Below are 57,671 nucleotides of genomic sequence, written 5' to 3'. Positions count from 1 at the left end.
CTATGGGTAAGACAAATCACTCCAAGTGCAAATAGAGCCGACATCAGCTTATTTTTCTACGAGACAGATTATACTTCAGAAGAGCAAACTTTCCCAGTAAACATCCTAGCACTCAGAGACTCTATCACCAAACAACACATTTTTGGCGATCCAGAAGATCCAAATTCTTATGTGGTATCTGAAAAACAAATCCCGCCAGCCTTCAGAAACATGGTGATTAATGATAATTTTACCACAGAAATAAGAGGTGCCTGGAAAACCAACAACATCAGCATGGGTGGATCCTATTTGGGATACCTGATGGTTGATCAGAAAAAAGGAAAACTTTACTACATTGAAGGATTCGTATTTTATCCAAATGAAATACATAGAGATGCCCTTCGTGAAATAGAGACCATTTTACTCAACACTAATGTGAGTTGGACAGATGACCAGGGGGCCTAAAACCCAAATTATACTAGTTTTTTATGGCTATCAAGATCCGCAAGGAAGACGCACTTAATTATCATACGCAAGGTTCTCCTGGCAAAATAGAAGTAATTCCCACCAAGCCGCTCTCCAGCCAAATGGATTTGGCTCTTGCCTATTCCCCAGGAGTGGCAGAGCCATGCAAGGAGATTGCAGCAGACGTAGAAAATGTTTATAAATACACCGCCAAAGGTAATCTGGTAGGTGTAATTTCTAACGGGACCGCTGTACTCGGCCTAGGAGATATAGGACCAGATGCCTCCAAACCGGTAATGGAGGGGAAAGGCGTACTTTTCAAAAAATTTGCTGGGATAGATGTCTTCGATATTGAGATCAATGAAAAAGATCCTAAAAAACTAATCCAAACTATAAAATCCCTTGAGCCTACTTTTGGCGGGATAAATTTGGAAGATATCAAAGCACCTGAGTGTTTTGAAATAGAAAATGCGCTTAAAAAAGAAATGAATATACCGGTCATGCATGACGATCAGCATGGCACGGCTATTATTTCTGGAGCAGCATTACTCAACGCCTTAGAGATAGTCGGTAAAGATATTTCCAATATCAAGTTGGTCGTAAATGGCGCTGGAGCAGCAGCAATCTCTTGTACCCGATTCTACATTTCCTTAGGCATCAAAAAAGAAAACATTGTCCTATGTGACATAGATGGGATTTTACGCGCAGACAGAATCGACCTTGATGAGATCAGAAGAGATTTTGTGACGCAACGAGATCTTCATACACTTTCAGATGCACTGAAAGATGCAGATGTATTCTTGGGCCTATCTGCAGGGAATATAGTCAGCCAGGATCAACTGAGATTGATGGCTCCGGATCCAATAGTTTTTGCCTTGGCAAATCCTGATCCTGAAATCACATACGACTTGGCAGTGGCTGCTCGTGAGGATATCATCATGGCAACAGGCAGATCAGATCATCCTAACCAGGTGAACAATGTACTTGGTTTCCCCTATATTTTCAGAGGCGCATTGGACGTGAGAGCAACCGTCATCAATGAAGAAATGAAACTAGCTGCAACCCATGCAATTGCAAAACTAGCAAAAGAGCCTGTTCCGGATATTGTCAACAAAGCATACGGTGAAGACAAACTCGGTTTTGGTCGTTTATATCTGATTCCAAAACCATTAGACCCTAGGTTGATTACGACCATCGCTCCTGCCGTGGCTAAAGCCGCTATGGATACTGGAGTGGCCAAATATCCGATCAAAGATTGGGATTCTTACGAACTGGAGCTTCAGGAGAGAATTGGCATAGACCAAAGATTAATGTCTGTGGTAATAGCCAGAGCTAAAAAGAATCCGAAACGCGTAGTGTTTGCGGAAGCGGATAACAGAAAAATACTCAAGGCGGCACAGATCATACGAGATGAGAAAATCGGCGAGCCTATACTGTTGGGTAACCGAGAGAAAATCTTGGCCTTGATTGAAGATAATTCCTTGGACTTGAGCAATGTTACCATTATTGATCCAATGGAAGAAAAGGCACTATTGCAGAAATTCGCAGACATGCTATTCCAAAAGCGCCACAGAAAAGGTATGACAGTGGTAGATGCTGCCAGATTAGTTACCCAGAGAAATTACTTTGGTGCATTGATGGTAGAATCAGGAGCTGCAGATGCCTTTATTTCTGGTCTTACCCGTGATTATCCAAAAACTATTTTGCCTTCACTTCAGACTATTGGTGTAAAACCAGGTGTAAAACGAGTGGCTGGTATGTATATCATGAATACACCAAAAGGCCCGTATTTCTTTGCTGATGCTACTGTAAACTTAAATCCAACTGCCGAAGAATTGGTAGAGATCATTGGATTAACGGCAGATGCGGTAAGGTTCTTCAATATGGAGCCAAGAATCGCGATTCTTTCATATTCTAACTTTGGTTCTGCGAAGGGAGATATTGCTGACAAAATGGCCAAAGCCACTGCGCTTGCTCAGAAAAAATATCCCGACTTAGTCATCGAAGGAGAAATGCAAGCGAATGTCGCCATCAATGAGGATATTCAAAGAGAAATGTATCCATTCTCCAAACTCCTCAATAAGAAAGCAAATACCTTAATTTTCCCAGACTTGAGCTCTGGTAATATAGCTTACAAGCTTTTGGCAGAACTTGGCAACTCAGAGGCAATTGGCCCAATACTACTTGGGATGAACAAACCAGTTCACATCTTACAGCTGGGTAGTTCCATCAGAGAAATCGTCAACATGGTGGCTGTCGCAGTAGTAGATGCACAATCTAGCTCGAGCTTATGATAGATTACCTAAGTGGAAAACTGGTATTCAAAGATCCTACCTATGTCATTATCGATGTAGGAGGAATAGGCTATCATGTAAAAATATCACTTCAAACCTACACAGAGATCAAAGATGAGGAGCAAATCAAGCTCCTCACTTATCTACATATCAAAGAAGATGCACATACACTTTTTGGGTTCAAACAAGGAGATGAAAAACGACTTTTTTTACTACTACTTTCAATCAATGGAGTTGGGCCAAGTACCGGCTTGATGATTCTTTCTTCTCTTAGTTCAGCTGAGATTGAGCAGGCTATTTTATCAGGTGATGTTGCTACTATTCAGCATGTCAAAGGGATAGGTGCTAAAACTGCCCAACGTATTATTTTAGAACTGAAAGACAAGGTTGGAAAAGGAGGATCAGATGCTTCGAATTCTTCTCTTGGATTCCTAAAATCCAGCAATAAAATCCGCGAAGAAGCGTTACAAGCACTCATTACGCTAGGTTTCCCAAAAACCGCTGCAGAGAAAAATATAGCAGCTGTCCTTAAAAAAACCCCTGGAGAAATTTCGTTAGAAGATTTAATTAAAGCATCTTTAAAGACATCATAATATTACCTTGTATTGAACTTTTGGAGTGTACTGACTTTTTGCGGGAGGAGGTTTCTCGGTAGTTGGGCTAAATTAATTATCCTTTTTGGTCTACTACTGGCCTATTCCACTTCTGAGGCTCAACAAACCAATCCTGACAGTATTCAGTCTCGGATTGATTCTTTGAATCGAAGGAGACTTAGCCCCTCATATTTGCTTTGGCAAAATCTGAGGACGAACCCCCTATACCCTAAACGCAACCCATTTCTACAATCACAGATTCCATTTTATCAGGCCAACCCTATTACTCAAGATGTACAGGTAAAGGTTGATTCTACGCTTCGCTATAACGTAGTTGATCAGATTGATACTGTTCGAGTGGGCAATGAGCAAGAATATGATTTTGATCAATTTTCGAGAATCCAAGAATATAAAGTAAGACAGGAGTACTGGAGAAGTAGAGCACGAGGTGGTGACGGAGAAAGTGCCGTAGAGGGCAGAGGATTGATTCCCCCACTGACGGTCAGTCCTTCTTTGGATAGACTATTTGGCGGAAATGAAATAAACATCACCCCATCCGGCTATGTCAATCTGGACTTTGGGGCTATTTTCCGACGAGTTGACAACCCTACCCTTCCGATCCGACAGCAGCAAAATGGAGGTTTCAATTTCGACCAGCAGATCCAGATGGCTGTGAATGGAACGCTTGGCGAAAAGGTAAAAATCGGAGCAAATTTTGACTCGAATAATTCATTTGACTTTCAAAATCAAATGAAGTTAGAATTCGATGGATTCGAAGAAGACATCATTCAATCCATAGAAATAGGAAACGTCAGTATGCCTGTTCAAAACCGATTGATACAGGGAGCTCAGAACCTTTTTGGGGTAAAGACACAACTCCAATTCGGTAAATTAGGCGTAACAGCCGTGGCCTCTACACAGCGAGGACGTCGAGATAATTTGACAATTGATGCCAATGGTCAAGGCAGATCATTTGATATTCAAGCTTCGAAATATGATGATAACAGACATTTCTTTATCGGACATTTCTTTCGAGATAATTATGAAAAATGGCTAAGGGGTTTGCCGCAAGTTCTTTCGGGGGTAAACGTGACCAGAATCGAAGTCTATATCATGAATCGAGCAGCTAACACGGAAACACTCCGTAATTTTGCTGCATTTATGGATTTGGCTGAAGGACAGGTGATTTACAATCCTACCAATCCCAATATTGGCCCAGGTAATCCGACTGCTCCATCAGAAAATTCTGCCAACTTATTGTATGGTAACATTTCTTCCAATCCAGCTTTTCGCCCTTTTGACACAGGGTCAAGTGCTATGGAATCATCTCTTGGCATTAAAAAGGGAGTTGATTTTGAGCAAATCAATGGAGCTCGAAAACTCGAGCCAACAGAATATTTTTTCAATTCTCAACTAGGGTATTTGTCGCTGTTCAGACGACTACAAAACGATGAGGTTCTAGCAGTAGCTTACGAATACACGTATAACGGGAAAGTCTATAAAGTAGGTGAACTAACTGAAGACTATCAAAATAAGCAGGAAGATGAAATGATTTTCATGAAACTTCTTCGTCCTGCCAGGATCAATCCTCGTGTCCCAACCTGGGATCTTATGATGAAAAATGTCTATAGCCTAAATGCAAACCAAATCACAAGAGATGGTTTTCAGCTTCAGGTAATCTATAGAGATGATCGAACGGGACTTGATAATCCATCGCTATTGGAAGGTGCTGAAGTAAAGGATAAACCCTTGATTCAGCTCACTGGACTAGATAATCTGAACCCCCAAAATGATCCTGCCCCGGATGGAAACTTTGACTTTGTAGAAGGGCTCACGATACTGGCAGACAGAGGCCTTTTAGTTTTCCCAGTGTTAGAACCCTTTGGGTCTAATCTTGAAAAATATTTCCAACCCGGTGAAATTGTTCTCAAAGAGAAATATGTTTACGACACGCTATACAGAACGACACAAGCAGACGCTGAACTAGTCACAAAGCTTAACAAATATTTCATCAAAGGCAGATTGACGGCTGGCTCAGCAAGTGAGATCCAATTGCCAGGATTAAACATCTCTCCTGGCTCTGTGATAGTGCAAGCCGGTAATATCCCACTGACAGAAGGAATTGATTTTACGATAGATTATAATGTAGGAAGACTTGTCATTATTAATGATGCAATCCTCCAGTCAGGTAAGCAAATTAATGTGAGTTTCGAGAAGGCTGATTTGGTATCCTTTCAAACAAGAAGTTTGCTGGGGACTAGGCTGGACTATTTATTCTCTGACAAATTTAACATTGGAGGAACCTTCCTATACTTAAACGAGAGACCTAACGTCACAAGAATTGCCACAGGAAGTGAAACACTGAGAAACAGCCTCTGGGGCTTAGACGGGAATTTCAGTGATGAATCACGCTGGTTAACGAAAATGGCAGACGCTCTACCATTTACCAGTACCAAAGAGACCTCGCTTGTTCAGATCAGCGGTGAATTTGCACATCTTATTCCAGGCACCTCTAATCAGGTAGATGGAGAACCTGCCTCGTATATTGATGATTTTGAAGCGGCAATCACTCCCTATAATCTAGGTGGTGCTGCCAACCAAAACTGGAAATTGGCATCTACTCCTCAAACTTTCGACGATAGATTTGACCTAAGTAACCAAACTGAAGATAATTTGGGAGCGGCATATCGCAGAGCAAAAGTTGCTTGGTATAATATCGATAATATTTTCTATCGAGAAAGTGGACCTGGTGTACCGCCCAACATCACCCGCGAGGATCGGCAAAATCATTATGTAAGGAGAGTTGTACCGCAGGAAATTTTCCCTCAACAAGATCGAGATGTAATCGTCACGCCTGAGCCACTATTCGAACTTGCTTTCTTTCCAAGTGAGCGTGGCATGTATAATTACAATACCGATTTGACTACGGATGGACTTCTTCCTTCTCCTAAAAGAAATTACGGTGGTGTAACGAGAGCCATTACAACTGATGTTGATTTTGATAGAACGAATATAGAATATATTGAATTTTGGCTGCTCGACCCATTTATCAAGGGTGAAAATGGACGGGTCCTAGACGGTATATTTAATGAAAACAATACAACTGGTGGTAGGCTGACCATCAATCTTGGAGACATCTCTGAAGATTTGCTGAAAGATAGTCGCCATTCGTTCGAAAATGGGCTACCAGCAGACGGAGATCCTGCAGAGACAGGGGAAGACGAGTGGGGAAGAATTACCCGTGAACAATTCTTACTTCCTGCCTTCGACAATTCCGAAACCTCCAGACAAAACCAAGATGTAGGACTTGACGGTTTGAAGAATGAAGATGAACCTGAATTTTTTAAATCCAGATACCTAGACAGGCTCAATGTAAGTGCGGCAGCCAGAAGCCAAATTCTTGAGGATGTTTCGAGTGATTTGTTTGAGTACTATCTAGATGAAAAATATGATAATGAGGATGCCAAGATCCTGGAGCGTTATAAGAAATTTAATGGAATGGAAGGGAATACGCCTGTTACAGCCAATGAAAATCTTCCATACACCCCGTCTGGATCAAACAGCCCTGATAACGAAGATCTCAACACGGATAACACCATCAATGAGCTGGAAAATTACTACTCCTACGAAATTGATTTAGAACCAGGAAACCTTGTTGTAGGCCAAAATTATATTGTGGATAAGACCACTCATAACGAAGCTGGCGAAAACGTAGATTGGTATTTATTTCGCATACCTATTCGCCAGCCAGATCGCGTAGAAGGTGATATCTCAGGATTCAAATCTATCCGATGGATCAGAACCTATGTGAGTAATTTCGAACAACCAGTAGTTCTAAGAATGGCTAATTTCCGAATGGTGGGTAGCCAATGGAGAGTTTTCCAAGAGTCTCTTTTCGAGAGAGGCCTATTCGAAATTCCTGAGCCGGACAATTCCAACGTAACTGTGGATGTAGTGAGTATCGAGGAAAACAGTCAGGGAAGTGCCACTGAAAGCCCTTATGTGCTCCCGCCGGGGATCTTTCGAGACCGTGACAATACCTCAACTGTGGAGAGAAGACTTAATGAGCAATCACTAAGGGTCTGTGTAGAGGATCTTGGAGCAAGGGACGCAAGAGCTGTTTTCAAAAATGTAACATTGGATTTGGTTCAATTCGAGCGGATAAAAATGTTTTTACATGCTGATAGTGAAGATGCCGTAGATGGTGAAATTTCAGCATTCTTAAGGTTGGGCACAGACAATACGGATAACTATTATGAGATAGAAGTGCCACTAATCATTACTCCTAAAGGCACTCGGGATCCTGAGCTGATATGGCCTTCAGAAAATGAAATCGACATCGCGATTGAGGATATTGTGGGAGTTAAAATAGAGCGTGACAATCAACATGTACCGCTAAACATACCCTATTCCCAGCAAGTTGGTCGATACACCGTAACTGTAGTAGGGCGCCCTGAATTAAATCAATCCCAAACTTCAATGATTGGTGTCAGAAACCCAGGAACAACTGGTGGCGGAAGTAGAAGTATTTGTATATGGGCAGATGAGCTTAGGGTGACTGGTTTTATCAAATCTAATGGTTGGGCAGCTAATGCCTTGATGAATGTAAAAATCGCAGATGTCGCTGTAATATCGGGGTCAATAAGACATAATTCTATAGGATTCGGCGGCTTGGAAACCAGGCTTTCGGAGAGAGCTAGACAAGCTACTACACAGTATGATATCTCCACTAATGTAGATATCCATAAATTATTGCCTGAAGCATTGGGAGTAAGTATTCCTATGTATTTCTCGATAGAAAATAGCACGACCAAGCCTGAATTTGACCCTTTAAATCCAGATGTTCCTTTTGAGTTGGCCCTGCAAAAATTCGAAACTCAAGATGAAAAAGATGCTTACCGAAAAATAGCTTTGGATCAAGTGAATCGTAAAAACATCAGTTTCAACAATGTGCGGAAAATCAAGACCAACCCTGATGCTAAAAGCAAATTTTACGACTTGAGTAATTTGTCATTTTCTTATGCTTTTGGGATAATGAATCAAACAAATGCACAAATTCAGGATTACAACTACAAGACATACCGAGGCAATGTCACCTATAGCTACCAGCCAAAACCACTTTCTGTTGAACCCTTCAAAAATGTAGGCTTCCTAGATTCCCCTCACTTAAAATTAATCAAGGATTTCAACTTCAACCTATCTCCTACTCTAGTCCTAGCTAGGCTAGATATTGATAGAAAGCATTTGCGCTCTCAATACAGAAATGACCAGCTAAGTACTGCTGGCGTAGATCCACTGTTTCAAAAAAGCTTCTTTATGAATCGCTTTTACACCCTCAACTGGGATTTAACTAAAAACCTACGTGTGGACTACAGTTCAAGTATTATGGCTGTAGTAGATGAGCCCCAAGGCGATATAAATACAGAGCAAAAATCAGATTCCATTAGATATAATGCATGGAGATTTGGTCGTAAAACCAATTATAACCATAACATATCTATCAATTATACCTTACCACTAGACAAATCTCCACTCACTGATTGGATACAGGCAGATTATAAATATGTCACTACATATACTTGGCTCACAGGAGCAATCGGGCAGAAGGACACGCTGGGTAACGCCATACAAAACACCAGAGATCAATCACTCAATGGTAAATTGGATCTCATCAGGCTTTACAATAAAAACAAAAAGCTAGCAGCCCTAAATGCACCCAAACGACCGAGTATACCCGGTAGGCCAGGAACACAAGCAGAAGATACCATAGGCACACCATTTACTAATAAATTACTGAAGGCTCTTATGATGGTAAAAGAAGTCACCTTCAATTATGGGAAAATTGAAGGTACTTTTCTACCCGGCTATATGCCTAACACAGGTCTTTTAGGAATGGATAGAGCTTTTGAAAATCCCGGATTTGCCTTTCTATTTGGTAGCCAAAATGCTGGTATCCGAAATGAATTTGCTCAAGCCGGAATCATGGCCCCAAGTAGTGAGCTGACGCAAACCTTTAAGCAAAGTAGTGTTGTAAATATGAGGTTTGGTAGTTTGATAGAACCTTTCCAAGACTTTAAAATCACCCTTAATGCGACTAAACGAGAAGTAGGTGATTACCAAGAAATCTTCAGAAATTCGATGGATAACCCTGGTGATTATGAATCCATTAGTCCTAACAGACTTGGAGCATATAGCATCACCACAATTATGATTGGTACTACCTTTAGTAAGGATGATTTTGAGAATGATTCTCCTCTTTTCACTGAATTTGAGAACAACAGAGCCGTAATCAAAACACGATTGGATGCAACGGATACCGGTGGAGAATATAGTATCGATGGTCAAGACGTATTAATACCTTCATTCCTCGCAGCTTATCGAGGTAAGGATGCTAGTACTTTTAATATGAATCCATTCCCTAAGACACCTTTACCAAACTGGAGATTGGATTATCGTGGATTATCAAGGCTCAAAGGATTAAGCGATGTATTTAGTAGTATCAACATTTCACATATGTACACCTCGACATATGATGCGAGTAATTTCTCCAACTCCTTACAATATCAACAAGGCTTAGAACTTTACAATACGCTCCAAAATATCCCAAGGCCAACTCAAGTAAATGATGAAGGACAATTTATACCTATATATGTCCTTAATCAGGTAGTGCTCACAGAGCGATTTGGCCCATTGATAGGAGTAGATATGTTGACAAAAGACAGATTGAATATCGCCATCATCTACAATAAAGAAAGGAATCTTGGATTGAACTTCTCAAATTCTCAAGTGACAGAACAGCGCAGTAACGATTTTGGATTGACTCTAGGGTATACCAAAGCTGGAATGAAAATCCCTTTCAAATTCCAAGGCAAACAAACTGTATTAAAAAATGATGTTCAGTTCAAATTGGATTCAAAGGTTGTTAGCACCAAACAAATCCAGAGAAAAATTGAAGAAGGCAGTACTATCACCAGTGGTAATTTGAATATTTCGATAAGACCTACGATATCGTACCTTATCAATCAAAATCTTAATTTGACGCTTTATTTCGACAGAACTATCAACGACCCTAGAGTCACTACTGCTTACAAACGAACTTCTACTTCCTTTGGAGGGCAACTTCGATTTAATTTAGGCCAATAGATTTCATCCTTAGCTGATTCCTATTAATTTTGACACCTATATAACTATTTATAAACATGGATTTTCCTCAAGAACTAAAGTACACCAAAGACCACGAGTGGGTTAAAATTGATGGTGATGTTGCAACTATTGGAATCACTGAATTTGCCGCAGGCGAGCTAGGAGATATCGTTTATGTAGAAGTAGAAACTACAGGCGAAACCCTAGATACAAATGAGGTATTTGGATCTGTAGAAGCCGTGAAGACTGTTTCAGATTTATTTATGCCTGTGACAGGAGAAATATTGGAAGTGAATCCAGACTTGGAAGATTCTCCAGAATTAGTAAATGAGTCTCCTTATGAGAAAGGTTGGATGATCAAAGTAAAGATCACTGCAGACCTTCCTTCAGACCTGCTTTCTGCAGCAGATTACGCTGAGTTAGTAGGAGAATAAGCAAGACAATTTTGAGATTAGGAATCGCAATAGCTTGGCTATTATTAATTGCCTTTGCCATGTTGACACCAGGAGATAATTTTCCTGAGGCTACATTCAACTTTGAAGACAAACTAATTCACTTTCTGTGTTTTGGCACCTTAAGTTTCCTCTGGTGTGGAGTGGGTGTAAAAAGAGTCCAAGTAAATGGCCTTCAAGGCAGGGTTCTAACCAACTATCTGATATTTGGCATAGCCGCAGGAATAGTTTTAGAGAGCGCTCAACTATTTATTCCTTTCCGATCTTTTGACTATATGGACATGATTGTCAATGAAATAGGAGGAATAGCTGGCTTATTAGCATATTTTAAGATTCCGACTAGCAAGATTGGCTTGGATTAGTGCTCATTAATTATTACAATTGTTACTCTGAAATAGAAGAAAAATTAACCTTTATAAACCAAACTTATCATGGAAGCAAAAAAGACTCCCAGCGCTGATCTAACCAGAAAGTCAGGAATGTTCCTGAATCTTGGTTTGGCTGTTGCTGTAGGCGCTACCCTTGCTGCCTTCGAATGGAAATCATTTGACGATGGTTCTTTGAAAGACCTTGGTCAAGTGACTGACAATTTCGAAGAATTGCTAGATATTCCTATCACTGAGCAGCCGCCACCACCACCACCACCACCAGTAGAGCAGCCTATTATTGAGGAAATTCCTGATGAAATAGAGATCGAAGAAAAAATCGAAGTAAACTTTGATGTCGATGTGAAGGAAACTACTGTAATCAAAGAAGTGGTTATCGCTGAAGCCCCTGTAGAGGAAAAAGTAGATAAAATCTTTGACGTGGTTGAGACTCAACCAAATCCTCCAGGTGGAATGTCAGGTTGGAACCAATATCTTTCTAAAAACTTGAAATACCCTACTCAAGCTAGACGTATGGGTGTAGAAGGTACAGTTATCGTAGTATTCGTTGTAAACACAGATGGTACCATTCAAGACGTTGACGTATTGAGAGGAATCGGCGGAGGTTGTGACGAGGAAGCTGTGAAAGTAGTAAGTAACGCTCCTGCTTGGGAACCAGGCAAACAGCGTGGACGTCCAGTACGTACTCGTATGAGACTACCGATTAGATTTAAACTGAGCTAATCAGAAAATCATAATAAGAAGGACCCGAGAAACCGGGTCTTTTTTTTGTGCTGTTTTTAACAACTTTTAGCTTAGTTAAATACTGTTATAGGATTAGTATCAGCGACTTATAGAATGTAAATTATTAGAGTAGTTTTTTTTCTAACCTCTAACATTACACTCATGGAACACAAAAAAAATCCTAAGTCTGATCTTAAGAAATGGTCAGGCACACTATTTAACTTGGGGCTGGCAGTCAGTCTCGGGGCAGTTTTAGTTGCTTTCGAATGGAGAGCTAATAATCAAGAAAACATCAAAACATTTGATGGGATGGAAGATGACTGGGATATAATAGATATCCCGATCAGCTATCAAGCACCTCCTCCTCCCCCGCCGCCTGCACCACTTGAAGTAGTGATCAAACCCGATGACATTATCATAGACAAAATGGATAATATAATCGTCGACATCAATACACCAGAGAATGTGGTAATCCCGGATGTGGAGATCAGCGCTCCGCCAGTGATAGAAACCCCAGACAAGATCAATGACTTTGTAGATGTACAAGCGATGTTTAAAGGCGGGATGGATGCATGGTACAGCTATCTCAACAAAAACCTTAAGTATCCCTCACAAGCCAAAAGAATGGGAGTAGAAGGCATGGTCATCGTGAGGTTCGTTGTCAATACAGATGGATCCATCCAAGACATAGAACTGGTAAGAACTATTGGAGGTGGCTGTGATGAAGTTGCTCGTGAAGTAATTCAAAACTCACCAAAATGGGATCCAGGCCGAATCGGTGGAAGAGCAGTAAGATCTCGAATGACTATGCCTATTAGGTTTCGGTTAAACTAAGTCTCCTTAACTGTTGTATGGAAAAAATAAAAGGGGCAAAAGCCCCTTTCTTTATAATACATTCAATGCTTGTTCCTTAATTTTTTCAAGTTCATCTTTCATCAGAATCACGTGCTTTTGCATGCCTGCATCATTAGCCTTAGATCCAATCGTATTGATCTCTCTACCTATTTCTTGACTGATAAAACCAAGCTTCTTGCCCTGGTTTGCTTCTTCATGGAGACATTTGGCAAAATACTTCAAATGTGTATCCAGCCTTACTATCTCTTCGGTAATATCTAGTTTCTCAAAGTAATAAATCAGCTCTTGCTCAAAGCGATTGGCATCAAAGGAATTTTCGTCCAGCCATTCATTGAAATGGTTTCGAATCTTTTGCTTAATTCTATCTTTTCGATTTCCTTCTTCTTCCTGAATCTTCTCTAAGCCAGATGCTATGGTCTTGATATTTCCCTGAAGCTTCTCTTCCAGGGAATTTCCCTCATCTTGCCTAAAGGAATCACAGGTATTTAATGCTTTGGTCAGAACTTTTTTGATTTCCTCCCAATCTGCCTGATCATCTCTTTGCTCACCTGTCACCTGCGTAATTACCGTTGGAGATTGTAGCGCCAATTTGAAAAGATCTTGAGAATCGTCCTTCACAGTATCCGCAAGCCCCTTATATTTTTGATAAAAAAGTGCAAACAGCTCTTCATTGATACTAACAGGCATCTCAGCCGAACCTTTGGATTGAAAATCAATCGAAACACTCACTTTACCACGATCTAAAATCGACTGAACCAGGTTTCTGATTTCGAGTTCTTTATCATTAAACTGCCTAGGGCTTCGGATGGAAAGGTCCAAGAATTTTGAATTGAGCGTTCGTACCTCCACTTGGATCACCATTCGCTCATCTTCAAATCCGGCATTTCCGAAGCCGGTCATTGATTTGATCATAATAAAATCTGTAGTTAGAAATTGATGCCCAAAGTTACATAGAACTTTAAGTCTTCTGCTTCATAATTTCGAATTGGACGTGCTACATCAAATTTGACATAATAGTTAAGCAAAACTGTGCGTAATCCTGCACCATAACTTTGCAGCCAAGGGTTGTTGAAATTATTTAAAACAATAGTAAAAGGAGAACCATCTGTATTAATCACCTCTGTATTTTGGTCATTAATACGCTCCCATGGAGCCGCATCATTCCAAGCCGATCCAATGTCATAGAATCCAACCAATTGAAAATTTCGAATGAAATTTGATGTAATATTTCCTCTAGTCAAGTAAGAAAAAATAGGGATCCTCAACTCAGTAGTAAATGTGACCATATTTCTCCCTCGAATTTCATCGTAATCATATCCTCGCAAATCCACAAAGTCCGCAAAAAGAATATTTGAATTCTCTACGCCTGTTGGATTTCGAATAGGTGAAGACTCAGGCCTGTTGGATGGTGGACGGTAAAACTCATTGAAAAGCCAGTTATCCATCCCTCCCAACATATAAGTCTGTGGGTTGCTCCCCATAAATGATCCTGCATACAATCTTGCCGCAATTACTATGTTCTTGTGTATTTTTCTGTACTCACGTAAGTCCAGATAAAAATTACCAAAAGACCGATCCTTGTGATTGAAAGATTGATATTGAACATATCCAATTTTCCCTTTGAATCCAGATTGCGAGTACAGTCCTAAAGGCTGAGTACGATCAAATACGAATTCCGCTTTACCACCAATATAATTGACATCCAACCTATTTTGATCAGGGTCTTGCCCGTAGATTAAAGAATCTGGGTTGAGGTTGAAATATTGTGTTTTTGCTACAAAAGGAGATAGTGAGAATCTTGCATTAGGATTCAGAGGATACGAAAATCCAGCTTCAAATTTTGTTAGCACATATTTCTGAAAAGTAATATCACCTTCAGAAACACGAATTGTTTTACGATCAAATCTACCTTTGAAATCAACCCTGCTTTTCAAATAATCATATTCAAAGAAAATATCACCTCCCGATCTGAAGTCTAGGGTAGTCATCACTCCACCTTGGAAGGAATGATTATCTAGAAGGTCGGTCATTTTGCCCGTAAGCCCTAAGCCAAAACCTCTCAAAGGATCCACTACAAATCGAGTATTAATATTGTTGATAAAAAACTGAGGTTCCATTTCTCTTGGCCCAACCACTCGTTTTTGTAAACTCTTCTTTCTAAAGGACTCTAACAAATTTGTTTTGGATTCTGAAGAGGATTCAGTTGGAGAACCCAGATTATTTGGAAGGGTGTCGAAAGTATAATTGTCCGTATTAACCCCATTTTTAGATTCAAAACTCAATCGCTTGAGATCAATGGAAGAAGTGGTGTTTTTTGCTATAGTATCAAGTTTTATTTGAGATTGAGTAATGGTATTTGCTCGCTCTGTCACTTGCGGTTGATTGTCTTTAGCTTCCTGTGCCTCCAGCAAGCGTCTCGCAGCTAATCTTTCATTGAGGCTTTTTGCCTGCTCCAACTGGACTCTTGGAGTACTCGGAGTAAATTGATCAGAATTAGAGAAGCCTTCTACCACCAAGTAACTCTCTCTACCATCGCGCACCGAGTAGGCCATTCTATTCATTCGGCTATTGACATCAAATGCCTCAATACTTTTGTTGAATGCCGAAATTTGATTTGAGACCTGGTTTCCGATGCTCATCCGCATCAGGTTATTTATCCCAGAGAGGTCAGAGAGGTATACTATTGCGTTACTGTTGATTTTTCTAGGCCTTATATTTTTACTATTTGAATTGGTCAGTTGCTTGGTGATGATCGTATCCGTCACCTGTACCATGTAGAGATTATAGTTATTAGGCAAGGAGGCCAATTCCAGATTTTTCCCCATCAAAGAATCCGGCAAATCTGTTGCATTCGAAGAGTAAATAATCGTGGAATCATTCAAGAAAACTGGCGTCAATTCATCATAAGAATCATTTGTCAATCTTCTACCAGCTCCCCTAGCATTAAGCGTATAGATATCAGACTTCCCATTTGAGATCGCCGAAAGCACCATGTTTTTCCCAGTGCTATTGAAATCAAGGCTAAGGATTTGAGTGATGTTTCTTAGAAAAATTTTATCCTGATTAGATCCGTCAATTGATCTAAGTCTCAGTGTAGTAAAACCTCTTTTGAAGGAAGCGATGGCAATATTTGCTGAGTCTTTCCAAGCAATTATCGGAGAGGTGAAATTTGCTGGTTGATCTTGTAAGGAGGTTCCGCCAGCAAAGATTGTTTGTTCTCTTCCGGTACTGAGCTCCCGCACCTGCACTTTATACTTACCTTCATTATTGATAACATAGGCCAAATTCAAGCCATCTGGACTAAATTTGATATCATTAATTGCTCCTATAAATTTCGGGGAAGTTTCAGCTACGGCAGCATCCTTATTCGGGTCCTTGAATGTAGTAGAAACTTGTTTATTGATAGTGAGGTAATACTTTTTCCAATCTTCTTTGAACGTGTTATAATTCAGCCCAACCGTATTTGCAATACTATTTTCTTCATTACGATTGATTCTTGAAAGATTCAAAATACTGGAAACATACCTTTTACCATACCTTTCAGCGATGTAATTCCAAACAGACTGACCAACCAAGGCAGCCTCTTTTTCCTTTAACTTGAGAATTTTAGGGTTTTTATCTTCTTGGAAATAATGCCTCACATAATCATCCATTTCCCTACTCCATCCTTTCGCCAAATACAAGGCCATACCATCCACATACCATTCTGGAAAGCTGTTAGTAAGGTTGGCTTGGAAAGCATCGGAGACTGAGGAGCCATACAACATTTCTTCTATGATGATTTTAGTCGTTCCATAGATTAAATCCTCTTTAAATAAATCAACCTCCCCTTTATAGGATATTTCAGCTAAAAGTCTGTTGAAATTTGTTTGCCCCTCCTCATTATATTCTTCTTTATTGAGATTGATATTACTCTGCAAGAGTTCCTCGGGAGAATTATAAATATAAATTTTCGGCTTGGTATAGGCGACATACCCAATCATCTGCGTGATTCGGTTAAACTCACTTTCAAGGTAATCAATGGCCATCTTGGCATTGGCTCCTCCACGGTCATAATAATACACCTCAAAATTATTTGAGGAGTAAAAATACCATTCAAATTGCTGGTGCTGAATTCTGTTTTTGCCAAATCGCTCCTGATCAAACTGAGCGACTGCAAAAAAAGAGTTCAACCATAACCCAGCAAAAATTAAAATTCTGAAAAGGTGATATCGCATTCGATTTGCTGAAAGATGTCTTTAAATATAATTAAAATACCGAGCTATGTCCACTTCTCTGTCAATAGCCTTATTATTTAGTAGAAATGAAACCATTTGTTCACTGAAATATGGAATAAGTGACACTCCCTTGGCTCCAAAACCATTGAATAGGTAAACGCCTTGCTCGAAAGGATGTTTTCCCATGAATGGTTTTCTATCTCTAGTCGCTGGTCTAATACCAGTCTTATGGGTGATAATTCCATCCACAGGCATTCGAACCAAATTTGTCAATTTCTCCAAAAGCTCTGTTTTTGCAGCATTTGTCGCCCCCAAGTCCAAATCATGTTTAGTATAGGTGGAGCCCACTCGATGTACACTATTCCCCAAGTGAACTCTGAAAACCCCTCTATTCACCACATAATCAGGAGTAAATCCTTGCTTAACTTCCAAAATCTCACCTTTAACAGGAGCAAATGGAAGGTAATTGAAAAACCTGGAATTCATCGCCCCTAAGCCATTACAGTAAACTAGAGATTTTGCCTTTAAATCCTGGTAAGTCCAATTGTTATTCTCAAATAGAAGTAAACTTTCGTCAAATTTCTCCAAGATCAATTCTTCCTTAAAATACGAAGACATTGCATCAAGTAGATTGTTGATGTTCAACCAACCTGAATTGCGAAGCATTACTCCGCCATAAGGATCCTTGAGAAATTCGGATTGACTATCAGCATAAATCTTCTCCAAATATGGTTCAAAATCCGGATCAGCACTATGTCCCATCCATTCGTTTTGCTCTTCGATACTTAGAAATGGTCTATAGATTGGCTTTTCTGTTAGAAATTTAGCACCAGTAAGATCTTCTAATTCTTGATAAAACGGTTTGATCTCAGGAAAAAGAGAATCGGCTTTCCAAGTTTTCACCATCTTCCGACCCGTTACAGGATTATAAAGCCCAGCAGCAATTCTACTCGAATTATTAGCTCCAGGCTGATCGATTATCCTAATTTTCTTTCCAGCTTGCTTCAGTCTATAGGCCAGCGCTGTTCCAGCGAGTCCTTGTCCAATAAGCAAAAAATCAATTTCCATAGCCCAAAATAAAGGTTTAATTCCTTATTTTGTTCCTTTACAACAATACATTTCCCATGCTTTATATTAAGTCTTTTACATTCAACCCTTTTCAGGAAAACACTTATTTGTTATACGATGAAAAAGGCAACGGTACTTTGATAGATCCGGGCTGTTTTGATCTCGCAGAGCGAAAGGAATTGTTAGATTTTGTGACGGAGAAAAAAATCAGAATCACCCAATTACTCAATACACATTGTCATATCGATCATGTCCTAGGAAATGCTTGGGCAAAAAAGACTTTTGGTGTCGAACTGCTAATTCATAAGGAAGAAGCTGCTGTGCTGAAGGCGGTGGAAGTGTACGCTCCCAACTATGGCATGGTGGGCTATGAAAGCAGTGAAGCCGATGGATTTCTTGTCGAAGGCGATGAGATCAAGGTTGGGGATGAAGTACTCAAAATCATCTTTGTACCGGGACATGCTCCAGGTCATGTAGTTTTTTATCATGAGGCTTCTCATCGATGCATTGGCGGAGACACCCTTTTCAGAGGAAGTATCGGTCGAACAGATTTACCAGGAGGAGATCATGACTTATTGCTAAGCAAAATCAAATCACAGCTTTTCACCCTCCCGGAAGAAACTGTTGTATATCCAGGACATGGGCCCGAAACGACTATAGCTTTCGAAAAAACTCATAACCCATTTGTGGGCAAAAACGCAAGGTCTTGAAAATCAAATCGCATATCCCAAATGCTATCACGCTTCTCAATCTACTTTCAGGAGTAATTGGAATTATTTGGGTGATCAATGGAAACATAGTTTCAGGAGCTTATTTCATCATTTTAGCTGCTGTATTTGACTTCTTTGATGGCTTTGCAGCCAGACTTCTGAATGTGCAAGGTGAGCTTGGTAAACAGCTGGATTCATTGGCTGACTTGGTTTCCTTTGGAGTGCTTCCAGGAATGATTCTTTTCCAAATGGCCAAAGTTGATTCTGAAATCGAATGGCTCCCCTATCTCACCTTAATAGTCCCGCTTCTTTCTGCTATGCGATTAGCAAAGTTCAACTTGGACACTCGACAAACAGATAAATTTATCGGCTTACCAACTCCTGCAAATGCATTATTTATCAGCACACTGCCCTACTTCGCCATTCAATGGCCTTGGGTAGGGACTTGGCTTACTTCGCCATTTTTCTTAGTAGCCATAGCTTGGGTATTCGCAATTCTCCTAGTTGTGGAGCTTCCGCTGATCGCGCTGAAATTCAAATCCTATGCGTTAGCAGCTAATAAATTCAGGTATCTGCTTATAGTAATTGGCCTAGGGCTCATTTTATTATTTGGATTGGCTGGTATCCCTATCTTAATTTTAGCCTATCTAGGTTTGTCAGTTGTGGAAAATGGCATGAGTTCGGAATGATTCTACAAGGCCAGAAGACGCTATTTTTCCTACTCTTCAACTTTCTGTTGATAGGTTCTGCTTCTGGACAAAATTCATTTTTCAAATTCACTATCTCTGAAGAAGGCATTTATAAAATCTCTGCTACACAAGCCGAGCAGTTAGGTGCGGCTTCTTTAAGTGAAATTTCAATATATGGGTATCCCGGTATGCTGCCACAACTTTTGCAAAGCGAAAATCTAGGCTTGCAGGAGATCCCAGGCTTGGAAAAAGACGGCAACTTGTATTTCTATCTTTCTTCTCCAAATAGTTTCGAGTTTACCGAAGGGCAAATAGAATATCAGTCTAATCAATTTGCTGAATCCATTAGTTATCTGATTGGAATATCTCAAAATCCTAAACGGATCGAAACTATCACCGGGGAACTTGGCAATACGACTCCTTCCATTCTATATCAGTGGAACTGGCTCAAGGAAGATGAAAATAACATTCTAAATTCTGGTAGAACATGGTATTCACGTGCGGTAGCTCCAGGAGTAACGCGCGGATACGCATTCCCCCTAGAAACCAATGTAAGTGCTGATTGGAAAATAGTTGGGAAAATAATGGCTAGATCAACCTCAGATTCGGAAATCAGCCTTGCAGTAGATGACTTGTCTATAGCAGAAAGTTCATTCGAAGGCATCCCCAGTAGTACCTATGGTATCAAAGGCTTAGAGGCTATCCTCGACGAAAGCTTTTCTCCAGCTGGAAATAAAATCGAGCGGTTCAGAATCTCATTCCAAGCTCTCAATCCAAATGATGCTGGTTATTTTGAATACATAGGGATCGGAGTCCCCTACTCTAGTGAATCGATTGATGTAGGTATTTATTCATTAAGTCAGACCCAAACATTTTCAATCTCGACCTTACCTGATTTATCAGTTTGGGAAATCGAAGATTTTTACAATCCTAAAGCCCTGGATATAAGCACAGGATCAAGCATAAGCGGAAAGAAACTCATTGTTTTTGATAAAGAAAAAGCAAGTGGAACCTCTGAATTCGAGCCAGTAAACCTTGAACTAAGACTACAATCTTCATGGCCTGATTTACTAATTATTGCTCCGCAGGAATTGAGAAATTCTGCTGAGAAATTGAGTCTTCACAAAATAGGAATGGGGATCTATTCAGAAGTAGCTTATCTCGACGAGATCTACGATTCCTTTGGCTACGGCAACGCTGATTTGAATGCAATACGCAATTTTATAGCCTGGCATTATCATGAAGGAAAAAAACTTCAAAATGTCCTGATCCTTGGGAAAGGGACTTTTGATTACAAAGGAGTCTTAGGGGGAAGACCTAACCTTGTCCCTATTTACACTAGTAGAAACAGTCTGAATCCACTCAAAACCTATAGTTCAGATGATTATTTCTCCTTACTTGAATTTGGGCAGGGAAACTGGGAAGAAACTCGGGAAGGCGATGAATTAATGAAAATTGGTGTTGGTAGGCTTCCTGTAATCAATGCTCAAGAAGCCAAAATTGTAGTAGATAAAATCATCGACTACGAAAGCAAACCTAAAGCTGGAGACTGGAAAAAGACTCTGACGCTTTTTGCTGATGATGGGGACAACAACATTCACTTACGGGATTCTGAAGCCCATTCAAATTTCCTGAATACAAATCATAAAGAATATAAGCAGGTAAAGTTGTATTTGGACAGGTTTGAACAAGAGAGAACTGGTGAAAGCCAATCCTCACCTCAAGCTAAAACAGCACTTGAGGAAACTTTAAATCGAGGCTCCTTAATCATTAATTATATAGGCCATGGCAACGAAACTACCCTGACAGCCGAGGAAGTATTCATGACTTCTGATATTGCCAATTGGGCAGACCAGGAGCATCTAGCCCTTTGGATGACTGCTACCTGCGAATTTGGAAGACATGATAGCCCATTCTTGAGATCTGCTGCCGAAGAACTCCTAATTGCTCCTAACAAAGGTGCAATAGGATTGTTGACTACAGGAAGACCTGTATTTAGTAGTGTAAACTTCTCTTTGAATAAAGCTTTTATGGAAGAGGTTTTCAAACTTGAAGATGGGCAGGCACAGGACTTAGGGAGTATTTTCAGAAACACCAAAAACCAAAGTCAAAATGGTGCACTGAATCGAAATTTCAGCCTCTTGGCAGATCCTAGCATGAAGTTGGCCAGTCCTGAGTTTCGAATTGAATTTACTTCCTTCAAAGATCCAACAAGTAAAAAACCCTTAGACACACTTTCTGCTCTACAAGAATTGGAATTCGAAGCGGAAGTGATTAACCCAAGCACTGGCGGGATTGCTGTAAATTTTAACGGAAACTACCTCATAGAGCTTTATGACAAGGCAGCTATTAGCCAAACATTGGGGGATGAAAGTAATCCAGTGGAATTTAAAGAGGAAAAAATCCTACTGTTTAAAGGAAGCGGAAAAATTGTCTCTGGTCAAATCAAAGGAAAGATGATTATTCCCAAAAACATAGCAATGGATTTTGGTGAAGGTACTATTCGGATCTTTGGAGAAAGTCGAAACCCAGATTGGGAAGCCTTTGGATTCAATACGGCTATTATTGGTGGGACATCAGGCAATATTCCTGAGGACAATGCAGGCCCAGAAATAAGTGCGGTTTTTGGTGGTAAAGAACAGGCTCCATTTACTTTTCCTTCTACATCCATTGGTATGGATGCCACATTTTCAGATTCAAGTGGCATCAATATTTCTGGCCTTTTACCATCTGAAAATCTAACCGTTCAAATAAATCAAAACGAGCCTATCGTATTAAATGAGTTTTTTAAATCAGAAAATAGTACTTTTACATCAGGAAAAGTGAATTTCGAATTAAAAGGACTAATTGAAGGAAAGAATTTGGTAACTATACAGGCTTGGGATATCTTAGGCAACAAGACTCTCTTTAGTCAGGAGATTACTGTCAAAGGAAGTAATAAACTTCAGATACTGAGGCATAAGACTTACCCCAATCCAACCCAAATTGAAACTCATTTTGAGCTTGAACATAATCAACCCGGAGAAAACTTAATCCTTAGCCTCGCAGTTTATCAAGCAGACGGCAAGATACTATTTTCAGAAAGCGAGCGTTTAGTGAAAGCTAATGCTCACATAGGGGATTTGTCTTGGTTTTTTTTACAAAGCCAAACCAAATATCCAGCAAAAGGAACTTATATTTACAAATTAACGCTTCAGTCAGAACTTGATAACTCAACAGATTCAGTGAGCGGACTAATCGTGATTCAATGAAAAAAATAGCCTCATATAATAGGAAAAACTTACTAATAGCAGTTTTTGCCCTGGCTACTTTATCTGCAAATGCGCAGAACAGCACTATTATCTCTGGTCAAGACCCTGATCGAAGAGTGATCACTACGGCTGTACCCTTTTTGAATTTTGCACCTGACTCCAGACACTCAGCCATGGGCGATGCTGGAGTTGCTACGAGTCCTGATGGCAGTTCTGCTCATTGGAATGCTGGACAACTTGCCTTCATAGAGGATGATATGGGCTTTTCTTTATCCTATTCACCATGGTTGGGTAAACTTGTCAACGATATGTCACTTAGCTATCTGACAGGATATTTCAGAATTGATGAAGTTTCAGCCTTTGGCTTCGACCTGCGCTACTTCAACATGGGTGACATACAATTAACTGATGGAAATGGTAACGACCTTGGGGAATTCAACCCACGTGACATTGCTATCGGAGGGACTTATTCAAGAAAGCTTTCTTCCTATCTAGGATTGGGTATTTCTGCACGGTTCATTTACTCTAACCTTTCTGGGAATATATCCTCAGTGGGCGGGAGTGAGGCAAAAGCCGGCATTAGTGTAGGAACCGATGTAGGACTTTATTATTCCAAACCAGTCTACGCAGGTTCAAAAGACGCCAATTTTTCTTGGGGTATTAACATCTCTAATATTGGTCCTAAGATCACCTATAATTCTGCAGACGATTTAGATTATATCCCTACCAATTTGAAAGTCGGAACTGCCTACTCAATAGATCTTGACCAAATGAATACCTTGACATTTGCACTGGATCTAAACAAACTACTAGTCCCTACTCCACCTATCTACGCCACCAACGAAGATGGAACGTTAGAAACAGACGAAAATGGAAATCTTGTAATTGAAGACGGAAAAGACCCAAATCGCCCTTTACTGTCTGGAATGTTTGGATCTTTCACAGATGCTCCAGGTGGATTTTCGGAGGAAATGCAAGAAATCATGATCTCTTTCGGAGTAGAATATAGCTACGACGACAAGTTTGCGCTTCGTACAGGGTACTTCTACGAAAACCCGAATAAGGGAGGAAGACAATACTTCACCATGGGTGTAGGCTTTGATTTGAAGCGCCTTGGATTTGATTTCTCCTACCTAGTTCCACAAAAGCAAAATCACCCTCTCGCAGAGACATTGAGGTTTACTTTAATGTACAATATCTCCAATTAAACATGATTTTAGACAGGTCAAAGGCTCCGGAATTTAAGGTTCCTGAGGATTTTGAACTATTGCCTCCATCGGAATACACACTTTCTAATGGAGCAAAGTTCTTTTATGTCCCTACTCCAGGCTTAGCCGCTGTCAAAATAGACCTGCTGTGCAAAGGGCAGCGAACCTCACTTCCACTCGACCAAACCCTTGTCTCCTCATTTACGCTGCAAATGCTACAAGAAGGGACAAAGACAAAAGATGCAGGTGAAATAGCTGAGTTTTTTGATTTTTATGCGTCCGAGGTTCATCCTATTCTGACACACTCTCATGAAGGATTGGGCTTATTGTCTACCAAAAAACATCTTGACAGGGTATTAGAAGTATTTATTTCGCTATTCACTGAAGCTACTTTTCCTGAAAAAATGTTAGAAAAGCGGAAATCTCAGCGGAAACTCAGTATAAGATTAGAAAAAGAAAAAACTGCATCGAGAGCTAATCAGGTTTTTAGAAAATGTCTTTTTGGAGCCAATCATCCCTACGGAATAGAAATAGAAGAAGCACATGTAGACAGCATATCTAGAGGTCAATTGATTTCTTATTATGAGACTATGCTTTGGCAGGATTTAGAAATCTTCGTGACTGGCAATTTCGACCCTGTAGAGTTGGAAAACCTCCGTTTGCTTTTGGGTCAATTGCCAAATCGATCGGTCTCAGAATCTGTTCTTTTGCCGGGGATTAATACTTTGCTAGCGGTGACAGAGCCAAAAGAAACTTCTGTTCAAAGCAGTATTAGAATTGGAGGCTGGTCTATTCCAAAAACACATCCAGACTTTATCGCTCTATCGGTATTTAACACCATTTTAGGCGGTTATTTTGGCTCTCGACTCATCAAAAATATCCGAGAGGACAAAGGCCATACTTATGGAATTTATTCTTCCTTAGCTGAAATCGGTGACTCTAATTATTGGATAATAGCTGCTGATGTTCAAAAAGAATTCTATCCAGAGGTCATCAAGGAAATCTACCATGAAATCGATTTATTGTGTCAAGTGAAAATTGATGCGGATGAGTTGGAAGTAGTTCGGAATTATCTGATTGGTCAAATGCTTAAGCAGTTCAGCACTTCATTTGATTTGATCGATAGATTCCAAGCAGTGCATCATTCGGGAATGGACCTCAGTTACTTCACTCAAAAATTGGCTTATCTAAAGGAATTTACTGCAGAAGATATGTTGATTGTAGGTCAGAAGTATTTTTCTAAACCACCCTATATAGAGGTGGTGGTAGGTTGATCAAGTCAGTTTGACATAAAACCAAGAGATATCTAGACGTAGCAGCAGCCATAGCTTATACAGCGAAAACTCAAGGCTTTTCACCTTAAGTTCATTGGCGAGAGTTACAAATCCTGCTGCAACTTCAAAATTGGCTGACCATAGTGCATGTTTCAACTCGAACAATACTCGCTCCGAAAGTGCCTCATTTTCTGTTGAGCTTCTATTCATCTGTCTGATTTTTTCACAAACGTGAAGTGTGCTTGGAAGCATTTGGGACTTATATCGCTGATACTGACTTGCAGAAAGCGAATCAACGTGCTTCCTCTTCAATACTCCGACATGGGAAGAAAAAGTGACAGGATAATTTCTCGTTAATCGTAGTTGAATATCGAAATCCTCATAGGCTAAGGCACCATCATAACCTCCTGATTTTTTGAGTATTTCAGTATTGAACACTATCGTAGGAGCTGAAATATAATTCCGTCTAATCAGTGTTTCATACATTTCATTACTCAGCGTTTTTTCTTCCAAATTCAAATAATCTCCCGACCCATAAAAAGTGCTTTGACTTCCATCTTCATCAGAAATATTCGCATCAGAAAATACAAAAGCGGCATTTGGTTCTTGTTGCAACTTGGCAATCGAAAGAGAAAGATGCGGCTTGTACAAGAAATCATCACCTGACAAATCAACCAAAAACTGGCTTTCTACCTGATCCAAAACCTCATTAAACAATTGGCAATAGGGTTCAGACTTGCTTTTGTAAATCGTGGCTATGGGTAGTTTATCAGCATTACTATTCACCCATTCCTTGATGATATTCGGCGTTTGGTCTTGACTTCCATTATCCACCACAATCAATTCTTTATCATCATAATCCTGCAATAACACAGAAATGAGGGCTTTTTCGATCCACTTTTCATGGTTAAAAGCAATGCAAATCACAGTAACTCGATTAGTGAATTTCATGCTAAAGCTTCTTTATCCAGGTGATTTTATTGCAAATATCATTTGAGAAGCGGGATTTGAAAAACATCAAACTATGATTGGCACAACCTTCCAAGTCTGAGGAGCCGAGATCTATAATATTCACTTTTTGGCTAACAGCAAGCTGAAAAAGCTCCTGCAAAATCAACTCTCCCCCATTCTTCACTGGGTTTTTTGGATCCAAAGCCGAAAGAAAATAATAAAGTGAATCAGTTGTGAGTTTTACTGCCAGAGAATAGCCTATAGGCTTCTGCTTGTTACTTAAGGTAATTAAGAAATATCGGTCTGGATAGTCCGAAACTTGTTGCACAATTCTATTTTCATCAATCGATACCTCGTAGCCTTTTTGAAAATTCCACGATCGGATTTCTTTCATAAAGCCAAAGTTAGAGATGGACGAATGGCTGATTTTCAAACCAGAATTCTTACTGGATGACAGATGTTTTGAAGACTCTTTTTGTACGAGTTTCTTAATCTTTTTCTTCCCTGTGAAAAAATGATGACTCAATACTTCTGCTGGTTCATAACCATTTTTAAACAATAGATAATTGATCAGGTCAAACTGTGGCTCGTATGGTTTGGGTGACTGACAGAGGGAAATAGACTGGATGTCCCGATCGCGCATTTCTTTTTCCATAGCCAAAATGAAGCCCTCTATGGCCGCCGAACTCAAGGCCTTTTGTATCCAAAAACCCCCAAAAGGTGCTTTGGGCAGTGAAACTGCTTCACCTGAATTTGAAATTGCAAAAGTGATAATCCCTTTGGTCTTGTTCTTTTTCTCCCAAATAAAGTCCAAAAGTTCTGGGTATGACTCTGTTGGGAAATTGCTCAAAAAATAATCTTTAGCCTCTTTCGAAGCCGAAATCACCCGAAGCTTATGGGATTCACTTATTTCCATGTTGAAGCTTTCCAAAATAGTCTAGGTCTCTGATGTAATCATCCTCTGAAAACGCCCGATCTGACAATCCTAGCAAAACTGCATTAGGAGTAAATCTAGCAATCAGCCAATTCATAGGGGGAATAAAAACCGCTTGTCCAGGCGAATCAAGTTCGAAGTGATAAACCTCTCCTTGTGCAGAACGAATCTCCAACTGTATGCTTCCAGCCACCGCTACGATCACTTGAGATTCTTGCCAGTGCGCGTGATTACCACGTGATTCACCCTCGGCGACACCTGATATCCAAAAACATCGGGAAATTCCATCAGGAAAAAGCTCTAAGTTCTCCCAAAAGTGTAGACTCCCTGTTGCGCTGGAATTACCTGGAAGCGTAAAAACATAAGGTGCTTGTGCAATAAATGATTCGGGCATTGGCTGAAATTTCCGCTAGCTAAAATTAAGATAATTCGAATGGATAACCCGTTACGCTATTGTTAATTTTCTAAATTCGTTGCTCATCTACATCTCATATTCTATGTCAGACTTCGACGATGAATCTACCTTCGAAGATACCTTTTTTACAATTTCCAGATCCAGCGATGGGCTTTACAAGGACAGGAGTAGTAAGTTTTTCTATTTTTCATTTCCCGTAAAAAATGAAGAGGAAATCAAAAGCCACTTGGCTGAGCTTCGAAAAAAGTACTATGACGCCAGACATCATTGCTTTGCTTGGACGCTAGGAAAGGATGCAGATCAATTCAGAGCCAATGACGACGGCGAACCCAACCATTCTGCCGGAGATCCGATTTTGGGTCAGATACGATCGAATAATCTGACCAATATTCTGATCGTAGTGGTTCGGTATTTCGGAGGAAACAAATTAGGAATGAGCGGTTTGATTCAAGCCTACAAAACTTCCGCAGCTCAGGCAATTGAAGAGAATGAAATCATAGAAGAGCAGGTGAAAGCCGCCGTTTCCATCCAGTTTCCTTATCCTGTCATGAACGATGTAATGAAACTTATCAAAACCCACGACCTCCAGATTCTAGCTCAGGAAATGACACTAGATTGCCAAATGCAGCTGGAATTCAGAAAAGGCCTGGAAGAGCTAATCGTAAGCTCACTAGAGGAAATTGAGGGATTGGAATTAACTGTTATTTAAACAACGCATCAAGATATCCTTCAGCTTTTAGCTTTTTGAATATCTCTAGGCATCCCCAAGCGTCAGTAGCAGCGTAGCGCTGTTGCTTGATGGTGAGTTTCTCCGCTTCCCAGTTTGATACTTGCTCGGACTTGGAAATACGAATTCCTAGCACCATTGCACATAGGTTTCGAACACCAATATTAACAAAACCGACTCTTTTCAACTCATCGTTTAGATCAAAAAAAGATTGGGCATAAAAAGAATCTGTCAGTTTTGCCAGCCCCTTGATATCATCATGCACTGCAGCACCTACCTTCACTATGCTCTCCTTTTCCAGGATATTCCTAATTGATTCAGGAAATCCGATCTCATTTAATCGAAATAAAAAGGCTTGAGTCGAAGTAGAAAGCTGGAGTAAAGATACCTGGTTGACCACTCCCTTTTTAAATGCTGGTTTGGTTTCCGTATCAAAACCTATTACCCTTTGCTGGGCCAGAAAATCTGCAACCTCCTCTACATCTTCAACTTTATCAATTAAAAACATTTCGCCCTCAAACTGTCCCAGCGGAAGAGCATTTACTTCATCTTTTGTAATCTTAAATGGGATCATACCAATTCTTCTTCTTCTACGTCGTCGTAATAATGGATCCCAATTTTAAAATAACCATAGAGTATCGTCATAAAGGGACTAATAATATTAAAAAAGCAATAAGGTGCATAAGTCAAGGTGGCCACGCCCAATACCGAAGCTTGCGTAGCTCCACAGGTATTCCATGGTACTAGCACCGAGGTCACTGTTCCAGAATCCTCCAAGGTTCTACTTAGATTTTCAGGTTTTAAACCTCGCTTTTTGTACACATCCGCATACATTCTTCCTGGAACTAAGATCGCCAAATACTGATCGGAAGTGGTGATATTAAAGAACACACAGGTAGCAACTGTCGATGCAATCAATGAACCAACACTATGGACTTTCTGAATCACAGCTTCCGCAAGTACTCTAAGCATGCCACTTTCTTCCATGATCCCGCCAAATACCATTGCCGCAATAATTAGCCAAATGGTGTTCATCATTCCTCCCATACCAGAGGTCATGAGTAATTCATTTACTACATCATTGGTAGTAGAAATACTGATTTCTCCATAAAGAGACATCATCACAGCTTTGAATCCTTGATATGCGTAGGAAGCATTTTCATTAGCTATCAATCGAATGATCTCAGGCTGGAAAATCAAGGCAAAAAGCCCTCCTAAGAGTGCCCCTGTCAGCAAAGCTGGAATAGCAGGGACCTTTCTGACAATCATTACGATGACCAATATTGGAACGATAAATAGCCAACCAGTCACATTAAATTTCTCTAAAATCACATTTGAAATAGCCTGTACATCATTGACAGATCCATTGGTTTCATAATTCAAGCCAATCACCACAAATATGATCAAGGTGATAGAAATAGAGGGAATGGTGGTCTTCGCCATGTAGCGAATATGTGTGAATAAATCCGTGCCTGCCATCGCAGGAGCAAGATTGGTGGTATCAGAAAGTGGTGACATTTTGTCTCCAAAGTATGCCCCAGAAATGATCGCTCCAGCAATTATCCCTTCCTCAAAACCCAATGCTTTTCCTATTCCCAGCAAAGCAACACCCACCGTAGCAACGGTAGTCCAGCTACTTCCTGTAGCTACAGAAACGATAGCGCTGACAATACATGCTGCTACCAAAAATATCGCTGGGCTTAATATCTGAAGCCCATAATAAATCATCGCTGGTACGATACCACTAAGTAACCAAGTCCCCGCAAGTGCACCTATTAGGAACAGAATCAAAATGCTGGACATAGCTGCACTGATACTTTTAACTATTCCATCCTGAAGCGTCTCCCAATTGAATCCTAAACGGAAAATAGCTACCAAAGCGGCAACCATTGCAGAGAGGATAAGTACGATTTGGTTGGAACCAGAAAGGCCATCGGTACCAAAAACTTGAATATTCAATACCAAAAGGACAATCAAAAAAACCAGAGGAATCAGTGCGTCAAAAACTTTTGGACTACGGTTAAAACCTTGCATTAATCGGGGTTTGGTGAGTTAAGAATCTGAATCTAACAAAAAAAATTAATTACAGCTTGGACAAGAGCACAGAAAGCTCCTTTCCTACTTGCCAACCAATAGCTACTCCCATTCCTCCCAGGCGTACAGCTACCGCAGTTTTGATACCTACCTGCTGAATAATAGGTGACTTTATTTTGTCAAAAGCCATAATCCCAGTCCATTCTATATCCCAAGCAATAGTTTTCTCTGGGAAAATCACCTCAGTTGCGAGTTTCTCTAAATGTGATTTTATTTTCGGATTGACGAGAAAGTCTGTACTTTCTTCTCCTTCAAAATCTACATTTCTAGCTCCACCAAGAAGTAGTCTCCCGTCTACCTGTCGGAAGTACACGTAGCCCTTATCCATATGAAAGGTTCCTTTCCAAGGAATGTCAAAACCCAAGGGTTCGGACAAAAGTATCAAGCCTCGACCTGGCCGAATAGCTGATTCTGGCAAAAGCTTCTTTGTAAATGCATTCGTGCAAATAGCTATTTTCTTTGCTTTGAATTCAAGAATCGTTTCTCCCGCAGCGTCTTCTGACAGGATAATCCCCTCATCTTTTCTGATTTCACAGACAGATACTCCTGTTAATATTCTGATACCTTCTTGCTGCGCAAGTTTCCACAGGGAAGTCATGTATCTGCCAGGATCAAGTTCTCCCTCAAATTTATTCTTAACAATCACTTTAACCTGATCAGAAAACCTCATTTTCTCAGGATTTTTCAAACTTGAAAAAACAGCATCTTTAAATACCGGCTGGAGTAATTTGTTCACAGCATCCATCTGATCTACTGCCTGCAACTGGCTCTCTTCAAGAAGCTCATAGCCATTGGATGGAGCATAATCCAGATTTTTATCTCCAAATTGTTTTCTAATCGACTTCAAGCCCCTATATCGACGCTCCACCAAGCCCAACACTTCATCCTGTGTCATCTGTCCGAGATCATCTAAAATCTCTGTCAGACTTCCAAAACATGCGAAACCCGCATTTTTGGTACTCGCTCCAGTCGGAAAAACACCACGCTCTAGGACAAGTACATTTGCCTTTGGATGTTTTTTCTTATAATGAATGGCGGTGGATAGTCCCACAAAGCCAGAACCTACCACGATAAGATCGTAATCAAAGAAGTGTTTTTTCTCCCAATAGCTGAACATTTCGGATTTTAGAAAAAGGAATTAAAATAGATTTAGTATTTTAATTAAATCTAAGAGATTAAACCCCAAAATACTATGAGAAAAATTGATGAGTTATTCCACGAGTATGGGCTGAGCCATCAAAACATGACCAATAAGCTTATTCATTGGTTCTGTGTGCCAGCAATTTTCTTCAGTATTGTAGGTTTGATTTTCAGTATCCCAGTAGGCCCTCTCCCAGAATTAATGCCTTTCCTTGGCAATTTCGCCAATTGGGCTACCGTGGCTCTAGCCTTGGTGCTGATTTACTATCTGATGCTCTCCACTCCGCTTACGCTGGGCATGTTCCTTTTTTCAGCTTTATGCTTAGCTATCGCAAATTTCATCGACCTGAATTTCCCAGGCATGCTTTGGATGTTCAGCTTGGGCCTGTTTGTGCTAGCATGGATCCTACAATTCTACGGACATAAGATCGAGGGGAAAAAGCCAACCTTCTTGAAAGACCTTCAATTTTTATTGATTGGCCCAGCCTGGTTGATGCACTTTATCTATAAAAAATGGGGCTTGTCTTATTGATATCTTATGCCTTTTCAAGATAGCATCCTCAACTCAGTCATTTAGAGCTTAAAGTCTTGGAGTAGTCGGCGTTATACTAGTTAATCATCCGACACAGCTACACTGTCTTCTACTGTCCTATAAATAGTAAAAAGCTCTTCCAACCGTTGCAGTGAACTTTGATTTTTAAGTGTATAGACACTTTCAAGAATCGACCTCTTCTCCCGTGATGTAAGTCGCCAATTCAGCGACGCCCGCTGCATAGTCTCCTGACTTTCAGTTAATTCTTCTGCCTGTACTTTTTCTGGTGCATATTCAAATTCTATTCTTTCCAGATCAAAAGGCATGGACTCAGACATGTAATTGAAAAGCACTTCATTTTGGATGGTCTGTACATTATCCCAATTGGCATAGATGTTTTTCAAGGGAGTGAAAATCTTCTCGAAAATTCGAGGAGGAAAACTAGGCGCTATTTCAGTTACTTTCTCAGAATCTCGGATAGTAATCAACACCACTCCACCTGTGTTTTCTTTGATCCAAGATTGAAAAACATACATAAATCGGAGGGCATCTTGAATCCCAAAATTGTCCGACAGACCAGTATCCATAGTCTCCATGATAGGATTAGTAGGTAGTTCGATATTGGGAGTAATGAAAGGAAATGTAGCACTCATTCGCAAGGCAGAAAGAAACCTCAGATTCTTTGAATCGTGATTTTCAAAAAACCTCAGGAAGTCTATGGTTTGCTTTTTTTCTGTGAAACCCGATGTCCCAGAAAGTGATGTACCGAAGAATGACATAGAATGAGGAGAAATCACCAATTTTCTCCCATCATTAGTGATCAATGTGGTCACTGGTAGCAACGGAATACTTCCAGCAAATTCTGGCTCTTTATAAGCTGAAATAGGCTTGTCCAGGATTTTTTTGGTATTAATATTCAATTGATGTTCGAAAGCAAATCCCCTGTCTTTAAGATACTTACGGCCATTATAATTGAAATTTTGATTTCGAATCAGTAAGTCATTTACCAGTAAGGTGAATATAATCGGGTTGAGATTATCAGCAGAGATTTGATCCAGGTACTTTTCATCGAGCGGATCAACAGCAGGATCAGTCAAGGACCTCAGGTAAATTTCTCTAAAAAAAGCTTCACCCAGAACCCCACCAGAGGCTCCGGTAAATAATTCAGTATGTTTTAATACCTCTCCGTTCTCAATGGCATAAATGCTCTGAAGTACTTTTACAGTCCAAAGTGCCGCTCTCTGTCCTCCCCCACTTGCGGCTACCATCACTAGCTTAGGTTTAGCTTCTTGAGGAAATTTTGACTTCCAATTATCAAGTATCTTCAACACATTATCGCGATCCTTTTTGACAATCTCGGGAGTTAATAATGAATCCATATGTGCCAAACTATAGGTAACTGAAGGCACTGAATAATCTAATCCATAAGCCTCATGAGGACGATTCAAAAAATTGAAATTGCTGAAATAATTAGCAAGAATCAGAAAGGCAAACACGGCAAAGGTGGACCATTTTCTCAACCAAAAACTGACCGCTCCTACCAGCATTATTAGGATGGCAAATAAGAGTGTTGCACTCATTGCAGCGGGAAGTTGCAAGTATGGATTCTCCTTGAAAAAGCCCAAAAACAGCACAAACAGTATCAATACTATTTGAAAGATAAATAGGTTGAGATGATTCTGGTCAAAGACCCGGAGCAATTTAGTCCCTTCAAACCTGGAAATATCAGGCCTAACTTTTTCTGGGCGAAGGTTGATATTTAGATAGTAAAGCACCTTGTAGTTTTGAACTTTCAGATCTTTATATTGACTGATGACATTCGCTCTGGTCAATTTGACTCTACGTAATCGCTTGTCCACAGTACCAGCAAAAAGTATAAAGAAGTCTTTATTGGTAAAAGCGAAATATCCAAAAATCAAGCTATAGGTAATTATGCCTCCCCCTATAAACCCCAATAGATAATAAACTAATTCCCAGTCATTTGCCAAATTATTTCCAAGCTGAAAACTCACGAATCTAACGATGTAGATCAGATAGAAAATCAAGGGAATGAGTCCATTATTTACACAATAATGAATAAAGGGTTTGTTCAAAATGGCCAAAAAAGGAAAATGGCGACCATCCATGATATAAGTGGACATATGGAATGCCATGGTGAGCACAGCAAATCCCACCCCCATTAGGAAAAAACTCACCCAAGAAACCTCATTTAAATACTCTGGATCAAGAAAAAGAAATGGAATACCCAATACCACACCGAAGTATTCCAAAATAACTCCAGTCAATAACACCCAAATCAAGGTTAGTCCTAGATTTTTTCTCAGGTGAAGCAAAAATAATTGTACAGGAAAGCTGTACCAGATTTTATCCCGCATGTAAAAGGTTTTGCGATAATTTACTTCTTTTCTTTTACTCTCCACAATCTTTTACACATTCCGCCATTGGAATGAAGGCGCAAGATTTTTTCACAAATAAATCATTTTGAATATCAGCCAGTTACTTATTCTAATTACTTTCAGAATGTTTCTTATGCTGAAAACATCCTTGTGCTTCAAGGGATATATTTTACCTTCGAAGCTCAAACTGAAAGAATTATGAGAACTTGGTTTTTGTGCAAAGTCAAATACGCAAAAGAAAATGAGCAAGGATTGCTCAAAAATATTTCTGAACAATATCTAGTAGATGCAATATCCTTTACGGAAGCAGAAGCTATCCTATATGATAGGCTTGCTTCTCAGATCCGTGGTGATTTTCAAGTCACTGGCATCAGCAAAAGCAATATAGTAGATGTATTCTTCTATGAAGACGCTGATGTTTGGCATAAGTGCAAGATTTCCTACATGGTCGCCGATGGTGAAAGCGGGAAAGAGAAAAAAGTTACCCAATATATGATCGTTACAGCGGCGGATGTAAAGGAAGCCTATGATAGAATTCAGGAAAGCCTAGGAAATATGCTAGTAAGCTTCAGAGTTCCAGATATCGTAGAAAGTCCTATCATTGAAGTATTCCCATATGAGCGAGACGAGGTAGCTGAACAATTGCCAGAAGGTAACTTCAGACCTGTTTCAGAAGTGACTCAACAAGACGAAGAGTAGTTTACCTCAAGTATATAAATGTAAAAAGGCCGCATAAGCGGCCTTTTTACATTTATATAGATTACAATTACTTCGAATCATCCTCCTCTACTTGAGCAACCTCATAGGCATCTTTTCCATCCACTTGAACAGGCTGGTAATAAGTATCCCCATATTTCACATAGGTTTGCTCACCCACTTTTACTTCTTCAGCTCCATCAGGTAATTTATCAACAGTCGCCCCCGCAGGTGGAGCCACTACTGTATATTCACCATTATCTTTTTCGTAATAAGTCCCACCATAGTAGTAGTTATTTACTGTAGGACTTACTTCTACCGTTTCTGCATCGCTTGGAATCACCTTTACAGTTGCCCCTTGTGGAGCTTCCACTACAATGTATCCACCATCTGATTCAGAATAGAAAACACCCTGGTCATAGTGATACTGCTGATTTTCTACAGAAACAATAATCGCCGTGGTAGCTAAAGTAGCAATAAAGAAACCCCATGGATGCCACATTGGACCCCAATAGAATGGTCTGAAGGGGTGATAATAATATGGTCTGAAGGAATAAAAACCAAAACCTCCATACCTATAAGGTGGTCGAACATATGGTCTATAAGGTGGTCTATATCCCATATTTCGATTATTTCTTACATTGACGTTATTTCTGTTATTGACGTTGACATTGACGTTTTTACTATTGTCTATATTTACTTTGTTGCCAACATTCGTCTTGTTGCCAATACTGTTACCAGAGTTATTACCAACCTTATTGTCTTTTACATTAGCAACTTTACTATTATTAGTTGTCCTATTTGTCACTCTGTTTGACCCACCATTTACAGTAGATTTTGCGCTAGAGTTAGAGGCCCTGCTTGGAGCTGGTCTACTCGTTTGATGAGTGGTAGTAGGCCGAGAAGTAGGTCGACTTGCTGCCCGAGAAGGAGCTTGACGCGTGGTGGCTGGTCTTGACATACCTCGACCTGCTGCAGCACCCCTCATTCGTTGAGCTTCTGCCATATCAGGCAAAATTAGCATCGCCATAATCCCCAGCGAAACAGCTAAAATTCTTATTTTAAATGCTTTCATATTTTCAGTTTAAATTTTTCAGTCTTTCTTTATCCAAGTAATTTGCTTTGCACCTGGAGGTGGCAAAAACTCAAACATTGATTCAGGGTATACATTGTTTAGCTCCCAATCAGAGAAATCTGTTTCATGCTGATGAGACTGAGGACCATCGAGATAGGTAATAAGTGTCTTTTTAGGTAAATAATACCCATCATCTGAAATCCACAATTGTATGGTCACATGGTCATTAGCAGCACCTATATGGAATACTCTATCGCCGTTTATAAGAGTAACACCCAAAAACTCGATGAAGTCCATTTCATCAACTAAATCCTTTGAGAAGGATGGGTAAAAAAGATCTGCAGTCGTAAGCTCCACATCAAAATCATTATACAGCCAATCTATCGTTTCGATCAAATTATCCGGAGCATCTGCAACAGTATAAATATTGTTGGCAAACGAATAATAAACTACTTGACTGCCATTATAAGAATACAAATCTTCTCTTTTCTCACCTGTAACGCGGACAGAAAACTTATTAGGCCCTACAAATCTTACTTTACTTGAACTGAATTCCTTGATGAAAAAATTTTCTGCGTAGACTACGTCCTTAGAAACTTTTGATGTAAACCCTACAGAGCTTAATTCACCAAACACTCCACTCATCTTATCCAAAATCATCAAAGCAGTGGTGTCCATTACTTTTTCTTGAGCTTGCGCAAAATGACCCGTTAGGATTAATAGCAGCCCTAAACCAATTTTCCTTATCATAAATCCTCTTTATAGTTTGACTAAAAATAACGACTAAATGTACAAAAAGCTCAAACAATTTACCCTATCTACTAATTAAAGACTGAAAAAATCCAGTTACAAAAGGATTCTCTGTCTATTCAAAACCTTGATTAAAGGCTCTTCCACATTGCACTTAAAGTTTCAATTATAAAGCTTTCCCTCAATATCCCTGTCAGCCCTATTTAAAAAAAGGCTTTTCCCTTCTGATTTCTGGTTGATTAACAGATAATTGAAAAAATATTAAATCACATTCGTATATAAATTTTTGTATATTGAATCAATAATTATGTTTTTTAAATTAATTATGCCTAAGATTCTTTAAATTTGCCCTATGAACAATTATGATGCTATTCAGGCATTAAGTCACCTAGCGGTGATCTCCGAATATTTTCTACAGGTCACTTTCGACAAAACAGGCAGGGTCGTCACTTCTGACTCTGGCATTGGGCCTGTACCTACTTTTTTCGACAACAAGAAAAAGCCCATCTACTTTGCGGACTGTTTCGTGGCTTCGAATTGGGGTAAATACGAGAATCAAAGGATCAAAGCTTGGAACAATTCCCACCAATCTTTTAAAGTTGAACTACAAAAGATAGTACACCCACAAGGTGACATCATCAATACTAAATGGGAGTTCTTTTTTGTTTCTGAAGACTTTGGCACCTGTCTGGGGATAGGACACCCAGTCGACCAACCTATGCCATACAATTTAGGCCTGGGGGATTTTTTTGATAGTGCTTCAAGTGAAGGAAAGGAAATTATTGATAGCATACTAGAAGATAAAATGCTAGGATTTTGGGAGTTTGATCTAACCAGTAAAGGTGACAATATCAGTCAAGGATTAGGACAAATGCTAGGATATACACAGGATGAACTAATAGGAAATACACCTATATCCTGGCAAAAACACATCCACCCAGAGGACTTTCCAAACGTGATGCGAGATCTGGGGAATCATTTCAAGACCACAGGAAATATCCCTTTTAAGATGGAGTTCCGCATAATTCAAAAAACCAACCAGACTATTTGGGCTTTAGGCTTTGGTAAAACAATAGAATGGTCTGAAACTGGCCATCCTACAAAAATTTTGGGCTGTTTACTGGATATCTCAGATCGTAAGAAACAAGAAATTTGGATCAAGGAACATCATTACTTTCTTAAAGAGCTTTCTTTTGAGCAATCACATACCCTTCGGGCAAGAGTGGCAAATATCTTAGGGATTTTAGAAATATTGGACAGTGAGCAACAAAGCGATGAGTCCAAAAGAATGGTTCAATTGATTAAAAAAGAAACTAAACTTTTGGATCAATCACTCAAGAAAAGTATCAAAGAATCTGTCTCCCATAATAAATTTATTGAAGCAGGGATTTCTTCAACGAATTCATCGAATGACTCCTAATGGCCTACTCATATACTAGACTTACATGTTTCTAATTTTCCATCTAGCTTTCAGATAGCCCCAAATAACTTTGGGGCTCATTGCTTTTTTCCCCTGGAAGCCTCCATCATATCCCACATTTCTTCTGGAATCTGATCCAGGTTATTGAATTCTCCTGCTCCTTTGAGCCATTCGCCTCCGTCGATAGTCATCACTTCTCCGTTGACATAGGATGAATAATCTGATACCAGGTAAGCGGCAAGGTTGGCAAGTTCCTGATGCTCTCCTACTCTTCCTACCGGTACTTTTTTGGCAGGATCAAATTTCTTGACCAAATCCCCTGGCAACAATCGACTCCAAGCTCCTTCGGTCGGAAATGGCCCAGGAGCAATCGCATTGGAGCGAATGCCATATTTGGCCCATTCTACTGCCAAGGATCGAGTCATTGCCAAAACACCTGCCTTAGCCGCAGCAGAAGGAACTACATAACCAGAACCTGTCCAAGCATAGGTGGTTACTATATTGAGAAAAGTCCCCGACTGCTTCTTTGCAATCCAATCCTTGCCAGCAGTCAGCGTCACCTGAGAGGTTCCTTTTAGCACGATATCTAAGACAGTGTTAAAAGCATTGGTTGAAAGCCGCTCTGTAGGGCTGATAAAATTCCCGGCGGCATTATTAAGAACGACATGAATTTGGCCTAGTCGTTCTGTCGCATCTTTCCACATAGCCTCTACTTGGTCAATCTCCCGCACATCACAGGCCAAAGGAATTACTTCCCCACCTTTCTCAGCCATCATTTCTTTGGAAGTCTCCTGGAGCACATCCAATTTCCTTGAAGTGATTACTACATTGGCTCCCAACTCCAAAAAATACTCACCCATCGATCTTCCCAGACCTGTTCCACCCCCAGTTACTAATATATTTTTCCCTTTCAGTGCCCCTTGCTTGAGCATACCTTCTGCTAAAATCATAAATTTGTGGTTTATCGTCGATTTCGAAGATAGTTATTTCGGCTTGGTAATTGAAGAAGAAAGATTAAACCAACTCTGAAATTTTAACAGTCATTAAATGAAAAAAATATTTTTAGGTGTCATTATTCTTTTGCCCCTGCTAATGAGCTGCGAAGAAGATGTATCCAAAGTCATTCAAACTGATTTGCCCATCGAAGCATCTGAGATTTTCAGCATTTCAAAAGAATGGAACGAAAGCTTATATTTTGCATTGATCTCCTGGGAGGACTACCATCAACTCGACTCGGTGTCTTTACCAAGCTGCCCTGAAGTTAGCATAGACGAAAATACGAAGGAAGTTACTTTGAATTTCTTATCAAGTACTGCCTGTATCCAAACAGGGCAATATGGAAGAAGCGGAAAACTGATGATCAAATTTGATACGACTGTCTTAGGCCCTAATAAGAAATGGACAATGTCCTACGAAGATTACCACTTCGGAACAAACCAACTAGATGGAATTCGAACCTTCTCCTCTAACGATTCAATTCATGTGTTAGAAGAGTTTGATGAAATTATTGAGCGTAGCTTAACAGATGTCAGCTCAGAATTCTCTGGGGAATTTATTCATACAAAAACCTACGTAAACGACTCACTGGCAAATTTCAGCTCTGTTGGACGAATTTTAGGTGTAAATGGTGCAGGAAGGAAATTTGAAATAAGTATTGATACTCCAAGTAAGCACTTCATTTCTTGTTATCAACAAAACGAAATCCTGCCATCTTCTGGCAAAGAAAACTGGTTTGTATCAAGGGGCGCTAATTCTGAAGTTGGCTATTCGACAACTTATGAAGCCTTACTGGAAGAATGTAAAGTTGCTGCGACTGCAACATTGCCTGATGGAAGAAAGTTACGGCTAAACCCAATAGAATAGACACAAAAAAGCCTCGATGAGGCTTTTTTGTGTCTTTTAAAGTCAATTAATATCTGTAATAGTCAGGCTTATAAGGTCCTTCCACGGTTACGCCGATATATTCAGCTTGTTCCTGGGAAAGCTCCTCAAGTACAACTCCTAATTTTGCTAAGTGCAAAGCAGCTACTTTTTCGTCCAAATGCTTAGGCAATACATAAACACCAGGCTTATACTGGTCCGTATTATTCCAAAGCTCTAGTTGTGCCAATGTTTGATTCGTAAATGAGTTAGACATTACAAATGATGGGTGACCAGTTGCACAACCTAAGTTAACTAGACGGCCTTCAGCCAAAACGATGATTTCATTTCCGTCTACATTGTAAAGATCAACCTGAGGTTTGATTTCGATTTTGGTGTTACCGAAAGTTCCGTTCAACCAAGCCATGTCGATTTCATTATCGAAGTGTCCGATGTTACACACGATAGTTTTATCTCTCATAGCTCTGAAATGCTCCTCAGTGATGATGTTTTTATTACCAGTTGCAGTCACTACAATATCTGCCTCTTTCACGGCATCTACCATCTTCTTCACTGCAAAACCGTCCATCGCAGCCTGAAGCGCACAGATTGGATCGATTTCAGTGACGATTACTCTTGCTCCTGCACCTCTCAAAGAAGCCGCAGAACCTTTTCCTACATCACCATATCCACCTACTACAGCTACTTTACCAGCCATCATCACGTCAGTTGCTCTTCTGATCGCATCTACCAATGACTCTTTGCAACCGTACTTGTTATCAAATTTTGACTTCGTAACGGAGTCATTCACATTAATAGCAGGCATAGGAAGTGTACCATTCTTCATTCTCTCATAAAGTCTGTGTACACCAGTGGTAGTCTCTTCAGACAATCCTTTGATAGCACCAACTAACTCAGGGTACTGATCCAAAACCATATTGGTCAAATCTCCACCATCATCCAAGATCATGTTTAGAGGTTGACGATCTTCTCCGAAGAATAATGTCTGCTCGATACACCAATCGAAATCTTGCTCATTCAAACCTTTCCATGCATACACAGAAATACCAGCAGCAGCGATAGCAGCAGCGGCATGATCCTGAGTAGAAAAAATATTACAAGAAGACCAAGTTACTTCTGCTCCAAGAGCAACCAAGGTCTCAATCAATACAGCAGTTTGGATAGTCATGTGAAGACACCCTGCGATTCTCGCACCTTTCAAAGGTTGCGCAGCGCCATACTCTTCGCGAAGAGACATCAAACCTGGCATTTCAGCTTCAGCCAATTTGATTTCTTTTCTCCCCCATTCTGCCAAGGAAATATCTTTTACCTTGTATTGCACGTACTTTTCAGATGTAGTTTCTGACATAATATAGATAGTTAACGTATTTTTTCAATCAAAACTTTCGCAAAGGTACCGTATAAAATTTGGAATCTAAAATGGACTCCTGCTATACAAAAGAGATCTCCTTCAAACCAAAAACAGCTATTTCTCCATCAAGCAGCTCTACTTCCAATTTCCCTTCAGCATTTATACCAACTATTTTTCCAGAGAATTGTTCCCCCTGGGAAGTATATTTTTCCCAAGAATGAATTCTATATAAGTGCATGAGATATTCGGATTTGATTTCATTCCACTTACCTTTTTTCAGCTGAATATATCCTTTTTCCAGTTGGGTTACCAGCAAGCGAAATAATTCCTCCAAATCGAACTGACTTCCTGTAATAGCTCGAATGGAAGTAGAGTTTGGTGATGAAAATGAGAGTTGATTGATATTCAAGCCAATGCCCACTACAGCATATTCCCATTCTTTGCCAGAAAAGGTGTTTTCGATCAATATCCCTCCCAATTTGCCATATTCTGGAACTATCAAATCATTGGGCCATTTCACTTTCAGATAGGGCAAATAGTCATGAAGCAGGCGTCTGATGCTATTAGAAACAGCCATATTCAGATAAAACTGTTCTGATAGATCCATAAAATCCGGTCTTAGTACTAGTGAGAACGTAAGATTTTGACCAGCTTGGGATTCCCACATATTACCACGTTGTCCTTTTCCTTTGGTCTGATGATCACAGACAACTATGCTTCCCTCCTGAGCCTGTTTTGTCCTGACCAAATTCAACGCAATGTCATTAGTCGAGTGACAGTCTGGCAGGAAATGAACATCTTTCCCTAAAAAAATCGTGTTGGCAAGAATTTTATACATAAATTTTGAAATTGTCGGAAAAGGATATTTTATCTACGACATTGCAAAATTAAATGAATAATATGACAGCAGAGGAGCTGAGCAAAGTAATTATCAAAGGAATGGAAGAGAAAAAAGCCTCGGACATTGTTGTGATGGATTTAAGAAACATAAAAAACACAGTTACAGATTTTTTTGTTATTTGCTCGGGGAATTCTGATACACAACTCGACGCTATTGCTGACGCTATTGAAGAAGAAGTGATAAAAAACGGACAAGGAAATCCTTGGAAAAGTGAAGGAAAAAGTAGTCGCCAATGGATATTGGTAGATTATGTGAACGTTGTGGCCCATATTTTCCTTAAAGATAAGAGAGCTTTTTATGGATTAGAAGATCTTTGGGGGGATGCTACAATCACCCGAATTGGATAAAAGTGTTAAAACTTTCAGCTTCACTCCCCGTTTTACCTTAAGTTTATGAAATTACCCATATAAGAAATGAGCGACATTAAAAATAAGAACAAAAAATTTGTACCAAAGACACCCCAAAAGCCCAATTTTCAGCTCTATCTGATTATTGCTGCTGTAGCTGTTCTGCTTGGACTTACTTACCTCCAAAACAAGAACTCGGTGGTGGATATCACTCAAAAACGATTTGAGGATATGTACATGGCTGGTGATATATCTAAAGTGACCATGGTCAAAAACATGGAACGTGTAGATGTTACTCTAAAATCTTCAGCTCTAGAAACAGACAAGTACAAAACAGAATTGGAGTCTAGTTCCACGTTTTTCAATCCTGCAGGACCACACTATTCATTTCAAGTAGCTTCTGTAGATAAATTTGCAACTGATTTTGACACGTTAAAGGAGCAAGTTCCTCCAGCTGATCGAATAGAACTTTCGGTAGCTACAGAAGAAAACTGGGGAAGCTACTTCAGCAGTTTTGGTTTCTTAATTCTCCTATTTGTGCTTTTCTGGTTTATGATGCGCCGAATGGCAGGACCTTCAGGACCTGGTGGACAGATATTCAACGTAGGTAAATCTAAAGCTCAATTATTTGATGCGGAAAACAAAGTCAAAATTACTTTTGACAATGTGGCAGGACTAGACGAGGCAAAAGAAGAAGTACAGGAGATCGTTGAATTCCTCAAAAACCCAGGGAAATTCACCAAGCTTGGTGGCAAAATCCCGAAAGGTGCTTTATTAGTAGGCCCTCCAGGTACTGGTAAAACTTTGCTAGCAAAAGCTGTAGCAGGCGAGGCAGAGGTTCCATTCTTTACACTTTCAGGCTCTGATTTCGTAGAGATGTTTGTCGGTGTAGGTGCTGCGAGGGTTCGTGATTTGTTTAAGCAAGCCAAAGAGAAAGCGCCTTGTATCATCTTTATTGATGAGATCGATGCTATTGGTAGATCAAGAGGTAAAGGTCAAATGCCAGGTTCTAACGACGAAAGAGAGAACACGCTCAACTCTCTATTAGTGGAAATGGACGGCTTCGGTACAGACACAGGGGTAATTGTAGTCGCTGCAACCAACAGACCTGATGTACTGGATTCTGCTTTGCTAAGACCGGGACGTTTTGACAGACAGATTTCTATCGACAAACCAGATATCAATGGCCGTGAGGCTATATTCAAAGTTCACTTGAAGCCTATCAAAACGGCTGATGATGTGGATCCGAAAAAATGTGCTGCTCAGACCCCAGGTTTCGCAGGCGCTGAAATCGCAAACGTATGTAATGAGGCTGCTTTGATCGCAGCTAGACGAAATAAAAATGCTGTAGATATGCAGGATTTCCAGGACGCAGTCGATAGAGTAATCGGCGGCTTGGAAAAGAAAAACAAAATTATTTCGCCAGAGGAAAAGAAAATCGTGGCATTCCACGAAGCAGGTCACGCAGTTGCAGGCTGGTTCTTGGAGCATGCAGATCCTTTGGTCAAAGTAAGTATTGTCCCACGTGGAGTGGCTGCGTTAGGCTATGCACAATACCTTCCAAAAGAGCAGTTCTTGTACCAAACAGAGCAGTTGATGGATGAGATGTGTATGACATTAGGTGGTCGTGCTGCTGAAGAAATCATTTTCAAGAAGATTTCTACTGGTGCCTTGAGTGATCTGGAGCGAGTGACAAAATTGGCCTACTCTATCGTATCTGTCTATGGTATGAATGACAAGATTGGCAACGTTTCCTTCTACGATTCTAAATCAGATGGCTACAAAATGACCAAACCTTACTCTGAAACCACCGCAGAGGTGATCGATGAGGAAGTTAGAAAACTAATTCAGTCAGCTTATGATAGAACCAAAGAATTGCTGACCCATCGCATTAAAGAATTAGAGATCTTGGCTAAGGAGCTCTTAGAAAAAGAGATTTTATTCCAAGCTGATTTGGAGCGTTTGATAGGTAAAAGACCTTTCGATAAGGAAACCACTTATCAAGCTTTCACCAATAAAAAGGATGATCCGAAAGTGCCTGATTTGATTTCATCAGAAGGAGAAGATGAAAATCCAGAATCTTCAGACCCACTCGTTGATCCCATACCGGAGCCAAATTCTGATAATCGAATTATATAATTATAGCCCCGACTAGCTCGGGGCTTTTTTGTTTTTGTAGCTGCACCTTTATCTTTAACCATGCAATCAAGTCTTTTGGATTTTCCACTGAATGGAAAAAAGCTCTATTTCGCATCCGACTTTCATCTTGGAGCGCCTAATGAAGCGGAGAGTAAAGTCCGTGAAAAGAGAATAATCCGCTGGCTGGATTCCATTGCTGATGATGCTGCTGCCATCCTGTTGGTTGGGGACATCTTCGACTTTTGGTTTGAGTATGGGCAGGTGATTCCAAAGGGTTTTATTCCTTTTATCTCCAAGATTCACCAACTCAGAGATCGTGGTATTCCTATCCTATTTTTCACTGGAAATCACGATTTATGGATGAAAGACTATTTCACGATAGAACTTGGCATTCCTGTGTACACTCATCCTATTGAGATCCAAGTTGCCGGAAAATCTATAATGGTAGGGCACGGAGATGGCCTAGGCCCAGGAGACAATTCTTATAAGTTTCTGAAAAAAGTGTTTACGAACCCTGTAGCACAGTGGCTATTCCGCTGGCTTCACCCGGATCTAGGAATGAAGATCGCCAAAGCCTGGTCTGGTCATAGCCGCATCACCAATATCGAAAAAGATGAAAACCATTTTCTGGGCGAGGATGAATGGCTATGGGCATACTGCAAAGAACTGGAGGAAAAGAAACATCACGATATGTATGTTTTCGGGCACAGACACTTACCGCTAGAGCTCAAAGTAGGATCAAATTCCACATATTTCAATCTCGGCGAATGGGTGACCCAAAACACCTTTTTGTCCTTTGATGGAAAAGAAGCCAAATTGATCACCTTCGAAGGATGAGATGCTTAGCCTTTTTAATAATTAGCTTTCTTCCCTTGCTTGCCACGGCTCAAAATAGAGAGGATTTAGGAGTTCCACTTTCTGAAATCTCACTCAAAAACCTGGACCTAATTTCATTTGACACCAAGGATCAATTATTTGCCAGCAATACTTCGGGAGACATTTACCTTTTTTCAGCAGAAGGAAAACAAGTCAATTTGTATTCTCCAGCTCGCCAAGGAAGGCTAAATCAATTAGAAGCCGCATGGACAGTGAACATATTTAGCTTTTCGACAGATCTACAGCAGTATCGAATCCTAGATCGCTTTCTCAATACACTGGCCAAAGATGGTTTTATGCCTTCCGAAGTCAATTTAGCAAAAGCAGCGACGCTGGGTAATAATAATGTGATTTGGGTTTGGGACGAATCTGATCTAAGTCTCAAATCAATAGATTATCTAAGAAACCTGATCATTCAATCCCAACCGCTAAATTTAATTTTGGATACCGACAACTTGGATGTAGCAGAGATTCGAGAGTTTAAGAATCGTCTTTTTATGAACGTACCAAGCAGTGGCGTTTTCATCTTTGACAATCAGGGGAACCTGATGAAAAAGATAAACTTGACAGGTGTCAACAGATTGTGCTACTACAAGGAGCATCTGCTATGGATCGAAGGTAATGAGCTGCTAGCTATATCTCTTTCAACCAATGAGACTACTAGTCTCGCTCAATTGCGAAGCTCAGAGGCTTCCTATCTACAAATAGGACAAGAAAGACTAGCAATAGTCTCCAAGGACTCAATTAGTCTTTACAAACTACCAGCATGGCTAAAAACCATTCATTAAGGAAGGCATCATGAAATTCACAGGGAAAATAGGGGAATACTTTGAGGCACAAGAAATCAATGATCACAACTGCCTTCACTTGAAGGAAACGCAGCCTGAGACCTTACGCTTTCTCTGGTTCACTTCCGACGAAAACAGAATCAAAATTGATAGAATCCCCTATACTTTTAATAAGAATGATATAGTCACGCTCACGCAGTTTCATCAACTTGAATACGAGCATATCAACACCGTTAACCTCCTCAGATTCAACCGACCTTTTTATTGCATATTGGATCACGATAGCGAAGTAGGCTGTAAGGGTATTCTTTATTATGGCGCGGCCAAATTGCCTATTATTTCTGCCACAGGTACTGAGGTTGAAATTCTGCAAACTGCCTGGAAGATGGCTAATCTTGAATTTGAGATGGAAGACAACCTCCAGCAGGAAATGCTTCAAATGATGCTGAAGCGTATTCTTATTCTTTGTGCCAGAATTTACAAAAACCAGTCACAGCATGAAGAACTTAGCAAATCTCAGCATGATCTGGTTCGGGAATTCAATTTTTTGGTAGAAACTCATTTTCGCCAAAAACACAGCGTGGTAGAATATGCTGACTTACTCCATAAATCTCCAAAAACGATTACCAACACCTTCAAGAAAATAGGCCAAAAATCACCTTTGAAATTTATCCAAGAGCGGATAGTATTGGAGGCGCGAAGATTGATTTTTTATACCGAGAAAGACATGTCGGAGATTGGCTATGAGCTCGGGTTTCAAGACCTTCAAAGCTTTAGTCGTTTTTTCAAAAACAATGAAGGTTGCTCACCTAGTGAATATAGAGAGATGGTCCATTGACCTTATTTCCCCACTAGAATAACCCACATAAAGTCAGTTCGGGAACAATTGCCAAGTACTCAGGAAATGCAGACTAACACATCGGCCTGCGCAACCCTCATCTTTGTATTGTAATTAATACTAACAATAAAAGACGAACAAAATGAGTACTACAACAACACAATTCAGCGTACCAACAAGAGACGAAGTTTCGGAAAGCAATCAAGCCATATTTGATCAACTCAAAAAGCAAATGGGCATGGTACCAAACCTTTATGCCTACTACGCAAAAAATGAAACTGCACTTCCTGACTATTTAGCTTTGCAAGGAAGAAAATCCACACTGAAAGCAAAAGAGAGAGAAGTGATCAACCTAGTGACTAGTCAAATCAATGGATGTCGCTATTGCCAATCAGCTCATACTGTACTAGGCAAGATGAATGGATTCACGGATGAGCAAGTGCTCGAGATCAGAGCTGGAAAGGCTAGTTTTGATAACAAACTAGATGCTTTGGCAAAATTTACTGCAGTGGTGGTGGAAGAAAGAGGCAAAGCAAGTGCACAAGCTAAATCCGAGTTTTTAAACGCTGGCTACACTGAAGCAAATCTCATTGATGTAGTGATGGTAATCGGAGACAAAATCATAAGCAATTACATTCACAACCTTGCTGATTTTGCAATTGATTTCCCTATTGCTCCAGAACTTTAAGCATATTCTAAGGTGGTGAACTCCCAAGTTCATCACCTTTTCACTTGGTCAGCTGTAGTGTCAGGAAATACAGTTTTATTGGCAGTATCATAAATAAATCTGCGGCTCAAACAGAAACTTCAAATATAAATAGACAAGACAATTTATCAACTAATGTAAAATAAAACAGGTGTAACAAATAGTCACACCTGTTTAAGTACAAGGTTATATTAGAAAATTACATGAAGTAACTTTTTCTATATTTATCTTCTTTTACGAGTTTGTTTAGCTTCAAGCTTTTTCTGGATTTTCTCCTGTTTTTTAGCTTTTAAGTCTATACTAGGCGATTTTAAATTTTTACCTCTAGCCATGATATTTATATCTTTTTAACGTTAATATTAGAAATAGATAAAACGACAATCCCATTTATTCAAAATTTCACACGCGAGTATTGCCATAGACTTTTAACAATCTATAAATCAAATATTTAACGAAATTATAAGGAATTTTTTAGCACCTCGCTAGTGCTAATTAATGCAGAAAGATAATCTGTGATTTACGGATAGTAAGCAAAAACTTATGCTTGAAAGCAGAAAAATCAAGCATACAGATAGCATTCAAACGAAATGCAATAAAAATCAATCGGGCGATATGTGAATTTTGCAATATCATGGTTACTCAATCTATCTAAATAGTCGATGCTTAATCTCCAATTCATTTAGATCAACTCCAAACATAACCCTTATTATCTACTATTCCAAATTTGGAAAATATATTGGACATAAAAAAGCAGTCCTGAAAATCCAGAACTGCTTTCACTCTAAATAGAGTATTAAATATTAGTTGACTTTCACCAACTCAATATCAAAGATCAAATCCTTACCTGCCAACTGGTGGTTCGCATCCAAAGTAATTTTTTCAGCATCCACACCAACTACAGTTACTGGCATCGGCTGTCCATTTCCTCCTTGAAGAGTCAATGATAATCCGATTTCAGGTTTGATATCAGCTGGAACTTGTGCGATAGGAACATCGATCATCATATCTTCTCTTCGCTCACCGTAGGCTTCTACTGCAGGAATAGTCACGGTAACCTTGTCACCTAATTTCATGCCATCAACAGCTGTATCGAAGCCCTTGATCATATTTCCGTCGCCTAAGGTAAATCCTAGTGGCTCACGATTTGCTGAAGAATCAAATACGCTTCCATCTTCTAATTTACCGGTATAATGCACTTGAACTGCATCTCCTTTTTTAGCTTGCATAGTCTTTTGTTTTAGTAAAGTACAAAGGTACAAAAATCTATTAGGGATGAAAACCCAGGTACTATTGTCCGATATCAGCCTAAAATCGTACACTAATGGACACTTTTATTGGTAAACCTTCCCATTTAGCCTAATTTTAGGGTTGGCACCATTTTCCCATTAAGAAGACCAAACAATTAACCATGGAAACTCAAGATTTAGGCAAGATTCTTATCATCGATGATAATGAAGACTTACTCTTTGCCGCTAAAATGCTTCTCAAAAAGCACGCGAAAGAAGTTATGATAGAAAAGGATCCACGTCGTATTCCTTTTTTGGTCAATAATAATAATTACGACGTAATCCTTCTAGATATGAATTTCCGAGAGGACACCACCTCTGGCAAGGAAGGTTTTCATTGGCTAAAGCAAATCAAAGAAATTGACCCAAAAGCTGTGGTTATTCTGATCACGGCATTCGGTGATGTGGAAATGGCTGTCCAAGCACTAAAAGAAGGTGCAACAGATTTCATTCTAAAGCCTTGGCAAAATGAGAAATTGATCGCTACCCTTTCCGCAGCTATAAAACTAAAGGAAAGCTATAATGAGGTCGATAAACTGCAAAAGAAGCAAAAGCAGATGCAGAGCGACATGAAGAAGCCTTACACCGATATCATCGGGCAGTCTGCTTCCATGAAAAATATTTTCTCCATCATAGACAAGGTGGCTCAGACAGATGCAAACGTCTTGATCTTGGGAGAAAACGGAACAGGTAAAGAACTTATCGCACGTGCTATTCATGATCGCTCACTTCGAAAAGATGAGATTTTCGTAGGAGTGGACATGGGGGCGATCACCGAAACGCTATTTGAATCTGAGCTTTTCGGTCATAAAAGAGGCGCATTTACAGATGCTAAAGATGATCGGGCAGGTAGGTTTGAAATAGCTGACAAAGGCTCTTTGTTTCTGGATGAGATCGGAAACCTATCTCTACCTCTTCAATCAAAACTATTGACTGTTTTGCAAAGAAGGGAAGTGACCAGGATAGGCACAAACAAATCTATACCTGTGGATATTCGCCTGATATGTGCGACGAATATGCCACTACATGAAAGTATCGCTGACAATACCTTCCGTCAGGATTTATTGTACAGAATTAATACGGTGGAGATTTTCCTTCCTCCACTTCGCGAAAGACAAGATGACATACCAGTATTAGCTAACCATTTTCTAAAAAGTTACAGCCAAAAATATCGTAAAAACTTCACTGGGTTTACTACAGCCGGTATGGATCTTTTGCAGCACTATGGCTGGCCAGGAAATATCCGTGAACTCCAACATGCGATTGAGCGGGCTATTATTATGGCTGAAGGAGAAGTATTGGATTCCCGGGATTTCTTCTTCCTCTCTGCCAAGCCTGCTTCGGACAAGGCGCCTGTTTCAGTGACATTAAATCTCGATGACATGGAGAAGACCACCATTCAGAGAGCAATTGATAAAAACGGAGGTAACATCTCAAAAGCAGCTAAGGAGCTTGGTCTGACCAGAGCTTCCTTGTACAGAAGGCTGGAAAAATATGGATTATAAGGTTGGCTTATTAGGGAGAATTGCCTTTTTAGCGGCATCTCTATTTCTACTTGCATACGCTATCATCGATAGTTGGGGAGTCTTTATGATCTCCCTTTTTCTGATTTTAGTCGTCTTCCAGATCATCTATTTACTGCGATATTCCGAAGGTTCGTTCAATAAGGTGCGTGTCTTTCTTGACAACATCAAGCAGGACAAATACTCTCAACTCTACCCTGTCAAATTTGATGGCACGGAGACTGATGATCTACACATAGAATTCAATGCTATTCTTGCCAAACTAAAAGAGGATCAAGCGGAAAAGGAAGCCAACTACCAGTACTTCCGCTCTGTGTTCAAGCACCTGAGTATAGGCTTGATCACCTTCGGTGAAAATGGTGGTATTCAGATTGTAAATACTGCTGCCAAGCGAATTTTAGATGTAGATGAACTGAAGAACATCGGAGAAATTGAAAGTATTAATAAAGAGCTCCACTTAGCAATTAACAACCTACGAACTGGTGGATCTGAGTTGATCAAAATTGCTCATCCTGATGGCATCATGCAGATTTCAGTGTATGTGATTGAATTGCTGATGCGTGGAGAAAAGTTTAAGCTCGTTTCTCTTCAGAATATTCAGTCAGAATTGGAGGAAAAGGAAATGGAAGCTTGGCAAAATTTGGTCAAAATCCTTACCCATGAAATCATGAACTCCATTGCTCCTATTTCTTCTTTGGCAGGAACAATCCAAGGGGAAATGGAAAGTAAAATAGACAATGTAGAGCAAATAAGTCCTTCAGAAATGGAAGACTATCTGATGGGAATAAGCACGATAGAGAAGCGTAGTCAAGGTCTGATCAGCTTTGTGTCCGACTTTAGAAGTTTGGCTCATATTCCAGCTCCGAAGTTCAGCAGTATTGCTATCGCCAAGCTATTTCATCAACTGGAAGTTTTACTGCAAAACCAACTGGATACTTATCAGATTGAATTAATTAAAGAGATCAACCCTAAAGAGTTAATCCTATTTGGAGACCAAACACAGATCGAGCAAGTTCTAATCAATCTCGCTCAAAATGCCATTCAGGCGGTGGAAGATTCTGAAGTAAAAAGAATCATTCTGCGAGCATTTATAGATGAGGCTGGGAAAATAATTCTGGAAGTGGCAGATACGGGTAAAGGCATCGAAGAGGAAGCACTCTCGAAGATTTTCATCCCATTCTTCACCACCAAATCAAAAGGTTCTGGAATCGGCTTGAGTCTATCCAAGCAGATCATGCGTCGACACAAAGGCAATATCCAGGTTCGCTCCATTCAGGGTGAAGGAACTACGTTTAAGTTGATATTTAACGGTTAAATTAGAATTCAGAAAGCTGAGATTAAAAAGATTGAGGATCAGGATTGCTATTAAATGAGAATAAATGCTCTAAATATGTGTTTCCCTTTACGTGAATAAATAAGTAACTTCAATTAATTTAAAACTCGATATTATGATCATTGAAAGAACGGATGATGAGGTGATAATCAGACTCCCATCCAATATAAATACAGAAGGTCTTCAAAATCTAATTGATTTCTTGACTTACAAAGAAGCAACCGCCGATTCTAAAGCAAAGCAAGCGGATGTTGATACATTAGTTAATGAAGTTAAAAATGGATGGTGGGCAAAAAACAAGGATCGTCTCATTAAATGAAAGTTGTCATTGACACCAATATTATTTTTAGTGTTCTCTTAAATTCGGAAGGCACAATTGGTGATTTAATTTTCAATTCGCAGGAGAAATTTGAATTCTATAGCTGTGCTTACATGCGCAATGAGATTCGGGATCACTGGGAAAAGCTTAAAAAAATCTCAACCCTTTCTGAAAGCCAACTTCAAATTTCTTACGCATTGGTTCTCTCCAAACTTAAGTTTATAAATGAAGAGATCATTCCAGTAGAAATCTGGCTTAACTCTGAAAAAATCACCCAAAAAATTGATCCCGATGACATTGCTTTTGTCGCATTAACAAAATTTCTGGATGCCTCCTTATGGACTGGAGACAAAGTACTATATAAAGGGCTCAAAGGTCAGGATTTCAATAAGCTTGTAAATACAACAGAACTTCTTGCAATGAGAAAAGGCTAGAAGATGCTCTATGCATTTGTGCCAACCCAGTTTCTAACAACTCCATGAACCAGCGAAACCTATTTTTATTCGGATTCATACTCATCAAGTTCATCCTTCAATACCTGCTGATAGATTCGGGTTACGATCTGCATAGAGATGAATACCTGCATCTAGACCAAGCACATCATTTAGCTTGGGGCTTTATCTCGGTTCCTCCCCTGACTTCCTGGTTTTCTTACCTGATTTATCTACTTGGCAATTCTGAGTTCTGGGTCAAGTTCTTTCCTGCGCTCTTTGGAGCCCTGACGATTCTGTTGGTCTGGAAAGCTATTGAGCGACTTGGAGGCAGTTTATATGCTCAGTCCTTGGCCGCGATTTGTCTAATATTTTCTTCCATGGCTAGGCTGAACATCCTCTTTCAACCCAATTCCCTTGATATTCTTGCTTGGACTTTTGTGTTCTTCGCCTTGCTATGCTTTATCCAAACTGGCAAAAACAAATGGCTATACTGGCTGGGAATCGGCATTGGTTTTGGCTTTCTGAACAAATACAACATTGCCTTCCAAGTACTAGGATTATTCCCTGCATTGCTTCTGACTTCCGAGCGAAAGATTTTCAAAATCCCACATTTATATACTGCCTTTGGACTAGCCTTCTTGATTGCCCTACCGAACCTGATGTGGCAAGTGAAAAATGACTTCCCTGTACTCTGGCATATGCGTATGCTCAGTCAATATCAGTTGGTGAATGTGAACAGACTTGACTTCTTGACTGATCAGTTTTTCTTCTTTTTCGGATCAAGTTTCGTATTGATTCTGGCGCTGATCTCCTACTTTACTTATCCTTCTTTTCGCAAGTATCAGGTTTTCTTCTGGGCGATGATTTTCACATTGGCAATCTTCACTTACTTCAAAGCCAAAAGCTATTACGCCATCGGCCTCTACCCTATTCACTATGCATTTGGAGCGATTTATCTTTCTTATCTGCTTCGCAAAAACTGGGGTAAATACTTAAAGCCAGTTATGATGATAATTCCTATCATTTTATTCATCCTTACAGCTCCCATGACCTATCCTCTCGGGGATGCAGAATACCTCAAAGGCGTTCAAAGTCGCCATCCTGATCTGATGGAAAATCGCTGGGAAGATGGTGAATTACACGATTTACCGCAGGATTTTGCGGATATGCTAGGTTGGAAAGAGCTTGCGGAGAAAGTTGATTTGGCCTATTCCAAAGCTCCTGCTGATGAGTACACTATAATTATGTGTGACAACTATGGGCAGGCTGGAGCGATTAACTTTTACACCAAAACCAAGGGATTGCGTGCAGTCACTATGAATGCTGACTACGTCAATTGGATCGATTTAAGTCGTAAAATCAAAAACGTAATTCTAGTCAGAGATGCCTATGATGCTGTCTCCGAAAGAGAAATTTCCTTTTTCGAAAAGTCAGAAGAAATAGGAACTATCACGGATCCGAATGCCCGTGAATATGGGACAATCATTCAGCTACTTCTCGGTGCTAAAACCGATATCAATGGAATTTTGGCTTCGGAGATTGAAGAGAAAAGAGCTGAGTTAATAGAGTGAAAACCTTCTGTCAATAACTCATCCATTTGATCATCACATCAAAAATAACTGAAATGGATAACGACCAAAATCAGGTTTTCTACTGTGATGCAGCGATCAAAACATTAATTTTATACCATAACGAAACTAGAAAATATTACTATAAGCCATGTTCGAAGCTAGTCATTTACAGGGCTTGATCTCTTTCTTATATTCCATCAATCAAAACTTAGATTTAACTCAAGTGGAGGATAATTTTTATTTTGAAAAATAATAAAATATGATTATCCGCAATGATGCCAGTCACCTTAGATTCTTTGCTTATCAGGCTGGAAGACCGATGACCGAAGACCGAAGTGGCCTCAATTTTTAAGTTTAACATATCTTATATTGCTTTTGCCACCTTACTGGTAGAAAAGCAGATATACATATAATAAAATCCAACGTACTAAAAATGAAAGCTGCAATCCGAAGATCCTATGGAAGTCCTAAATCAATATCCGTTGAAGAAGTTGATCAACCCGTACCTAAGGATTCAGAAATATTAATTCGAGTACATGCGACCACAGTAAACAGGACAGATTGTGCAAATCTCACTGCCAAACCTTTTATCATGCGCTTTCTTCTTGGCTTTTTTAAACCGCGAAAAATAATACTAGGGACTGATTTCGCCGGTGAAGTTGTCAGCGTTGGAAAGGATGTAAACTCCTTTAAACCTAATGAGCGTGTTTTTGGATTTACAGATATGGGACTTGAATCTCAGGCAGAGTACCTAGTTGTTACCCCCAAGGACAATATTCTGACTATACCTACAGCTGTTGACTATCATCAAGCCGCAGCCAGCCTGGAAGGGGCGCATTATGCCTACACATTTATTCATAAAACTTCCATTCAAGCTGGAAATCGCATATTGATCAATGGTGCTTCGGGCGGTATCGGATCCGCCTTATTACAATTTTGTAACACCTTGAATGTACACATAACTGCAACTTGTGACACCAAAAACATAGCCCTGATCAAGTCACTTGGGGCTAATAAAATCATTGATTACACCCAGGAAGACTTCACTCAGGATGATGAGAAGTATGATTTCATATTTGATGCAGTCGGTAAAAGTACTTTTGGAAAGTGTAAACCATTGCTGAAAAAAGGCGGGACTTATATCTCTTCTGAGCTAGGTCCATATTCACAAAATGTATTTTACGCTATCATTCCAATCTCAACTGGTGATAAGAAGGTCGTATTTCCAATTCCGTACAGTTTGAGTCAAACCCTACCTTATATAAAATCTATGTTGGAAAAAGGGAAATTCAAACCGGTAATTGATCGTGAATACCCCTTGAAAGATATCACCGATGCTTATACTTATGTGATTTCAGGCCAGAAAACTGGAAATGTCGTAATCAACTTATAGAGATAAATCCGAATACAGCCACTTTTCAATCTATCCTTTTGTTCCTTTGCAATCAGGAGAACCTACACCCACTTGATTCTTCCTTATCAAAGCTCAATTCTCCAGCACAATTCCCATTCATGAATATTTACAAAGAAATAGAAGCTGAAATTCTAGCAGCATCAAACATCCTTATTACTGCCCACAAATCTGCCGATGGAGACTCTGTCGGTTCTTCTTTGGGCCTATTGCATTTTATAGAAAAGCTTGGAAAAAAGGCAACCATCTGTCATCCTGACAAAGCTCCGGATTTTTTGGATTTCCTAGAGCTCTCTTCCATCATCGTGATGGATCAGGAACCTGAGAAAGTAACGGCAGCATTTCAAGAAGCAGACCTTATATTTTGCCTGGACTATAACGCTACAGACCGTGTAGGAAAAGGTATGCAGCCACTTCTGGAGTCGGCAACTTGTACCAAAATCATGATTGATCATCACTTGGATCCACAGAATTTTGCCAAGATTACAGTATCCGACACCTCAGCCTCATCTACTGCAGAGTTGATCGTAGAATTGATCGAGCAATCTGGAAACGTCGCTCTATTGGATGAAAAAATCGGTAATCCCTTATACCTAGGAATTCTGACTGATACAGGAAGTTTCCGCTTCAATTCCGTCAAACCAAGAACTCACGAGGTACTAGCAAAATTGCTTGCTGCAGGGGTAAAACATCACCTGATCCATGAATTGCTGAATGATACGAATACTGCTAGTCGTCTTCGTCTACAGGGGTTTGCATTGAGTCAGAAAATGGAGATCTTGGAGAAAAACGCTGTGGCTATCATTTCTCTGACTAAAGAGGAGTTGTCAACCTATCAGTACAAAAAAGGAGATACAGATAGTTTAGCCAACCTTGCACTGTCTATCAAAGGTATCAAAGCTGCCATGGTCTTTTCGGAACGAGACGGCATCATCAAGATTTCCTTCCGTTCCAAAGGAAAAGATAATCCAGTAAATGTCCTGGCTGCGAATCATTTCGATGGAGGTGGACATGCCAATGCTTCTGGAGGAATGAGTGCACTCTCAATGCCTGAAACCTTGGATAAAATCAGAGGGTTGGTTCCTGAGTATTTTTCTGATCAGAATTCCTGACAATTCTCAGTCCAGCTTCTGGAGAAGCAGGACAACTTAGGAAGTTTGATTGGAATTAAACCAAGAATTTAACCCGCATTATGCATTAGAATAATTGAATGGAGGGCTTATGTTTTGAATTTGGGCAAATATCCCATCCATCCAAGGCCTCTTTTTAGCAGGTAATGAGATTTTCAATACCTGCTTATTGGCATGATTTACCTTCCATGCTCCTAATGCAAAGCAATAGGATTTCAGTGTTTTTAAGGTGGCCCGATTATGATGATTCAGCGCAAAATGACGGAATAAACTCATTAGGTTATAAGCTACCATGATGAATCTGAACGAGGCTTCTGTTGCCCAGAAATCCTGTAAGCAAAAACTTTCCAGGCCAAAATCATCCTTGAGTTCTTTGATTCTGTTTTCACAGTCTGCCCTG

48 protein-coding genes (1 of these 48 running past the window's edge) are annotated in these 57,671 nt (G+C 39.9%); 31 read left to right on the top strand and 17 right to left on the bottom strand.

Annotation, left to right across the window (positions count from 1 at the left end; genetic code table 11):
• The 8 genes from LV85_RS19875 to LV85_RS19840 all read left to right on the top strand — a co-directional run.
• Window positions 1-444, top strand: partial view of a DUF4837 family protein gene (locus tag LV85_RS19875; protein ID WP_111322713.1) — the end only. The gene continues 654 nt to the left of window position 1, outside the view; 444 of the gene's 1,098 nt are visible here — the last part of the coding sequence; the start codon falls outside the window, past its left edge; its stop codon occupies window positions 442-444.
• Window positions 445-467: 23 nt separating this feature from the next.
• Window positions 468-2,738 (top strand): NADP-dependent malic enzyme, encoded by a 2,271-nt coding sequence (locus LV85_RS19870; protein ID WP_111322711.1) that lies wholly within the window; start codon window positions 468-470, stop codon window positions 2,736-2,738.
• Entirely contained in the window at window positions 2,735-3,331 is a 597-nt protein-coding gene (gene ruvA / locus LV85_RS19865; protein WP_111322709.1) for a Holliday junction branch migration protein RuvA, read from the top strand. Before LV85_RS19870 ends, ruvA begins: the two co-directional genes overlap by 4 nt.
• Before the next feature lie 192 nt (window positions 3,332-3,523).
• Complete coding sequence (sov, locus tag LV85_RS19860) at window positions 3,524-10,474, top strand: T9SS outer membrane translocon Sov/SprA (protein WP_245942388.1); 6,951 nt, start codon at window positions 3,524-3,526, stop codon at window positions 10,472-10,474.
• A gap of 56 nt (window positions 10,475-10,530) precedes the next feature.
• Window positions 10,531-10,908: a glycine cleavage system protein GcvH gene (gene gcvH / locus LV85_RS19855; protein WP_111322707.1), complete on the top strand. Its 378-nt coding sequence runs from the start codon at window positions 10,531-10,533 to the stop codon at window positions 10,906-10,908.
• 11 nt (window positions 10,909-10,919) lie between these two features.
• Window positions 10,920-11,288: a VanZ family protein gene (locus LV85_RS19850; protein ID WP_146260513.1), complete on the top strand. Its 369-nt coding sequence runs from the start codon at window positions 10,920-10,922 to the stop codon at window positions 11,286-11,288.
• Window positions 11,289-11,357: 69 nt separating this feature from the next.
• On the top strand, window positions 11,358-12,035 hold the full coding sequence (locus LV85_RS19845; protein ID WP_111322703.1) for an energy transducer TonB: 678 nt from the start codon (window positions 11,358-11,360) through the stop codon (window positions 12,033-12,035).
• Between the two features lie 162 nt (window positions 12,036-12,197).
• Complete coding sequence (locus LV85_RS19840; protein WP_111322701.1) at window positions 12,198-12,869, top strand: energy transducer TonB; 672 nt, start codon at window positions 12,198-12,200, stop codon at window positions 12,867-12,869.
• 51 nt (window positions 12,870-12,920) lie between these two features.
• On the opposite strand, the gene LV85_RS19835 is transcribed toward LV85_RS19840, so the two are convergent.
• Genes LV85_RS19835 through LV85_RS19825 form a run of 3 tightly spaced genes read right to left on the bottom strand, consistent with a single transcriptional unit; the run spans window position 12,921 to window position 18,175 of the window.
• Complete coding sequence (locus LV85_RS19835) at window positions 12,921-13,802, bottom strand: YicC/YloC family endoribonuclease (protein ID WP_111322699.1); 882 nt, start codon at window positions 13,800-13,802, stop codon at window positions 12,921-12,923.
• Window positions 13,803-13,816: 14 nt separating this feature from the next.
• On the bottom strand, window positions 13,817-17,107 hold the full coding sequence (locus tag LV85_RS19830) for a biopolymer transporter Tol (protein ID WP_111322697.1): 3,291 nt from the start codon (window positions 17,105-17,107) through the stop codon (window positions 13,817-13,819).
• A gap of 21 nt (window positions 17,108-17,128) precedes the next feature.
• A complete protein-coding gene (locus LV85_RS19825) occupies window positions 17,129-18,175 on the bottom strand; it encodes an NAD(P)/FAD-dependent oxidoreductase (protein ID WP_111322695.1) in 1,047 nt (348 codons plus the stop codon).
• Window positions 18,176-18,231: 56 nt separating this feature from the next.
• Between LV85_RS19825 and LV85_RS19820 the strand changes: the two genes are divergently transcribed.
• The 5 genes from LV85_RS19820 to LV85_RS19800 are packed head-to-tail and all read left to right on the top strand — an operon-like array spanning window position 18,232 to window position 25,307.
• Window positions 18,232-18,885 (top strand): MBL fold metallo-hydrolase, encoded by a 654-nt coding sequence (locus LV85_RS19820; protein ID WP_111322693.1) that lies wholly within the window; start codon window positions 18,232-18,234, stop codon window positions 18,883-18,885.
• On the top strand, window positions 18,882-19,574 hold the full coding sequence (gene pssA, locus LV85_RS19815) for a CDP-diacylglycerol--serine O-phosphatidyltransferase (RefSeq protein ID WP_111322691.1): 693 nt from the start codon (window positions 18,882-18,884) through the stop codon (window positions 19,572-19,574). The genes LV85_RS19820 and pssA overlap by 4 nt, the downstream gene beginning before the upstream one ends.
• Window positions 19,571-22,825, top strand: a complete 3,255-nt coding sequence (porU, locus tag LV85_RS19810; RefSeq protein WP_111322689.1) for a type IX secretion system sortase PorU — start codon at window positions 19,571-19,573, stop codon at window positions 22,823-22,825. The genes pssA and porU overlap by 4 nt, the downstream gene beginning before the upstream one ends.
• The gene (gene porV / locus LV85_RS19805) at window positions 22,822-24,033 is read left to right on the top strand and encodes a type IX secretion system outer membrane channel protein PorV (protein WP_111322687.1); all 1,212 of its coding nucleotides are present in this window, start codon (window positions 22,822-22,824) and stop codon (window positions 24,031-24,033) included. Before porU ends, porV begins: the two co-directional genes overlap by 4 nt.
• A 2-nt stretch (window positions 24,034-24,035) precedes the next feature.
• Window positions 24,036-25,307, top strand: coding sequence for a M16 family metallopeptidase (locus LV85_RS19800; RefSeq protein WP_111322685.1), 1,272 nt, complete (start codon window positions 24,036-24,038; stop codon window positions 25,305-25,307).
• Here LV85_RS19800 and LV85_RS19795 read toward each other — a convergent pair whose 3' ends face one another.
• From LV85_RS19795 to LV85_RS19785, 3 genes are read right to left on the bottom strand one after another with little or no spacing between them, the layout of a single operon-like run.
• Window positions 25,308-26,258 carry a glycosyltransferase family A protein gene (locus LV85_RS19795; RefSeq protein WP_111322683.1) on the bottom strand — a complete coding sequence of 317 codons (951 nt, stop codon included), beginning with the start codon at window positions 26,256-26,258 and terminating at the stop codon, window positions 25,308-25,310.
• Window position 26,259: 1 nt separating this feature from the next.
• The gene (locus tag LV85_RS19790; RefSeq protein ID WP_111322681.1) at window positions 26,260-27,174 is read right to left on the bottom strand and encodes a hypothetical protein; all 915 of its coding nucleotides are present in this window, start codon (window positions 27,172-27,174) and stop codon (window positions 26,260-26,262) included.
• On the bottom strand, window positions 27,161-27,586 hold the full coding sequence (locus LV85_RS19785; RefSeq protein ID WP_111322679.1) for a sugar 3,4-ketoisomerase: 426 nt from the start codon (window positions 27,584-27,586) through the stop codon (window positions 27,161-27,163). Before LV85_RS19785 ends, LV85_RS19790 begins: the two co-directional genes overlap by 14 nt.
• Before the next feature lie 103 nt (window positions 27,587-27,689).
• Between LV85_RS19785 and LV85_RS19780 the strand changes: the two genes are divergently transcribed.
• Window positions 27,690-28,316: an IMPACT family protein gene (locus LV85_RS19780; protein WP_111322677.1), complete on the top strand. Its 627-nt coding sequence runs from the start codon at window positions 27,690-27,692 to the stop codon at window positions 28,314-28,316.
• Here the strand turns inward: LV85_RS19780 and LV85_RS19775 are convergent.
• Genes LV85_RS19775 through LV85_RS19765 form a run of 3 tightly spaced genes read right to left on the bottom strand, consistent with a single transcriptional unit; the run spans window position 28,309 to window position 31,545 of the window.
• Window positions 28,309-28,908: a 3'-5' exonuclease gene (locus LV85_RS19775; RefSeq protein ID WP_111322675.1), complete on the bottom strand. Its 600-nt coding sequence runs from the start codon at window positions 28,906-28,908 to the stop codon at window positions 28,309-28,311. The two genes, LV85_RS19780 and LV85_RS19775, sit on opposite strands and share 8 nt — an antisense overlap.
• On the bottom strand, window positions 28,905-30,368 hold the full coding sequence (gene nhaC, locus LV85_RS19770) for a Na+/H+ antiporter NhaC (protein WP_111322674.1): 1,464 nt from the start codon (window positions 30,366-30,368) through the stop codon (window positions 28,905-28,907). Before nhaC ends, LV85_RS19775 begins: the two co-directional genes overlap by 4 nt.
• 49 nt (window positions 30,369-30,417) lie before the next feature.
• A complete protein-coding gene (locus LV85_RS19765; RefSeq protein ID WP_111322672.1) occupies window positions 30,418-31,545 on the bottom strand; it encodes an NAD(P)/FAD-dependent oxidoreductase in 1,128 nt (375 codons plus the stop codon).
• A 75-nt stretch (window positions 31,546-31,620) separates the two neighbouring features.
• Here LV85_RS19765 and LV85_RS19760 point away from each other — a divergent pair, with 75 nt between their 5' ends.
• Window positions 31,621-32,100, top strand: a complete 480-nt coding sequence (locus tag LV85_RS19760; RefSeq protein WP_111322670.1) for an Mpo1 family 2-hydroxy fatty acid dioxygenase — start codon at window positions 31,621-31,623, stop codon at window positions 32,098-32,100.
• An 80-nt stretch (window positions 32,101-32,180) separates the two neighbouring features.
• Here the strand turns inward: LV85_RS19760 and LV85_RS19755 are convergent, their stop codons facing one another.
• Entirely contained in the window at window positions 32,181-34,475 is a 2,295-nt protein-coding gene (locus tag LV85_RS19755) for a patatin-like phospholipase family protein (protein WP_111322668.1), read from the bottom strand.
• Window positions 34,476-34,694: 219 nt separating this feature from the next.
• Here LV85_RS19755 and LV85_RS19750 point away from each other — a divergent pair, with 219 nt between their 5' ends.
• On the top strand, window positions 34,695-35,195 hold the full coding sequence (locus LV85_RS19750; RefSeq protein ID WP_111322666.1) for a DUF4494 domain-containing protein: 501 nt from the start codon (window positions 34,695-34,697) through the stop codon (window positions 35,193-35,195).
• 67 nt (window positions 35,196-35,262) lie between these two features.
• On the opposite strand, the gene LV85_RS19745 is transcribed toward LV85_RS19750, so the two are convergent.
• Both LV85_RS19745 and LV85_RS19740 read right to left on the bottom strand, forming a co-directional pair.
• Window positions 35,263-36,267 (bottom strand): DUF6515 family protein, encoded by a 1,005-nt coding sequence (locus tag LV85_RS19745; protein ID WP_111322664.1) that lies wholly within the window; start codon window positions 36,265-36,267, stop codon window positions 35,263-35,265.
• 18 nt (window positions 36,268-36,285) lie between these two features.
• On the bottom strand, window positions 36,286-37,017 hold the full coding sequence (locus LV85_RS19740) for a DUF2092 domain-containing protein (RefSeq protein ID WP_111322662.1): 732 nt from the start codon (window positions 37,015-37,017) through the stop codon (window positions 36,286-36,288).
• A gap of 352 nt (window positions 37,018-37,369) precedes the next feature.
• On the opposite strand from LV85_RS19740, the gene LV85_RS19735 reads away from it, so the two are divergent.
• Window positions 37,370-38,437: a PAS domain-containing protein gene (locus LV85_RS19735; RefSeq protein ID WP_111322660.1), complete on the top strand. Its 1,068-nt coding sequence runs from the start codon at window positions 37,370-37,372 to the stop codon at window positions 38,435-38,437.
• Window positions 38,438-38,514: 77 nt separating this feature from the next.
• On the opposite strand, the gene LV85_RS19730 is transcribed toward LV85_RS19735, so the two are convergent.
• Window positions 38,515-39,387: an SDR family oxidoreductase gene (locus LV85_RS19730; RefSeq protein WP_111322658.1), complete on the bottom strand. Its 873-nt coding sequence runs from the start codon at window positions 39,385-39,387 to the stop codon at window positions 38,515-38,517.
• Window positions 39,388-39,484: 97 nt separating this feature from the next.
• On the opposite strand from LV85_RS19730, the gene LV85_RS19725 reads away from it, so the two are divergent.
• Complete coding sequence (locus tag LV85_RS19725; RefSeq protein WP_111322656.1) at window positions 39,485-40,300, top strand: hypothetical protein; 816 nt, start codon at window positions 39,485-39,487, stop codon at window positions 40,298-40,300.
• A gap of 46 nt (window positions 40,301-40,346) precedes the next feature.
• On the opposite strand, the gene ahcY is transcribed toward LV85_RS19725, so the two are convergent.
• Both ahcY and LV85_RS19715 read right to left on the bottom strand, forming a co-directional pair.
• Complete coding sequence (gene ahcY / locus LV85_RS19720; protein WP_111322654.1) at window positions 40,347-41,666, bottom strand: adenosylhomocysteinase; 1,320 nt, start codon at window positions 41,664-41,666, stop codon at window positions 40,347-40,349.
• Window positions 41,667-41,748: 82 nt separating this feature from the next.
• A complete protein-coding gene (locus LV85_RS19715) occupies window positions 41,749-42,507 on the bottom strand; it encodes a biotin--[acetyl-CoA-carboxylase] ligase (protein WP_111322652.1) in 759 nt (252 codons plus the stop codon).
• Window positions 42,508-42,569: 62 nt separating this feature from the next.
• On the opposite strand from LV85_RS19715, the gene rsfS reads away from it, so the two are divergent.
• The 6 genes from rsfS to LV85_RS19685 all read left to right on the top strand — a co-directional run bounded on the left by rsfS (window position 42,570) and on the right by LV85_RS19685 (window position 48,246).
• Window positions 42,570-42,917, top strand: coding sequence for a ribosome silencing factor (gene rsfS / locus LV85_RS19710; protein ID WP_111322753.1), 348 nt, complete (start codon window positions 42,570-42,572; stop codon window positions 42,915-42,917).
• A 66-nt stretch (window positions 42,918-42,983) separates the two neighbouring features.
• Entirely contained in the window at window positions 42,984-45,056 is a 2,073-nt protein-coding gene (gene ftsH, locus LV85_RS19705) for an ATP-dependent zinc metalloprotease FtsH (RefSeq protein ID WP_111322650.1), read from the top strand.
• 60 nt (window positions 45,057-45,116) lie between these two features.
• The gene (locus LV85_RS19700) at window positions 45,117-45,893 is read left to right on the top strand and encodes a UDP-2,3-diacylglucosamine diphosphatase (RefSeq protein WP_111322648.1); all 777 of its coding nucleotides are present in this window, start codon (window positions 45,117-45,119) and stop codon (window positions 45,891-45,893) included.
• A complete protein-coding gene (locus LV85_RS19695; protein WP_111322647.1) occupies window positions 45,890-46,720 on the top strand; it encodes a hypothetical protein in 831 nt (276 codons plus the stop codon). The genes LV85_RS19700 and LV85_RS19695 overlap by 4 nt, the downstream gene beginning before the upstream one ends.
• A 10-nt stretch (window positions 46,721-46,730) precedes the next feature.
• Entirely contained in the window at window positions 46,731-47,558 is an 828-nt protein-coding gene (locus tag LV85_RS19690; protein ID WP_111322645.1) for a helix-turn-helix domain-containing protein, read from the top strand.
• A gap of 142 nt (window positions 47,559-47,700) precedes the next feature.
• Window positions 47,701-48,246, top strand: coding sequence for a carboxymuconolactone decarboxylase family protein (locus LV85_RS19685; protein WP_111322643.1), 546 nt, complete (start codon window positions 47,701-47,703; stop codon window positions 48,244-48,246).
• An 818-nt stretch (window positions 48,247-49,064) separates the two neighbouring features.
• Here LV85_RS19685 and LV85_RS19680 read toward each other — a convergent pair.
• Entirely contained in the window at window positions 49,065-49,490 is a 426-nt protein-coding gene (locus LV85_RS19680; RefSeq protein WP_111322641.1) for an FKBP-type peptidyl-prolyl cis-trans isomerase, read from the bottom strand.
• Window positions 49,491-49,672: 182 nt separating this feature from the next.
• Between LV85_RS19680 and LV85_RS19675 the strand changes: the two genes are divergently transcribed.
• The 7 genes from LV85_RS19675 to LV85_RS19645 all read left to right on the top strand — a co-directional run bounded on the left by LV85_RS19675 (window position 49,673) and on the right by LV85_RS19645 (window position 57,253).
• Window positions 49,673-51,055, top strand: coding sequence for a sigma-54-dependent transcriptional regulator (locus tag LV85_RS19675; protein ID WP_111322639.1), 1,383 nt, complete (start codon window positions 49,673-49,675; stop codon window positions 51,053-51,055).
• Complete coding sequence (locus LV85_RS19670) at window positions 51,045-52,388, top strand: sensor histidine kinase (RefSeq protein ID WP_111322637.1); 1,344 nt, start codon at window positions 51,045-51,047, stop codon at window positions 52,386-52,388. Before LV85_RS19675 ends, LV85_RS19670 begins: the two co-directional genes overlap by 11 nt.
• 133 nt (window positions 52,389-52,521) lie before the next feature.
• Window positions 52,522-52,725 (top strand): hypothetical protein, encoded by a 204-nt coding sequence (locus LV85_RS19665; RefSeq protein ID WP_111322635.1) that lies wholly within the window; start codon window positions 52,522-52,524, stop codon window positions 52,723-52,725.
• Window positions 52,722-53,159: a PIN domain-containing protein gene (locus LV85_RS19660; protein ID WP_111322633.1), complete on the top strand. Its 438-nt coding sequence runs from the start codon at window positions 52,722-52,724 to the stop codon at window positions 53,157-53,159. Before LV85_RS19665 ends, LV85_RS19660 begins: the two co-directional genes overlap by 4 nt.
• Before the next feature lie 44 nt (window positions 53,160-53,203).
• Complete coding sequence (locus tag LV85_RS19655) at window positions 53,204-54,730, top strand: glycosyltransferase family 39 protein (RefSeq protein WP_111322631.1); 1,527 nt, start codon at window positions 53,204-53,206, stop codon at window positions 54,728-54,730.
• Window positions 54,731-55,163: 433 nt separating this feature from the next.
• Window positions 55,164-56,123, top strand: coding sequence for an NAD(P)-dependent alcohol dehydrogenase (locus LV85_RS19650; RefSeq protein ID WP_111322630.1), 960 nt, complete (start codon window positions 55,164-55,166; stop codon window positions 56,121-56,123).
• 119 nt (window positions 56,124-56,242) lie between these two features.
• Window positions 56,243-57,253, top strand: a complete 1,011-nt coding sequence (locus LV85_RS19645) for a DHH family phosphoesterase (RefSeq protein WP_111322751.1) — start codon at window positions 56,243-56,245, stop codon at window positions 57,251-57,253.
• A 78-nt stretch (window positions 57,254-57,331) separates the two neighbouring features.
• On the opposite strand, the gene LV85_RS19640 is transcribed toward LV85_RS19645, so the two are convergent.
• Window positions 57,332-57,671: transposase (locus LV85_RS19640; RefSeq protein ID WP_111322629.1), on the bottom strand; the 340-nt coding region annotated here is incomplete at its 5' end.

The organism is Algoriphagus chordae (assembly GCF_003254055.1).
Taxonomy (GTDB): Bacteria; Bacteroidota; Bacteroidia; order Cytophagales; family Cyclobacteriaceae; genus Algoriphagus; species Algoriphagus chordae.
This window is presented reverse-complemented; position numbering and strand designations above follow the sequence as displayed.

Bases quoted from the DNA above. Each gene is read 5' to 3' on its own strand.
- LV85_RS19765 (WP_111322672.1), bottom strand. From the start codon at position 31,545: ATGTTCAGCTATTGGGAGAAAAAACACTTCTTTGATTACGATCTTATC.
- LV85_RS19675 (WP_111322639.1), top strand. From the start codon at position 49,673: ATGGAAACTCAAGATTTAGGCAAGATTCTTATCATCGATGATAATGAA.
- LV85_RS19645 (WP_111322751.1), top strand. From the start codon at position 56,243: ATGAATATTTACAAAGAAATAGAAGCTGAAATTCTAGCAGCATCAAAC.
- ruvA (WP_111322709.1), top strand. From the start codon at position 2,735: ATGATAGATTACCTAAGTGGAAAACTGGTATTCAAAGATCCTACCTAT.
- nhaC (WP_111322674.1), bottom strand. From the start codon at position 30,368: ATGCAAGGTTTTAACCGTAGTCCAAAAGTTTTTGACGCACTGATTCCT.
- LV85_RS19740 (WP_111322662.1), bottom strand. From the start codon at position 37,017: ATGATAAGGAAAATTGGTTTAGGGCTGCTATTAATCCTAACGGGTCAT.
- LV85_RS19715 (WP_111322652.1), bottom strand. From the start codon at position 42,507: ATGTATAAAATTCTTGCCAACACGATTTTTTTAGGGAAAGATGTTCAT.
- LV85_RS19845 (WP_111322703.1), top strand. From the start codon at position 11,358: ATGGAAGCAAAAAAGACTCCCAGCGCTGATCTAACCAGAAAGTCAGGA.
- LV85_RS19665 (WP_111322635.1), top strand. From the start codon at position 52,522: ATGATCATTGAAAGAACGGATGATGAGGTGATAATCAGACTCCCATCC.
- LV85_RS19830 (WP_111322697.1), bottom strand. From the start codon at position 17,107: ATGCGATATCACCTTTTCAGAATTTTAATTTTTGCTGGGTTATGGTTG.
- LV85_RS19835 (WP_111322699.1), bottom strand. From the start codon at position 13,802: ATGATCAAATCAATGACCGGCTTCGGAAATGCCGGATTTGAAGATGAG.
- LV85_RS19700 (WP_111322648.1), top strand. From the start codon at position 45,117: ATGCAATCAAGTCTTTTGGATTTTCCACTGAATGGAAAAAAGCTCTAT.
- LV85_RS19760 (WP_111322670.1), top strand. From the start codon at position 31,621: ATGAGAAAAATTGATGAGTTATTCCACGAGTATGGGCTGAGCCATCAA.
- LV85_RS19685 (WP_111322643.1), top strand. From the start codon at position 47,701: ATGAGTACTACAACAACACAATTCAGCGTACCAACAAGAGACGAAGTT.
- LV85_RS19690 (WP_111322645.1), top strand. From the start codon at position 46,731: ATGAAATTCACAGGGAAAATAGGGGAATACTTTGAGGCACAAGAAATC.
- LV85_RS19655 (WP_111322631.1), top strand. From the start codon at position 53,204: ATGAACCAGCGAAACCTATTTTTATTCGGATTCATACTCATCAAGTTC.
- LV85_RS19670 (WP_111322637.1), top strand. From the start codon at position 51,045: ATGGATTATAAGGTTGGCTTATTAGGGAGAATTGCCTTTTTAGCGGCA.
- porV (WP_111322687.1), top strand. From the start codon at position 22,822: ATGAAAAAAATAGCCTCATATAATAGGAAAAACTTACTAATAGCAGTT.
- LV85_RS19735 (WP_111322660.1), top strand. From the start codon at position 37,370: ATGAACAATTATGATGCTATTCAGGCATTAAGTCACCTAGCGGTGATC.
- rsfS (WP_111322753.1), top strand. From the start codon at position 42,570: ATGACAGCAGAGGAGCTGAGCAAAGTAATTATCAAAGGAATGGAAGAG.
- LV85_RS19785 (WP_111322679.1), bottom strand. From the start codon at position 27,586: ATGCCCGAATCATTTATTGCACAAGCACCTTATGTTTTTACGCTTCCA.
- LV85_RS19725 (WP_111322656.1), top strand. From the start codon at position 39,485: ATGAAAAAAATATTTTTAGGTGTCATTATTCTTTTGCCCCTGCTAATG.
- LV85_RS19730 (WP_111322658.1), bottom strand. From the start codon at position 39,387: ATGATTTTAGCAGAAGGTATGCTCAAGCAAGGGGCACTGAAAGGGAAA.
- LV85_RS19750 (WP_111322666.1), top strand. From the start codon at position 34,695: ATGAGAACTTGGTTTTTGTGCAAAGTCAAATACGCAAAAGAAAATGAG.
- LV85_RS19840 (WP_111322701.1), top strand. From the start codon at position 12,198: ATGGAACACAAAAAAAATCCTAAGTCTGATCTTAAGAAATGGTCAGGC.
- LV85_RS19695 (WP_111322647.1), top strand. From the start codon at position 45,890: ATGAGATGCTTAGCCTTTTTAATAATTAGCTTTCTTCCCTTGCTTGCC.
- LV85_RS19775 (WP_111322675.1), bottom strand. From the start codon at position 28,908: ATGATCCCATTTAAGATTACAAAAGATGAAGTAAATGCTCTTCCGCTG.
- ahcY (WP_111322654.1), bottom strand. From the start codon at position 41,666: ATGTCAGAAACTACATCTGAAAAGTACGTGCAATACAAGGTAAAAGAT.
- LV85_RS19870 (WP_111322711.1), top strand. From the start codon at position 468: ATGGCTATCAAGATCCGCAAGGAAGACGCACTTAATTATCATACGCAA.
- LV85_RS19825 (WP_111322695.1), bottom strand. From the start codon at position 18,175: ATGGAAATTGATTTTTTGCTTATTGGACAAGGACTCGCTGGAACAGCG.
- LV85_RS19795 (WP_111322683.1), bottom strand. From the start codon at position 26,258: ATGAAATTCACTAATCGAGTTACTGTGATTTGCATTGCTTTTAACCAT.
- LV85_RS19755 (WP_111322668.1), bottom strand. From the start codon at position 34,475: ATGCGGGATAAAATCTGGTACAGCTTTCCTGTACAATTATTTTTGCTT.
- LV85_RS19800 (WP_111322685.1), top strand. From the start codon at position 24,036: ATGATTTTAGACAGGTCAAAGGCTCCGGAATTTAAGGTTCCTGAGGAT.
- porU (WP_111322689.1), top strand. From the start codon at position 19,571: ATGATTCTACAAGGCCAGAAGACGCTATTTTTCCTACTCTTCAACTTT.
- LV85_RS19660 (WP_111322633.1), top strand. From the start codon at position 52,722: ATGAAAGTTGTCATTGACACCAATATTATTTTTAGTGTTCTCTTAAAT.
- LV85_RS19680 (WP_111322641.1), bottom strand. From the start codon at position 49,490: ATGCAAGCTAAAAAAGGAGATGCAGTTCAAGTGCATTATACCGGTAAA.
- LV85_RS19745 (WP_111322664.1), bottom strand. From the start codon at position 36,267: ATGAAAGCATTTAAAATAAGAATTTTAGCTGTTTCGCTGGGGATTATG.
- LV85_RS19780 (WP_111322677.1), top strand. From the start codon at position 27,690: ATGTCAGACTTCGACGATGAATCTACCTTCGAAGATACCTTTTTTACA.
- LV85_RS19650 (WP_111322630.1), top strand. From the start codon at position 55,164: ATGAAAGCTGCAATCCGAAGATCCTATGGAAGTCCTAAATCAATATCC.
- gcvH (WP_111322707.1), top strand. From the start codon at position 10,531: ATGGATTTTCCTCAAGAACTAAAGTACACCAAAGACCACGAGTGGGTT.
- LV85_RS19820 (WP_111322693.1), top strand. From the start codon at position 18,232: ATGCTTTATATTAAGTCTTTTACATTCAACCCTTTTCAGGAAAACACT.
- LV85_RS19790 (WP_111322681.1), bottom strand. From the start codon at position 27,174: ATGGAAATAAGTGAATCCCATAAGCTTCGGGTGATTTCGGCTTCGAAA.
- ftsH (WP_111322650.1), top strand. From the start codon at position 42,984: ATGAGCGACATTAAAAATAAGAACAAAAAATTTGTACCAAAGACACCC.